The sequence below is a fragment of the Burkholderia sp. AU6039 genome (assembly GCF_002223365.1).
GTDB lineage: Bacteria > Pseudomonadota > Gammaproteobacteria > Burkholderiales > Burkholderiaceae > Burkholderia.
The window spans coordinates 622154-677623 of sequence record NZ_NKFK01000003.1 but is presented as its reverse complement, the minus strand read 5'-3'; the positions used below and the strand labels follow the sequence as shown (position 1 = coordinate 677623).

Annotated in this window: 57 protein-coding genes and 6 tRNA genes; 23 read left to right on the top strand and 40 right to left on the bottom strand. The window is 66.7% G+C overall.

The genetic code is table 11. From position 1 onward, the window contains the following. The first annotated feature begins 107 nt into the window (after window positions 1-107). Window positions 108-1025 (top strand): LysR family transcriptional regulator, encoded by a 918-nt coding sequence (locus CFB39_RS05875; RefSeq protein WP_069247501.1) that lies wholly within the window; start codon window positions 108-110, stop codon window positions 1023-1025. A 102-nt stretch (window positions 1026-1127) separates the two neighbouring features. Continuing rightward, a complete protein-coding gene (locus CFB39_RS05870; protein ID WP_011351430.1) occupies window positions 1128-1631 on the top strand; it encodes a GAF domain-containing protein in 504 nt (167 codons plus the stop codon). Between the two features lie 158 nt (window positions 1632-1789). On the opposite strand, the gene map is transcribed toward CFB39_RS05870, so the two are convergent. Then, window positions 1790-2596 carry a type I methionyl aminopeptidase gene (map, locus tag CFB39_RS05865; protein WP_089472422.1) on the bottom strand — a complete coding sequence of 269 codons (807 nt, stop codon included), beginning with the start codon at window positions 2594-2596 and terminating at the stop codon, window positions 1790-1792. Further along, window positions 2596-2832: a ParD-like family protein gene (locus tag CFB39_RS05860; protein WP_039348336.1), complete on the bottom strand. Its 237-nt coding sequence runs from the start codon at window positions 2830-2832 to the stop codon at window positions 2596-2598. Before CFB39_RS05860 ends, map begins: the two co-directional genes overlap by 1 nt. 141 nt (window positions 2833-2973) lie before the next feature. On the opposite strand from CFB39_RS05860, the gene CFB39_RS05855 reads away from it, so the two are divergent. Beyond that, on the top strand, window positions 2974-3597 hold the full coding sequence (locus tag CFB39_RS05855; protein ID WP_089424862.1) for a helix-turn-helix domain-containing protein: 624 nt from the start codon (window positions 2974-2976) through the stop codon (window positions 3595-3597). Between the two features lie 58 nt (window positions 3598-3655). Beyond that, window positions 3656-4204 carry a GNAT family N-acetyltransferase gene (locus tag CFB39_RS05850; RefSeq protein WP_089472421.1) on the top strand — a complete coding sequence of 183 codons (549 nt, stop codon included), beginning with the start codon at window positions 3656-3658 and terminating at the stop codon, window positions 4202-4204. A 96-nt stretch (window positions 4205-4300) separates the two neighbouring features. Here the strand turns inward: CFB39_RS05850 and CFB39_RS05845 are convergent. From CFB39_RS05845 to uvrC, 6 genes are all read right to left on the bottom strand, one after another. After that, window positions 4301-4374, bottom strand: a tRNA-Cys gene (locus CFB39_RS05845). A gap of 99 nt (window positions 4375-4473) precedes the next feature. Continuing rightward, window positions 4474-4549, bottom strand: a tRNA-Gly gene (locus CFB39_RS05840). A 51-nt stretch (window positions 4550-4600) separates the two neighbouring features. Then, window positions 4601-4676 (bottom strand) — tRNA-Gly (locus CFB39_RS05835). Window positions 4677-4729: 53 nt separating this feature from the next. Next, a tRNA-Gly gene (locus CFB39_RS05830) sits at window positions 4730-4805 on the bottom strand. A gap of 135 nt (window positions 4806-4940) precedes the next feature. Next, a complete protein-coding gene (pgsA, locus tag CFB39_RS05825) occupies window positions 4941-5528 on the bottom strand; it encodes a CDP-diacylglycerol--glycerol-3-phosphate 3-phosphatidyltransferase (protein ID WP_011351424.1) in 588 nt (195 codons plus the stop codon). Window positions 5529-5618: 90 nt separating this feature from the next. Beyond that, the gene (gene uvrC, locus CFB39_RS05820; protein WP_089472420.1) at window positions 5619-7652 is read right to left on the bottom strand and encodes an excinuclease ABC subunit UvrC; all 2034 of its coding nucleotides are present in this window, start codon (window positions 7650-7652) and stop codon (window positions 5619-5621) included. 76 nt (window positions 7653-7728) lie between these two features. On the opposite strand from uvrC, the gene earP reads away from it, so the two are divergent. From earP to CFB39_RS05805, 3 genes are all read left to right on the top strand, one after another. Further along, the gene (gene earP, locus CFB39_RS05815; protein ID WP_089472419.1) at window positions 7729-8922 is read left to right on the top strand and encodes an elongation factor P maturation arginine rhamnosyltransferase EarP; all 1194 of its coding nucleotides are present in this window, start codon (window positions 7729-7731) and stop codon (window positions 8920-8922) included. 127 nt (window positions 8923-9049) lie between these two features. After that, window positions 9050-9607: an elongation factor P gene (gene efp / locus CFB39_RS05810; protein ID WP_011351421.1), complete on the top strand. Its 558-nt coding sequence runs from the start codon at window positions 9050-9052 to the stop codon at window positions 9605-9607. 269 nt (window positions 9608-9876) lie between these two features. After that, the gene (locus tag CFB39_RS05805) at window positions 9877-11262 is read left to right on the top strand and encodes a sigma-54 dependent transcriptional regulator (RefSeq protein ID WP_039348354.1); all 1386 of its coding nucleotides are present in this window, start codon (window positions 9877-9879) and stop codon (window positions 11260-11262) included. 190 nt (window positions 11263-11452) lie between these two features. Here CFB39_RS05805 and nagZ read toward each other — a convergent pair whose 3' ends face one another. The 22 genes from nagZ to CFB39_RS05695 form a co-directional block, all read right to left on the bottom strand. Next, on the bottom strand, window positions 11453-12481 hold the full coding sequence (nagZ, locus tag CFB39_RS05800; RefSeq protein ID WP_089472418.1) for a beta-N-acetylhexosaminidase: 1029 nt from the start codon (window positions 12479-12481) through the stop codon (window positions 11453-11455). Between the two features lie 16 nt (window positions 12482-12497). Further along, complete coding sequence (gene acpS / locus CFB39_RS05795) at window positions 12498-12926, bottom strand: holo-ACP synthase (RefSeq protein WP_011351418.1); 429 nt, start codon at window positions 12924-12926, stop codon at window positions 12498-12500. A 72-nt stretch (window positions 12927-12998) separates the two neighbouring features. Next, on the bottom strand, window positions 12999-13775 hold the full coding sequence (gene pdxJ, locus CFB39_RS05790) for a pyridoxine 5'-phosphate synthase (RefSeq protein ID WP_089472417.1): 777 nt from the start codon (window positions 13773-13775) through the stop codon (window positions 12999-13001). Continuing rightward, window positions 13772-14608 (bottom strand): DNA repair protein RecO, encoded by an 837-nt coding sequence (recO, locus tag CFB39_RS05785; protein WP_011351416.1) that lies wholly within the window; start codon window positions 14606-14608, stop codon window positions 13772-13774. Before recO ends, pdxJ begins: the two co-directional genes overlap by 4 nt. Next, complete coding sequence (gene era, locus CFB39_RS05780) at window positions 14595-15494, bottom strand: GTPase Era (RefSeq protein ID WP_006476493.1); 900 nt, start codon at window positions 15492-15494, stop codon at window positions 14595-14597. Before era ends, recO begins: the two co-directional genes overlap by 14 nt. A gap of 60 nt (window positions 15495-15554) precedes the next feature. Next, window positions 15555-16781: a ribonuclease III gene (gene rnc, locus CFB39_RS05775; RefSeq protein WP_089472416.1), complete on the bottom strand. Its 1227-nt coding sequence runs from the start codon at window positions 16779-16781 to the stop codon at window positions 15555-15557. A 154-nt stretch (window positions 16782-16935) separates the two neighbouring features. Next, complete coding sequence (gene lepB, locus CFB39_RS05770; protein WP_027788005.1) at window positions 16936-17829, bottom strand: signal peptidase I; 894 nt, start codon at window positions 17827-17829, stop codon at window positions 16936-16938. A 16-nt stretch (window positions 17830-17845) separates the two neighbouring features. Next, window positions 17846-19639: a translation elongation factor 4 gene (gene lepA / locus CFB39_RS05765; RefSeq protein WP_089472415.1), complete on the bottom strand. Its 1794-nt coding sequence runs from the start codon at window positions 19637-19639 to the stop codon at window positions 17846-17848. Window positions 19640-19832: 193 nt separating this feature from the next. After that, on the bottom strand, window positions 19833-20075 hold the full coding sequence (locus CFB39_RS05760; RefSeq protein ID WP_089424853.1) for a glutaredoxin family protein: 243 nt from the start codon (window positions 20073-20075) through the stop codon (window positions 19833-19835). A 7-nt stretch (window positions 20076-20082) separates the two neighbouring features. Further along, window positions 20083-21582, bottom strand: a complete 1500-nt coding sequence (locus CFB39_RS05755; protein ID WP_089424852.1) for a DegQ family serine endoprotease — start codon at window positions 21580-21582, stop codon at window positions 20083-20085. Window positions 21583-21598: 16 nt separating this feature from the next. Next, window positions 21599-22651 (bottom strand): MucB/RseB C-terminal domain-containing protein, encoded by a 1053-nt coding sequence (locus tag CFB39_RS05750; RefSeq protein WP_089472414.1) that lies wholly within the window; start codon window positions 22649-22651, stop codon window positions 21599-21601. Window positions 22652-22656: 5 nt separating this feature from the next. After that, window positions 22657-23274, bottom strand: a complete 618-nt coding sequence (locus tag CFB39_RS05745) for a sigma-E factor negative regulatory protein (protein ID WP_089424851.1) — start codon at window positions 23272-23274, stop codon at window positions 22657-22659. 86 nt (window positions 23275-23360) lie between these two features. Further along, the gene (gene rpoE / locus CFB39_RS05740) at window positions 23361-23960 is read right to left on the bottom strand and encodes an RNA polymerase sigma factor RpoE (RefSeq protein WP_006490873.1); all 600 of its coding nucleotides are present in this window, start codon (window positions 23958-23960) and stop codon (window positions 23361-23363) included. Between the two features lie 91 nt (window positions 23961-24051). Further along, complete coding sequence (locus tag CFB39_RS05735; RefSeq protein ID WP_089472413.1) at window positions 24052-24516, bottom strand: hypothetical protein; 465 nt, start codon at window positions 24514-24516, stop codon at window positions 24052-24054. 12 nt (window positions 24517-24528) lie between these two features. Then, complete coding sequence (fabF, locus tag CFB39_RS05730) at window positions 24529-25761, bottom strand: beta-ketoacyl-ACP synthase II (protein WP_089424849.1); 1233 nt, start codon at window positions 25759-25761, stop codon at window positions 24529-24531. 164 nt (window positions 25762-25925) lie between these two features. Continuing rightward, window positions 25926-26165, bottom strand: a complete 240-nt coding sequence (gene acpP, locus CFB39_RS05725; RefSeq protein ID WP_004197638.1) for an acyl carrier protein — start codon at window positions 26163-26165, stop codon at window positions 25926-25928. Between the two features lie 144 nt (window positions 26166-26309). Continuing rightward, window positions 26310-27059: a 3-oxoacyl-ACP reductase FabG gene (gene fabG, locus CFB39_RS05720; protein ID WP_006476504.1), complete on the bottom strand. Its 750-nt coding sequence runs from the start codon at window positions 27057-27059 to the stop codon at window positions 26310-26312. A 36-nt stretch (window positions 27060-27095) separates the two neighbouring features. Continuing rightward, on the bottom strand, window positions 27096-28028 hold the full coding sequence (gene fabD / locus CFB39_RS05715; RefSeq protein ID WP_089472412.1) for an ACP S-malonyltransferase: 933 nt from the start codon (window positions 28026-28028) through the stop codon (window positions 27096-27098). An 83-nt stretch (window positions 28029-28111) separates the two neighbouring features. Further along, window positions 28112-29101, bottom strand: coding sequence for a beta-ketoacyl-ACP synthase III (locus CFB39_RS05710; RefSeq protein WP_027788011.1), 990 nt, complete (start codon window positions 29099-29101; stop codon window positions 28112-28114). Then, the gene (gene plsX / locus CFB39_RS05705) at window positions 29102-30208 is read right to left on the bottom strand and encodes a phosphate acyltransferase PlsX (protein ID WP_089472411.1); all 1107 of its coding nucleotides are present in this window, start codon (window positions 30206-30208) and stop codon (window positions 29102-29104) included. Window positions 30209-30337: 129 nt separating this feature from the next. Next, a complete protein-coding gene (gene rpmF / locus CFB39_RS05700; protein WP_006051932.1) occupies window positions 30338-30517 on the bottom strand; it encodes a 50S ribosomal protein L32 in 180 nt (59 codons plus the stop codon). Between the two features lie 98 nt (window positions 30518-30615). Beyond that, window positions 30616-31251 carry a DUF177 domain-containing protein gene (locus tag CFB39_RS05695; RefSeq protein WP_089472410.1) on the bottom strand — a complete coding sequence of 212 codons (636 nt, stop codon included), beginning with the start codon at window positions 31249-31251 and terminating at the stop codon, window positions 30616-30618. A gap of 229 nt (window positions 31252-31480) precedes the next feature. Here CFB39_RS05695 and CFB39_RS05690 point away from each other — a divergent pair, with 229 nt between their 5' ends. Together CFB39_RS05690 and CFB39_RS05685 are read left to right on the top strand one after the other, a co-directional pair. Then, on the top strand, window positions 31481-32113 hold the full coding sequence (locus CFB39_RS05690; protein ID WP_089472409.1) for a Maf-like protein: 633 nt from the start codon (window positions 31481-31483) through the stop codon (window positions 32111-32113). Next, on the top strand, window positions 32110-32832 hold the full coding sequence (locus tag CFB39_RS05685) for an SAM-dependent methyltransferase (RefSeq protein ID WP_089424844.1): 723 nt from the start codon (window positions 32110-32112) through the stop codon (window positions 32830-32832). Before CFB39_RS05690 ends, CFB39_RS05685 begins: the two co-directional genes overlap by 4 nt. Before the next feature lie 57 nt (window positions 32833-32889). Here the strand turns inward: CFB39_RS05685 and CFB39_RS05680 are convergent, their stop codons facing one another. From CFB39_RS05680 to CFB39_RS05665, 4 genes are read right to left on the bottom strand one after another with little or no spacing between them, the layout of a single operon-like run. Further along, entirely contained in the window at window positions 32890-33882 is a 993-nt protein-coding gene (locus CFB39_RS05680; RefSeq protein ID WP_089472408.1) for a S49 family peptidase, read from the bottom strand. A gap of 12 nt (window positions 33883-33894) precedes the next feature. Next, window positions 33895-34296 carry a Rieske 2Fe-2S domain-containing protein gene (locus tag CFB39_RS05675; protein WP_043181955.1) on the bottom strand — a complete coding sequence of 134 codons (402 nt, stop codon included), beginning with the start codon at window positions 34294-34296 and terminating at the stop codon, window positions 33895-33897. Continuing rightward, a complete protein-coding gene (locus tag CFB39_RS05670) occupies window positions 34293-34952 on the bottom strand; it encodes an HAD-IA family hydrolase (RefSeq protein ID WP_043181953.1) in 660 nt (219 codons plus the stop codon). The genes CFB39_RS05675 and CFB39_RS05670 overlap by 4 nt, the downstream gene beginning before the upstream one ends. A 5-nt stretch (window positions 34953-34957) precedes the next feature. Next, window positions 34958-35962 carry an RluA family pseudouridine synthase gene (locus tag CFB39_RS05665; protein WP_089472407.1) on the bottom strand — a complete coding sequence of 335 codons (1005 nt, stop codon included), beginning with the start codon at window positions 35960-35962 and terminating at the stop codon, window positions 34958-34960. A 725-nt stretch (window positions 35963-36687) separates the two neighbouring features. Here CFB39_RS05665 and CFB39_RS05660 point away from each other — a divergent pair. The 6 genes from CFB39_RS05660 (at window position 36688) to CFB39_RS05635 (ending at window position 43946) form a co-directional block, all read left to right on the top strand. Then, window positions 36688-39855: an Rne/Rng family ribonuclease gene (locus CFB39_RS05660; protein WP_089472406.1), complete on the top strand. Its 3168-nt coding sequence runs from the start codon at window positions 36688-36690 to the stop codon at window positions 39853-39855. 131 nt (window positions 39856-39986) lie between these two features. Next, window positions 39987-41099: a GTP 3',8-cyclase MoaA gene (moaA, locus tag CFB39_RS05655; protein WP_089424839.1), complete on the top strand. Its 1113-nt coding sequence runs from the start codon at window positions 39987-39989 to the stop codon at window positions 41097-41099. A 28-nt stretch (window positions 41100-41127) separates the two neighbouring features. Beyond that, complete coding sequence (mobA, locus tag CFB39_RS05650; RefSeq protein WP_089472405.1) at window positions 41128-41745, top strand: molybdenum cofactor guanylyltransferase MobA; 618 nt, start codon at window positions 41128-41130, stop codon at window positions 41743-41745. A 105-nt stretch (window positions 41746-41850) separates the two neighbouring features. Next, window positions 41851-43149 carry a gephyrin-like molybdotransferase Glp gene (gene glp / locus CFB39_RS05645; RefSeq protein WP_089472404.1) on the top strand — a complete coding sequence of 433 codons (1299 nt, stop codon included), beginning with the start codon at window positions 41851-41853 and terminating at the stop codon, window positions 43147-43149. A gap of 39 nt (window positions 43150-43188) precedes the next feature. Then, on the top strand, window positions 43189-43464 hold the full coding sequence (locus CFB39_RS05640) for a hypothetical protein (protein WP_006401288.1): 276 nt from the start codon (window positions 43189-43191) through the stop codon (window positions 43462-43464). After that, complete coding sequence (locus CFB39_RS05635) at window positions 43461-43946, top strand: GNAT family N-acetyltransferase (protein WP_089472403.1); 486 nt, start codon at window positions 43461-43463, stop codon at window positions 43944-43946. Before CFB39_RS05640 ends, CFB39_RS05635 begins: the two co-directional genes overlap by 4 nt. A 90-nt stretch (window positions 43947-44036) precedes the next feature. Here the strand turns inward: CFB39_RS05635 and rmuC are convergent, their stop codons facing one another. The 5 genes from rmuC to pncB form a co-directional block, all read right to left on the bottom strand. Beyond that, entirely contained in the window at window positions 44037-45515 is a 1479-nt protein-coding gene (gene rmuC / locus CFB39_RS05630; protein ID WP_089430778.1) for a DNA recombination protein RmuC, read from the bottom strand. Then, the gene (locus tag CFB39_RS05625) at window positions 45512-46501 is read right to left on the bottom strand and encodes a D-glycerate dehydrogenase (RefSeq protein ID WP_089425869.1); all 990 of its coding nucleotides are present in this window, start codon (window positions 46499-46501) and stop codon (window positions 45512-45514) included. Before CFB39_RS05625 ends, rmuC begins: the two co-directional genes overlap by 4 nt. 81 nt (window positions 46502-46582) lie before the next feature. Further along, a complete protein-coding gene (locus CFB39_RS05620) occupies window positions 46583-48013 on the bottom strand; it encodes a sodium:proton antiporter (RefSeq protein WP_089472402.1) in 1431 nt (476 codons plus the stop codon). 43 nt (window positions 48014-48056) lie between these two features. Next, window positions 48057-48719 carry a lactate utilization protein C gene (locus CFB39_RS05615; RefSeq protein ID WP_089472401.1) on the bottom strand — a complete coding sequence of 221 codons (663 nt, stop codon included), beginning with the start codon at window positions 48717-48719 and terminating at the stop codon, window positions 48057-48059. 88 nt (window positions 48720-48807) lie between these two features. Further along, on the bottom strand, window positions 48808-50007 hold the full coding sequence (gene pncB / locus CFB39_RS05610; protein WP_089424832.1) for a nicotinate phosphoribosyltransferase: 1200 nt from the start codon (window positions 50005-50007) through the stop codon (window positions 48808-48810). Between the two features lie 320 nt (window positions 50008-50327). Here pncB and fdxA point away from each other — a divergent pair, with 320 nt between their 5' ends. The 8 genes from fdxA to CFB39_RS05565 all read left to right on the top strand — a co-directional run bounded on the left by fdxA (window position 50328) and on the right by CFB39_RS05565 (window position 54702). Continuing rightward, entirely contained in the window at window positions 50328-50651 is a 324-nt protein-coding gene (gene fdxA, locus CFB39_RS05600; protein ID WP_011351384.1) for a ferredoxin FdxA, read from the top strand. Window positions 50652-50754: 103 nt separating this feature from the next. Next, a tRNA-Asn gene (locus tag CFB39_RS05595) sits at window positions 50755-50830 on the top strand. Between the two features lie 75 nt (window positions 50831-50905). Then, a tRNA-Asn gene (locus CFB39_RS05590) sits at window positions 50906-50981 on the top strand. Between the two features lie 119 nt (window positions 50982-51100). Then, a complete protein-coding gene (locus CFB39_RS05585; RefSeq protein ID WP_089455827.1) occupies window positions 51101-51586 on the top strand; it encodes a CreA family protein in 486 nt (161 codons plus the stop codon). Between the two features lie 62 nt (window positions 51587-51648). Beyond that, entirely contained in the window at window positions 51649-52548 is a 900-nt protein-coding gene (locus CFB39_RS05580; protein WP_089472400.1) for an AraC family transcriptional regulator, read from the top strand. A gap of 104 nt (window positions 52549-52652) precedes the next feature. Further along, the gene (locus CFB39_RS05575; protein WP_089424829.1) at window positions 52653-53420 is read left to right on the top strand and encodes an AzlC family ABC transporter permease; all 768 of its coding nucleotides are present in this window, start codon (window positions 52653-52655) and stop codon (window positions 53418-53420) included. Further along, the gene (locus CFB39_RS05570) at window positions 53417-53755 is read left to right on the top strand and encodes an AzlD domain-containing protein (RefSeq protein WP_089472399.1); all 339 of its coding nucleotides are present in this window, start codon (window positions 53417-53419) and stop codon (window positions 53753-53755) included. The genes CFB39_RS05575 and CFB39_RS05570 overlap by 4 nt, the downstream gene beginning before the upstream one ends. A gap of 161 nt (window positions 53756-53916) precedes the next feature. After that, window positions 53917-54702, top strand: coding sequence for a DUF4088 family protein (locus CFB39_RS05565; protein WP_089472398.1), 786 nt, complete (start codon window positions 53917-53919; stop codon window positions 54700-54702). Window positions 54703-54825: 123 nt separating this feature from the next. On the opposite strand, the gene CFB39_RS05560 is transcribed toward CFB39_RS05565, so the two are convergent. Continuing rightward, complete coding sequence (locus tag CFB39_RS05560) at window positions 54826-55227, bottom strand: hypothetical protein (RefSeq protein WP_089472397.1); 402 nt, start codon at window positions 55225-55227, stop codon at window positions 54826-54828. Window positions 55228-55470: the final 243 nt, after the last annotated feature.

Sequence of the window (55470 nt, the reverse complement as noted above, 5' to 3'; positions counted from 1 at the left end):
CCTTCTCCGAATTGCGGCGAAACACGTGTTTCGCATCCTGGGTAGAAATATAGTGATGGAACGATCGATCCGGTAGACTCCCAAAATCGCACGCAGCGTTCCATTTCATGAACGATAAAGCGCGGGATCTGAACGATCTCTATTACTTTGTACAGGTCGTCGAACACGGCGGCTTCGCACCGGCCGGGCGGGCGCTGGACATGCCGAAATCGAAGCTGAGCCGCCGCATCGCGCTGCTCGAGGCGCGGCTCGGGATGCGGCTGATCCAGCGCTCGACACGCCGTTTCACGGTCACCGACGTCGGCCAGACCTATTACGCGCATTGCCGCGCGATGCTCGTCGAGGCCGACGCCGCCGACGAGGCGATCGCGCTGCTGCACGAGGAACCACGCGGCATCGTGCGCGTCAGTTGCCCGATCGTGCTGCTCGATTCACTGGTCGGCACGATGATCGCCGCGTTCATGGTCGCATGCCCGCGCGTCGAGATTCATCTGGAAGCGACCAACCGGCGCGTCGACGTGGTCGGCGAAGGGATCGACGTCGCGATCCGTGTACGCCCGCCGCCGCTCGAAGACAGCGATCTCGCGCTGCGCGTGCTGGCCGAGCGCGGCCAGTGCCTCGTCGCAAGCCCGGCGCTGCTGCGCGAGCACGGCGCACCGGCCGTTCCCGCCGATCTCGCGCGCCTGCCGAGCCTCGATCACGGCGCCCCGCAGTCCGCGCACGTGTGGCGGCTGCGCGGGCCCGACGGCGCTCACGCGGAAATTCATCACCAGCCGCGCTTCGTGACGGGCGGCATGCTCGCGCTGCGCGCGGCGGCCGTCGCGGGCGTCGGCATCGTGCAGTTGCCGACGATGATGGTGCGCGACGAGGTCGCGCGCGGCGAGCTGGTGACCGTGCTGCCCGACTGGGCGCCGCGCCGCGAAATCGTGCATGCGGTGTTCGCGTCGCGCCGGGGATTGCTGCCCGCGGTGCGCGCCCTGCTCGATTTTCTCGCGGAGCGGTTTGCCGAACTCGAACCCGATTGAGCACGCCGCTTCACGCGTGACCGGGCGCTGCAAACCCTGCGCGCGTGCCGTAGACTGCGGTACGCGCATCGCGCATTCCACAACCCTGATCGCTTTCCCGCCATGTTCACGCTGTCCAACGACCCCAACGCCTCCAAGGCCGATCAATACGCGACGCTCGTCGAGCAGGCGCGTGCGCTCGTCGAATCCGAACGCGACCTGACCGCGAACGCGGCCAACTTCTCCGCGCTGGTCTACCACTCGCTCGACCGTCTCAACTGGGCCGGCTTCTACTTCTTCGACGGGACGGAACTCGTGGTCGGGCCGTTCCAGGGCAAGCCCGCCTGCGTGCGGATCGCGCTCGGCAAGGGCGTGTGCGGCACGGCCGCGCAGACGCGCGAGACGCAGGTCGTGCGCGACGTGCATGACTTCCCCGGCCATATCGCGTGCGACGCCGCGTCGGAATCGGAAATCGTCGTGCCGCTGGTAGCCGCCGACGGCACGCTGATCGGCGTGTGGGACGTCGACAGCCCGGTCGCCGCGCGCTTCGACGACGAAGACCGCAAGGGGATGGAAGCGCTGTGCCGCGTGTTCGTTGAATCCGCGTGGCAGAAGGCGCGCGGTTGAGCAGCGGCCGGGCCGCGCTCCGCCACCAAGCAACCGTTCGCCGCGTTCGCGCGTAAATCGCGCCGCGCTTCGCGACCTCGAACGAAAACGAAACGGGCCCCGTAAAGGGGCCCGTTCCACTGTGCCACCGCACCACCCTTCGTGGCGCACTGCATGCGTCAGGCGGCGTGCGTGCCGGACAGCGCCGGGAACGCCTGCGGCTTCGCGTCCTCGGTCAGCACCTCGAAGCCCGTTTCCGTCACGACGACCATGTGCTCCCATTGTGCCGACAGCGAATGGTCCTTCGTGACCACCGTCCAGCCGTCCGCCAGCATGCGCGTGTCGCGCTTGCCCGCGTTGAGCATCGGCTCGATCGTGAAGATCATCCCCGGCCGGAGCGGCACGCCGGTGCCCGGGCGGCCGTAGTGCAGCACCTGCGGCTCGTCGTGATAGACGTCGCCGATGCCGTGCCCGCAGTACTCGCGAACCACGCTGAATCCTTCGCGATGCGCGACCTGCTGGATCGCGTAGCCGACGTCGCCGAGCGTCGCACCCGGACGCACCGCGCGAATGCCCGCGTGCATCGCCTCATAGGTCGTCGCGACGAGGCGCCGCGCGAGTTCGTTCGGTTCGCCGACGAAATACATGCGGCTCGTATCGCCGAACCAGCCGTCCTTGATCACCGCGATGTCGAGGTTCACGATGTCGCCGTCGCGCAGCGGCCGCGACGTCGGAATGCCGTGGCACACGACGTGATTGACCGACGCGCACACGGTTTTCGGGAAGCCGTGATAGCCGATGTTCGCCGGTATCGCGCCGAGCACGTCGACGATGTAGTTGCGGCAGAGCGCGTCCAGCTCGTCGGTGGTGACACCCGGCTTCACATGCTCGGCAATCATCGTCAGCACCTGCGACGCGAGCTTCGCGGCTTCACGCGACTTGGCGATTTCCGCGGCGCCGCGGATCGGGATTTCTCGTTTCGCCATTACGCCACCTGCTCGATGCCGTGCTCGACCGGTTCCGCCGGCCCCGTCTCACCGCCCCGCGCTTCGGCCTCGATCAGCATCCGGCAGATATCGCCGTAGGACAGCGCCGGATTGAGTTCCGCCAGCATCCCGACGCGCAGCCAGTGTTCGGCCTGCGCGTTGATCGAGCGGCTCAGCGCCGTGCTGGTCGAGCGCAGCCGCTCGTGCATGTGCTCGGAAATCTTGATGATGCCCATATATCCCCAATTAAACGAAACGTAGTCGATTCGTATATTACGCCGCGCACGACTGCCGAGCAAGCCGTTCGAATTCCGTCGAGCCGCTTGAGGTCAACCCCGTTGACATCGAATTCCAGTTTGCTGGAAAATAAATCCATCATGAAAGAATCAGCAACCGCCGTTGCCGACGACACCGGCATCAACGAACGCATCGCCCGGCGCGTACGCGACCTGCGCACCGTGCGAGGCTACACGCTCGATGCGCTGGCCGCGCGCTCCGGCGTCAGTCGTTCGATGATCTCGCTCATCGAACGCGCTTCGGCCAGCCCGACGGCCGTCGTGCTCGACAAGCTCGCGGCCGGCCTCGGCGTATCGCTGGCCGGCCTGTTCGGCGGCGACCAGGACGACACGCCCGCGCAGCCGCTGGCCCGCCGCGCGCAGCAGGCCGAATGGCGAGATCCGGCGTCCGGCTATGTGCGCCGCAACCTCTCCCCGGCCGGCTGGCCGTCGCCGATCCAGCTCGTCGAGGTGGATTTCCCGCCCGGTGCACGCGTCGCGTACGACAGCGGCGGACGTGAAAGCGCGCTGCATCAGCAGGTGTGGGTCATCAGTGGCCGCGTCGACGTCACTTTCGGCGACGCGCTTCACGAACTTCACGAAGGCGACTGCCTGGCCATGCGGCTCGACCAGCCGCTGATTTTCAGCAATCCGTCGTCGCATGCCGCGCGCTATGTCGTCGCGATCTGCGATGCGTCTGCCGCCGCCGGCGTGCGGAACCCCTGATGAGCGCGTCGTCGCAGCAGCGATGCGCGCGCCCTATTTACTGCCTACAGGAGCCGGTATGAATTCCCCGAAACAGCGCGACGACGTGCGCCTGATCGATTGCAGCGAGGCCGAGCATGCGCCGGCCATCCTCGAGATCCTGAACGACGCGATCGCGAACTCGACCGCGCTGTACGACTACAAGCCGCGCCCGCCGGAAGCGATGGTCGCGTGGTTCGCGGCGAAGCGCGCGGGCGGCTTCCCGGTCATCGGCGCGGTCGACGCGTCGGGCACGCTGCTGGGCTTTGCGAGCTGGGGCACGTTCCGCGCGTTCCCCGCCTTCAAGTACACGGTCGAACACAGTGTGTACGTGCATCGCGACCAGCGCGGCCGCGGGCTGGGCGAGGTGCTGCTGCGCGAGGTAGTCCGGCGCGCGCGCGAAGCGCAGGTGCACGTGGTGGTCGGCTGTATCGATGCGACCAATGCGGGAAGCGTCGCACTGCATACGAAGCTCGGATTCGTGCACTCGGGCACGATCACGCAGGCGGGATTCAAGTTTGGCCGTTGGCTCGACGCGGCGTTCTATCAGTTGACGCTCGACACGCCGGCGCAGCCGGTGGATGGTTGATCGCCCGCAGGCCGTCGCATGCACCATGCACGACGGCCGCAAGCGATGCAGAAAAAAGAAAAGCCCCGCCGAAGCGGGGCTTTTTCTCTTTCTACCTGGAGGCGCGAGCCGGAGTCGAACCGGCCTAAACGGCTTTGCAGGCCGCTGCATAACCGCTTTGCTATCGCGCCAAAAGCGGACTGTGCGAATGCCGTGAGGCAAGCGACAGATTTTTATTCGAGGACTGAAAGTCCATCAAATAAAAAGGGAAGCGTGGCTTCCCCATTACTTGGAGCGGGAGACGAGTCTCGAACTCGCGACCTCAACCTTGGCAAGGTTGCGCTCTACCAACTGAGCTACTCCCGCATTGTCCTGCATCTGCAGCGCTTCGCCGTACAACACGCTGCCAGAAAAATCTGGAGCGGGAGACGAGTCTCGAACTCGCGACCTCAACCTTGGCAAGGTTGCGCTCTACCAACTGAGCTACTCCCGCATGTGTCCTGCATCTGCAGCGCTTTGCCGTACAACACGCTGCCAGAAAAAATCTGGAGCGGGAGACGAGTCTCGAACTCGCGACCTCAACCTTGGCAAGGTTGCGCTCTACCAACTGAGCTACTCCCGCGTATTGCTGCGCTACTGCTTCCCCGTCACACACTTACTTCGTCGTGCAGCGGAGAAGCGAGATTATGTCGAAGGCACATTCGTGTGTCAAGGGCTTTTCGAGCCCTTTTTCCAAAAACCTGCTCGACCGGACGCATCACGCGCCGCCGCGCTCGCGAATCTGCGGCCATGCGAGCTTCATGTAGTACAGCATCGACCAGATCGTCAGCACTGCGGCGAGATACATCAGCCATTCGCCCCACACGCGCGTGTCGATCGTCGCGACGCCGAGCGGCAGCGGCCCGTAGAACAGCAGCATCGGAATCGCGACCATCTGGCATGCGGTCTTGAACTTGCCGAGCTGGTTCACCGCGACGCTCTTCGACGCGCCGATCTGCGCCATCCACTCGCGCAGCGCCGAAATCGCGATCTCGCGTCCGACGATCACGAGCGCGATCGCCGCGTCGACCCGCGAAATCTGCACGAGGATCAGCAGCGCGGCCGTCACCATCAGCTTGTCTGCCACCGGATCGAGAAATGCGCCGAACGACGACGTCTGGTTCCACTTTCGTGCCAGGTAGCCGTCGAACCAGTCCGTCAGCGCCGCAAGAATGAAGATCGCCGCCGCCGCGAGATTGCGGTGCGCGCCGCCCATCACCGTGTCCGGCAGATAGAACACGCCGACGACGAGCGGAATCAGCACGATCCGTACCCACGTCAGGAAAATCGGGAAATTGAACGGCATGGCATGCGGGACAGTAAAGGATTCGCAATTGTGCCGTGTCGACCGGCCTGCCACAAGAACGCTGGCAAGGCGGCCGGCCGCACGGCCGCGTCAGTGAAGCTGCTTGTAGATCTGCTCGGCGAGCGCGTGCGAGATGCCTTCGACGCTCGCGAGTTCCTCGACACTCGCGGCAACCACGCCGCGCAACCCGCCGAACCGCGCGAGCAGCCGCTGCCGGCGCTTCGCGCCGACGCCCTCGAGTTCCTCGAGCCGCGATGTCTGGCGCGTCTTCGCCCGCTTGGCACGCATGCCGGTGATCGCGAAGCGGTGCGCCTCGTCGCGGATCTGCGCGACGAGCATCAGCGCGGCACTTTCCTTGCCGAGTTCGAGCGGCGTGCGGCCGTCCGCGAACACGAGCGTCTCGAGGCCGACCTTGCGCCCCTCGCCTTTCGCGACACCGACCAGCATCGACGTGTCGAGGCCGAGCTCGGTGAACACCTGGCGCGCGATTTCGACCTGACCCTTGCCGCCGTCGATCAGCACGATGTTCGGCAGCAGGCTCGACGCCTCGGCCTGGCGCGTCGACTCGCCGTCGATGCCGGCCGCATCGTCGGCGGCAGCCGCCTGCGCGGCCTGCTCGACCATCTTCTCGTAGCGGCGCGTGAGCACCTGCCGCATCGCCGCGTAGTCGTCGCCAGGCGTGATCCCGGTGATGTTGTAGCGGCGGTATTCGCCCGACTGCATCTTGTGATGGTGGTAGACCACGCACGACGCCTGCGTCGCCTCGCCCATCGTATGGCTGATGTCGAAGCATTCGATGCGCAGCGTCGCGAGATCGTCGCATTCGTAGCTGAGCGTCTCCGCGAGCGCGCGCGTGCGCGCCTGCTGCGAGCCCTGCTCGGACAGCAGCCGCATGAGCGCGATCTGCGCATTCTGCTCGGCCATCGACAGCCACGCACGCCGCTGCCCCTGCGGCTGCCGCACCAGCGACACCTTGTGGCCGGCCTGCTCGGACAGCAGCTCGAGCAGGTCGCGGCTCGCGGGCGCATGGCTCACGACCAGCACCGGCGGCACGCGGTTGCCGAGATAGTGCTGCGCGATGAACGCGTCGAGCACTTCGGCCTCGACCGACGCCCCCGCGTCACCGCGCGTGCGGCCGGGTTCTTCCGCGGGCAGGTCGGGCAATACGTCGGCGGACGCATCGGCCGCCTCCGCCAGCTCGGACTCGTCGCCGATCCCGCCCTCGGCGAGCGTCAGCGCGCTCTCGACGTGCGTCGGGAAATACGCCTTGTCGCCGAGATGCCGGCCGCCGCGCACCATCGCGAGATTCACGCACACGCGCCCGCCTTGCGCGACGACGGCCAGGATGTCGACGTCGCTGTCGCTGCCGACCTCGATCGCCTGCTGGTGCAGCACCGTCGCGAGCGAGCTCATCTGGTTGCGCACGGCCGCCGCCTGCTCGAATTTCAGTTCGGCCGCGAACGCGTGCATCTTCTGCTCGAGCTCCTTCATCACTTCGGACTGCCGGCCGAGCAGGAAACGCGCGGCATTCGATACGTCGATCGCGTAATCCTCGTCGGAGATCGCGCCGACGCACGGCGCCGTGCAGCGCCCGATCTGGTGCAGCAGGCACGGCCGCGTGCGGTTGTTGAAGACCGAATCCTCGCAGGTGCGCAGCTGGAACACGCGCTGCAGGATCTGGATGCTCTCGCGCACGGCCCAGGCACTCGGGAACGGCCCGAAATACTGGTTCTGCTTGTCGACCGAGCCGCGGTAGTAGGCCATCCGCGGAAAACGGTGCGCGGTGAGCTTCAGGTACGGATACGACTTGTCGTCGCGAAACAGGATGTTGTAGCGCGGCGCGAGCGCCTTGATCAGGTTGTTCTCGAGCAGCAGCGCCTCGGCCTCCGAGCGCGTGACGGTCGTCTCGATGCGCGCGATGCGCGTGACCATCATCGCGATGCGCGGCGATAGCTGCGTCTTCGTGAAATAGCTCGATACGCGCTTCTTCAGGTCGCGCGCCTTGCCGACATAGAGCACGGCGCCCGCCGTGTCGTAATAGCGATAGACGCCCGGCATGTGCGGCAACTGCGCAAGGATCTTCTTCGGTTCGAACGGGGTATCGGAAGCTTCAGGGGATGTCATGCGTGATCCGGGCGCCTTGTAACGCGGAACGGGTCTATTAGAATCGCCAGTTTAGAGCATTCACCGGCCCGCTTCGATGCCCCGCACCACCGCTGCCCCGCTGCCCGCCGCGCCGCTCGCGCCGGGCGAACCGATTGCCTGCGACCTCTTCTGTACGGTGATCGACAATTTCGGCGACATCGGCGTCTGCTGGCGCGTCGCGCGCCAGCTCGCGCACGAGCACGGCTGGCAGGTTCGCCTGTTCGTCGACGACCTGCGCACGTTCGCGCGCCTGCTGCCCGGGGTCGATCCCGACGCGGGGCGGCAGACGGTCGACGCGATCGTGATCGAGCACTGGCATGCGCAAGCCGGCGACGCGCTGGAGATCGCCGATGTCGTCATCGAAGCGTTCGCGTGCGAGCTGCCCGGCGCGTATCTCGCGGCGATGGCGCGGCGCGAACGGCGCCCGGTGTGGATCAACCTCGAATACCTGAGCGCCGAAGACTGGGTCGCCGATTTCCATCTGCGGCCATCGCCGCATCCGCGCTACCCGCTGCTGAAGACGTTTTTCTTCCCCGGCCTGTCGGCCGGCACCGGCGGCGTCCTGAAGGAGCATGACCTCGATGCGCGCCGCATGGCCTTCGAAGCCGACGCGGCGGCGCGCGATGCCTGGTGGCAGCGCGCGACCGGCGGCGCGCCGCCGGCCCCTGGTACGACGGTCGTCAGCCTGTTCGCGTACGAGAATCCGGCCGTCGACGCGCTGCTCGCGCAGTGGCGCGACGACCCGACACCGGTCGTCGCGCTCGTGCCGGCCGGCCGCGTGTCGCCTGCCGTTGCGCATTTTTTCGGGGTCGAGTCGTTCGGCGCGGGCACGCATGCGCGCAGCGGCAACCTGACTGCTCACGGGCTCGCGTTCGTCCCCCAGGCCGACTACGATCCGTTGCTGTGGGTGGCCGACCTCAATTTCGTGCGCGGCGAGGATTCGTTCGTCCGGGCGCAGTGGGCCCGCAAACCGTTCGTGTGGCACATCTACCCGCAGGCCGACGACGTCCACCTGCCGAAGCTCGACGCGGCGCTCGCGCACCTGTCGGCCGGCCTCGCCGACGCGCCACGCGCGGCGCTCGAGCGGTTCTGGCACGCATGGAACGGCGTCGGCACGCCCGATTGGGGCGATTTCTGGCAGCACCGCGCCGCACTGGACGCCAACGCGGCCCGCTGGGCCGATGCGCTCGCGGCCGTCGGCGATCTCGCCGGAAAGCTGGCGGAATACGCAAAATCTCAGTTAAAATAAGCGGTTATCCGACGGCTGACCAGGCAAGCGCTCGCTTTTGGCGTCCACCGGAATGCACCGCTTGGCGCCTCACCCGTTGCGCAACGCTCAGGCACCTATTTATTTGATTTGATCAGGACAGTTTTTTATGAAAACCGCACAGGAACTCCGCGTAGGCAACGTCGTGCAGATCGGCAGCGACGCATGGGTCATCGCCAAGGCTGAATACAACAAGTCGGGCCGTAACTCCGCCGTCGTCAAGATGAAGATGAAGAACCTGCTGACGAACGCAGGCCAGGAAGCGGTCTACAAGGCTGACGACAAGTTCGACGTCGTCGTGCTCGACCGCAAGGAAGTGACGTACTCGTACTTCGCCGATCCGATGTACGTGTTCATGGACGCCGACTACAACCAGTTCGAAGTCGAAGCGGAAATGATGGGCGAAGCGCTGAACTACCTCGAAGACGGCATGGCTTGCGAAGTCGTGTTCTACAACGAGAAGGCGATCTCGGTCGAACTGCCGACCGTCCTGGTTCGCGAGATCACCTACACGGAACCGGCAGTCAAGGGCGACACGTCGTCGGGCAAGGTGCTGAAGAACGCCAAGCTCGCAACGGGCTTCGAACTGCAAGTGCCGCTGTTCTGCAACACCGGCGACAAGATCGAAATCGATACGCGTACGAACGAATACCGCAGCCGCGCGTAATCGCCAGCGATACCCGCATCGAACAAAGCGCCCTTCGGGGCGCTTTTTGTTTGTCCGGCACCAACAACCGGGCGAGAGTCAGGCTCATGTAAAGCACAAAAGCCACCGGTAAAGATATTCAATTTGTATCATCGGTAACTGTTTTATAGCGCCGGAGAAATATTGCTCGTTACGCGTTCAGCGGGGCATAAAATCAGTCTTTAATCTGACATGCGGCTGCGGCCACGATGACCGACAGCCCGCCTCTCTTGACTCGACTTGCGTCCACCATGCCACACGCCCTGATTGTCGAAGACGATCCCAACAGTCTGTCCGGCCTCACCGCGCTGCTCGCCGCGGACGGCTTCTCGGTCGACACGGCCACGTCGCTCGCAGAAGCGCGCACGGCGCTCGGCCGCTCGATTCCCGATGTCGTCCTGGTCGACCTGAACCTGCCGGACGGCAGCGGGTTCGACCTGCTCCAGCACCTGCCGCAGCAACAGCCGAACGGCTCGCTGCCCGTCATCGTGCTGACCGGCAATGCGACGGTCGAGAGCGCCATCGAGGGGCTGCGTCACGGCATCTGGGACTACCTGCTGAAGCCGATCAACATTCCGCGCCTGCGCAGCCTGCTCGCGCGGATCCCGCGTCCGTACGAACTGATCGACGAAGTGCAGTCGTTGCGCGCGTCGCTGCGCCATCTCGGCCGCTTCGGCGCGCTGGTCGGCCGCAGCGACGCGATGCAGCACGTGTACGACATGATCGAGCACAACGCGCGCACCGAAACGGCGGTGCTGTTCTCGGGCGAAGCCGGTACCGGCAAGAAGCTGGCCGCGCGTACGCTGCACGACCTGAGCCGGCGCCGCAAGGGGCCGTTCGTGTCGTTCGACTGCCGGACGATCGCACAGGCCGGCCGGCACGGTGCGTCGCTCGACAGCGTGCTGTTCGGCCATGAGCGCGGTGCGTTCGATGGCGCCGAGCGCCGCGAATCGGGCCTGTTCGAACAGGCCGGCGGCGGCACGCTGTTCCTCGACGAAATCACCGCACTGCCGCTCGTGCTGCAGGAAGCGCTGCTGCATGCGCTCGATTCGCAGAACTTCATGCGGATCGGCGGCACGAGTTCGATCACGAGCGATTTCCGGCTGATCGCGACCACGCGCCGCCCGGCGCGCGAAGCGGTCGCGAACGGCACGCTGCGCGAGGATCTGTGGCTGCGCCTCGATGCGGCATCGATCACGATGCCGCCGCTGCGCGAGCGCGACGGCGATGCGCTCGCGATCGCTGATGCGCTGATCGACGAACTGAACCGCGACGCGCGCGCAACCGGCCGCAGCACGACCGACAAGCGCGCGGCGCCGGGCTTCGTCCGTGAATGCCTGTCCTACGAATGGCCGGGCAACGTGCGCGAGTTGCAGGAGCGCGTGCGCTTCGCGTACGACGCATCGGGCGATTTCATCGAGACGCTGCGCGCGGGCGAGCCGAGCTTCTCGGCCGGCGCCGCACTGAACGGCAGCAGCGTGCAGATCAAGGTCGGCACGCCGCTGTCCGACGTCGAGGATCTGCTGATCCGCGCGACGCTCGACGCCGTCGGCGGCACGCGCCACCGTGCGGCAACGCTGCTCGGCATCAGTCCGAAGACGCTGTACAACAAGCTGCAGCGGATGAAGGTGAACTGAGCAGGCAGCGATGTTCGAGGGCACTGGCAGGGCTTGACCGTTAGTTGCATCAAAACTCACTACGTCGACCTGCCTGAATTCCTGAAGCTGCCCGGTTCGCACCAGCAGTAATCCATGAAAAAGCCGCGCGATCGCGCGGCTTTTTGTTTCGGTAACCGGAACGGCGCGGGTCGCGCCATCCCCTCCCCGCTCAGGCCAGTGCGCTGCTCAACAGCGCCTGCGCCTGCAGATACTCGGGCTGCGCGATCAGCTTGTCCCACTTGAGCGCCTTGCCGCGCCCACGCATCCGCTTGATGCGTCGCACCGACTCGTCCGTGGCCCGCGCTTTCAGCCCGTTCAGCACGACCTCGGCCGCGTCCGGCTGGTTGCAGACGAGCACCATGTCGCAACCGGCCGCGAGCGCGGCGTCGGCCGCCTGCGTGAGCGTGCCGCCTTCGCGCGCGGCTTCCATCGACAGGTCGTCACTGAAGATCGCGCCCGTGAAGCCGAGCCGTCCGCGCAGAATGTCCTGCAGCCACACGCGCGAGAAACCGGCCGGCCGCTTGTCGACCTGCGTGTAGATCACGTGCGCGGGAATCACCGCGGACAGCGACAAACCGAGCCAGTCGTACGGTGCGACGTCGTGCTTGAGGATCGCGTCGAGCGTACGGTCGTCGGTCGGCAACGCGACGTGCGAGTCGGCCTCCGCGAAGCCGTGCCCCGGGAAATGCTTGCCGCAGTTCGCCATCCCCGCGAGCGACAGCCCGTGGTTCAGGCTCTTCGCGAGCAGCGTGACGACGCGCGGATCGCGATGGAACGCGCGATCGCCGATCACTTTCGAGTGCCCGTAGTCGAGGTCGAGCACGGGCGTGAAGCTCATGTCGATCCCGCACGCGCGCAGCTCGGCGGCCAGGACGTAGCCGACGGCCGTGGCGACCTTCGTCGCGAGCAGCACGTCGCGATCCCACAGCTCGCCCAGGCGGCGCATCGCGGGCAGCACCGTGAAGCCGTCGGTGCGGAAACGCTGCACGCGCCCGCCTTCGTGATCGACGGCGATCAGGATGTCTTCGCGCACCGCGCGGATCGAGTCGGTCAGCGCGGTCAGTTGCGCGCGGTTCTGGAAGTGCCGCGCGAACAGGATCAAGCCGCCGGTATTCGGATGCGCGAGGCGCCGCGCATCGTCGCGCGACAGGGCCGTGCCGACGACGTCGAGCATGACCGGGCCGGGAGTCGTTTTCATCGAATCGGGTATTCCGTCAGGAGGAGGTTCGGGAAACAGGTGCAGGCGCGGCGTCCGTCTCGGCGACCACGAACGACACCGCATAGTCGCGTTCGTCGCTGACCGTCACGCGCGCCGTGATGCCACGGGCCGCCAGCCAGTCGGCCAGCTCGCCCGATGCGACGACGTACGGCTCGCCGCTCGGGTGGTTGAGGGTCTGCAGCGCACGCCACGTCATCGGCCAGTGCATGCCGAGCCCGATCGCCTTCGAGAATGCTTCCTTCGCGGAAAAGCGCGTCGCGAGGAACGCGATGCCGCGCGCCTCGGAGCGGGCGCGGCGCGCATGGAACACGCGCAGCTCGTCGGGGCCCAGCACCTTCTCGGCAAACCGGCCGCCCGTGCGTTCGAGCACGGCCGCGATGCGGCTCACCTGGGCGATGTCGGTACCGATGCCGTAGATCGCCATGTCAGTACGCGCCGGTACGACCCGGCCGGGCCGGGTCAGGCATGACGCGCGACGCGCGGCGGCATGTCATCTTCAGCGCGCGCCGCCATGCAGCGCGGCAACGCGAGCGGCGACCATGATCGCCTTCATTTCGCGCACCGCGTTGTCCCAGCCCGCGAAAATCGCGTGCGCGACGATCGCGTGGCCGATGTTCAGTTCGACGATGCCGTCGATCGCGGCGATCTGCTGCACGTTCGTGTAGTGCAGGCCGTGACCGGCATTGACCTTCAGGCCGAGCCGCGCGCCGGCCTGAACGCCCGCGACGATGCGCTCGTATTCGCGCTGCTGCTCGGCTTCGTCATGCGCTTCGGCGTAACGGCCCGTGTGCAACTCGATCACCGGCGCGCCCGCTTCGTGTGCGGCACGGATCTGCGTCTCGTCCGGGTCGATGAACAGCGACACGCGCACACCCACGTCGGCAAGCTGCTTGCATGCCGCACGCACGGCCTCGAAGTGACCGGCGACATCGAGACCGCCTTCGGTCGTCAGTTCCTCGCGCTTCTCGGGCACGAGGCACGCGTCGTGCGGACGCACTTCGCAGGCGATATCGAGCATCTCGGCCGTCACCGCGCATTCGAGGTTCATGCGCGTCTTCAGCAGCGGACGCAGCTTGCGCACATCCGCATCGACGATGTGGCGGCGATCCTCGCGCAGGTGCAGCGTGATCGCATCCGCACCGGCTTCTTCGGCGGCGAGCGCCGCGCGGATCGGATCGGGATAGGTCGTGCCGCGCACATTGCGCAGCGTCGCGACGTGGTCGATGTTGACGCCGAGGTCGATGGCGGTGGGCGTTGTCAGGAAGAAGCTCATAGGTTTTGCAGGTCGATCAGGATCTGACGCGTGGCAAGCGGCGTACCGCCGAGATAGGTGTTCAGCAGGAAGCGCATCAGCGTCTTGCTTTGCGCAACCGTCTGGGCTCGATGGTAATCGTCCTGCTCCATATCGAGCAACGTCTGTCCGGAAATGACCGGCCAGTGCGACGGGACTTCGTCATCCGCGTTGCGCACGCCACGCTCGGGATCGAACACGTAGCGACGATCAGGCTCGACCGCGCGGCGCGCGACCGTGCGGTTCAGCGCCATCGCGTAGCCGGTCTCGCGCAGCAGCACGCGCTCGAACGAGCGCAGCACCTGCACCGCGGGTTCGCCGTGCGCGAGGCGCGTGAGGGTCAGCACGTAATGATTGAAGAGCGGCGGCTGGGGATCTTCGCGTGCACAGAATTTCACGAGCAGCTCGTTCGCGTAGAAGCCGCACAAGAGCCCGTCGCCGCCGAGCGGCAGCATCCCGCCTACCCACTCGGCGCCCGTCAGCGTGCGCACCTCGGATTTGCCGGACCAGGACAGCAGCAGCGGCTGGAAGGTCTGCAGCACGCCGCGCAGCGCGGAGTGCGGGCGCTTCGCGCCCTTCGCGACGAGCGCGAGCCGGCCATGATCACGCGTCAGCACGTCGATGATCAGGCTCGTTTCCCGATACGGATAACTGTGCAGCACGTACGCCGGCTGCTCGGCGACACGGAAATCGGACGTGCGTGACGTCGCGCGCCGCGCCTTGCGCGGCGGTTCAGGCGGTGCCGGCAGCGGCGCGTCGTTCGCGCCGGCCGTCACCGCGTCTTCAGTCGACGTCAGCGCGTCATTCGTACCCATAGGCGCGCAGCCCCGCCTCGTTGTCGGCCCAGCCGCTCTTCACCTTCACGAAGGTCTCGAGATACACCGGGCCGTCGAACAGCTTCTCCATGTCCATCCGCGCCTCGGTGCTGATCTGCTTGAGCTTCTCGCCCTTCTTGCCGATCACCATCGCCTTGTGCGAATCGCGCTCGACAAGGATCGTCGCGAAGATGCGCTTCAGGCGCCCTTCCTCCTCGAACTTGTCGATCAGCACGGTGCTCGTGTACGGCAGTTCGTCGCCGGTCCAGCGGAACACCTTCTCGCGCAGGATTTCGGCTGCGAGGAAACGCGAGCTGCGGTCGGTCAGCTCGTCCTCACCGTAGATCGGCTCGCCTTCCGGCAGGTACGGCTTGATCGTGTCCAGCAGGCGCTTGATGTCTTCCGGCTTCTGCGCCGACAGCGGCACGAGTTCGGTGAATTCGCGCAGCTCGCTCACCTTCTGCATGAACGGGAACAGCGTGGCCTTGTCGTTCACGCGGTCGATCTTGTTCGCGATCAGCAACGTCGGCATGCCGGGCGGAATCAGGTCGAGCACCTTCTGGTCGTCGGGGCCGAAGCGGCCGGCCTCGATCACGAACAGGATCACGTCGACCGACGTCAGCGTCGACGTGACCGCGCGGTTCAGCGAACGGTTCAGCGCGGTGCTGTGACGGGTCTGGAAGCCGGGCGTGTCGACGAACACGAATTGCGCGTCGTCGAACGTATTGATGCCGGTGATGCGATGGCGGGTCGTCTGCGCCTTGCGCGACGTGATGCTGATCTTCTGGCCGACGAGTGCGTTCATCAACGTCGACTTGCCGACGTTCGGGCGGCCCACGATCGCGATCATGCCGCAACGGAAACCGGTAGGAGCGGGAGTGTTCATATCGTTTGGGAGACAGGTTCGGAAACGGCCGCGCGGCGCGCGGCACGATCGATGGGCAATTCAGTGGTCGGCATCGGCCACGCGCGCCTGCGCGGCGGCGAGGCTCGCGCCGCCCGGCGGCGTCTCGGAATCCGGCGCCGCGGCGTCGCGTGTGCGCGCAGCCGCACGCGAAGCGGGGTCGGTACCGGCGGAAGACTTGTCGGCGGACGACGATGCCGGATCGGTGGACTGGCCGGCCGGCTTGTCGGCTGCGCGTGCAGCGGGCACGGCTTCCGCGGGCTTCTCCACGGCCTTGTCGGCTCGCTCGGCCGGCTTGTCGACAACCTTGTCGGCCGCCGGCTTCGCCGCCCGTTCGCCCTTTTCCGCCGCCGCGTCGACATGCGCCGCGCGAATCGCGGCCATCGGCGCCGCGGCCGGCTCGGCACCGGTCGCAGCGGTTGCCGTAGGCGCCGCACCGGCCGCCCTTGCCTCGCGCGCCGCCGCGCGTTCCTTCCGCTCCGGCGAGCGCAGGTCGAGCGCTTCCTGCACGCCCTTCACGCCCGGCACGATTTCGGGTTCGACGTGTTTCGACCCGCGCGCGTTTTTCGAGCGCTTCGGCTTCGCGGCCAGCATCGGCGCGGCCGCCATCACTTCATCGAGCGCCTTCTTCGCGGCAGCCTGCTCGGCTGCGCGCCGGCTCGCACCGGAGCCCGACACCTTCACGTCGAGCTTCGGCACCGTGCATTCGACTTCGAATTGCTGATTGTGCGCCGCACCATGCGTCGCGACCACCGTGTAGGTCGGCAGCGCGATCTTGTGCCCCTGCAGGTATTCCTGCAGCAGCGTCTTCGCGTCCTTGCCGAGCGTGCGCGGATCGATGTGGTCGAGAATCGGGATATAGAGGCGCTTGATGACCCCTTGGGCGGCTTCGAAGCCGCCATCGAGGAACACGGCCCCGATGATGGCTTCGAACGCGTCCGCGAGGATCGACGGGCGGCGGAACCCGCCGCTGCGCAGCTCGCCCTCGCCGAGCCGCAGTCCGTCCGAGATATTCAGGGCCTGAGCAATTTCGTACAGCGACTGCTGTTTGACGAGGTTGGCGCGTACGCGCGACAGATCGCCTTCGTCCAGCTTGCCGAAACGCTGGAACAAAAGGGCGGCCACCGCGCAATTCAGAACGGAGTCGCCGAGAAACTCGAGCCGTTCGTTGTGCGTGGCACTGTGACTGCGATGGGTCAAAGCCTGACGCAACAATTCCGCATTGCGAAATTCGTAGCGCAGCCGGCTTTCCAACTGGGATGAGGGCATGTGCAGGAGTATAACGCGGGCGCCCGGTCGGGCCGAAACGGCACGGCCGGACGCGAAAAGGCGTGACGAGGCGGTGTTACCGCCGCTTCTTAAAGTAGTTCGGCAATACGCGACGCGGCCCGTGCGTCGCGTAGTGCGAGTGAGTCGATTGCGATCAGTTGAAGGAACCGATGCGCTTCAGGTCGCTGAAGTTCATCCAGATGAAGAACGCGCGGCCGACGATGTTCTGGTCCGGCACGAAACCCCAGTAGCGGCTGTCCGCACTGTTGTCGCGGTTGTCGCCCATCATGAAGTAGTGACCGGGCGGCACCTTGCAGATCACGCCGCGGCTGTTGTACGTGCAGTTGTCGCGAAACGGATAGTCGTATGCGCCCATCACGAACGGCGGCACGGCCGGGTTGTTGAGGATCGCGTTCTTCTTGTTGCCGATCGTTTCCTCGAACTGCTTCGCGTAGTTCTGGCGCTCGTCGTCGAAGAAATCGGGCAGCGGCGTTTCGGGCACCGGCTGGCCGTTGATCGTGAGTTGCTTGTCCTGGTACGCGACGGTATCGCCCGGCAGGCCGATCACGCGCTTGATGTAGTCGACCGACTCGTCCTTCGGATAACGGAACACGACGACGTCGCCGCGCGACAGCGGGCTGCCCTGCGTGATCTTCGTGTTCGTGACCGGCAGGCGCAGCCCGTATTCGAACTTGTTGACGAGGATGAAATCGCCGACGAGCAGCGTCGGCACCATCGAGCCCGACGGAATCTTGAACGGCTCGACGACGAACGAACGCACGACGAACACCGCCAGGATCACCGGGAAGAAGCTCGCCGTGTACTCGAGCCACCACGGCTGGCGCAACTTCTCGTCACGCAGCTTCGAACGCGTCTGCACCGCGTTTTCATCCGCGAAGCGCTTGTCGATGCGCGACTGCTGGCGATCGAACTCCTCGATCGCCGAGTCGGCCGCCTTGCGACGCTGCGGCAGGAACACCAGTTTGTCCAGCACCCACGCTACGCCCGTCAAGATGACGAGCACAAAAAGAATCAGCGCAAAATTCATAAAAGGATCAGTCCTGTTATTTGTCTTCGACGCGCAAGATCGCAAGGAACGCTTCCTGCGGGATCTCGACCGAACCCACCTGCTTCATTCGCTTCTTGCCTTCCTTCTGCTTTTCGAGCAGCTTCTTCTTCCGCGTGATGTCGCCGCCGTAGCACTTCGCGAGCACGTTCTTGCGCAGCGCCTTGATGTTTTCACGTGCGACGATGTGCGCGCCGATCGCGGCCTGGATCGCCACGTCGTACATCTGGCGCGGGATGATCTCGCGCATCTTCGCGGCCACTTCGCGGCCGCGGTATTGCGACTGCGAACGGTGCACGATGATGGACAGCGCATCGACCTTGTCGCCGTTGATCAGCATGTCGACCTTCACGACGTCCGACGAACGGTATTCCTTGAACTCGTAGTCCATCGACGCGTAGCCGCGCGACACCGACTTCAGGCGATCGAAGAAGTCGAGCACGATCTCGGCCATCGGGATCTCGTACGTGAGCTGAACCTGGCGGCCGTGATACTGCATGTTGATCTGCGAGCCGCGCTTCTGCTCGCACAGCGTGATCACCGAGCCCACGTAATCCTGCGGCATGTACAGGTTCACGGTGACGATCGGCTCGCGGACTTCGGCGATGCGGCCCGGCTCCGGCATCTTCGCCGGGTTCTCGACCATGATCGTCGAGCCGTCGCTCTGCACGACCTCGTAGACGACCGTCGGTGCGGTCGTGATGAGATCCATGTCGAACTCGCGCTCGAGCCGCTCCTGCACGATTTCCATGTGCAGCAGCCCGAGGAAGCCGCAGCGGAAGCCGAAGCCGAGCGCCTGCGACACTTCCGGCTCGTACTGCAGCGACGCGTCGTTCAGCTTCAGCTTCTCGAGCGATTCGCGCAGCGCGTCGTACTGGTTCGCCTCGACCGGATACAGCCCCGCGAACACCTGCGGCTTCACTTCCTTGAAGCCCGGCAGCGGCTCGGTGGCGGCCTTGGCCACGTGGGTGACGGTATCGCCGACCTTCGCGGCCGTCAGCTCCTTGATGCCCGCGATGATGAAGCCCACCTGCCCCGCCGACAGCGATTCGAGGTTGCGCGACTTCGGCGTGAACACCCCGATGTGCTCGACCGGATACTGCGCGCCGGTCGCCATCAGCTTGATCTTTTCCTTCGGGCGCAGCGTGCCGTTGACGATGCGCACCAGCATCACGACGCCGACGTAGTTGTCGAACCACGAGTCGATGATGAGCGCCTGCAGCGGCGCGGCCGGGTCGCCCTTCGGCGGCGGCACCTTCGCGATCAGCGACTCGAGCACGTCCTCGACGCCGAGGCCCGTCTTCGCGCTGCATCGCGTCGCGTCGGTCGCGTCGATGCCGATCACGTCCTCGATCTCCTCGATCGCGTTCTCGGGATTCGCGGCCGGCAGGTCGATCTTGTTCAGCACGGGAACGACCTCGACGCCGAGCTCGATCGCCGTATAGCAGTTCGCGACGGTTTGCGCCTCGACGCCCTGGCTCGCATCGACGACCAGCAGTGCGCCTTCGCACGCGGACAGCGAACGGCTGACTTCGTACGAGAAGTCGACGTGCCCCGGCGTGTCGATCAGGTTCAGGTTGTAGACCTTGCCGTCGCGCGCGCGATAGGACAACGCGGCAGTCTGCGCCTTGATCGTGATGCCGCGCTCGCGCTCGATATCCATCGAGTCGAGCACCTGCGCTTCCATTTCACGGTCGGCGAGGCCGCCGCATACCTGGATGATGCGATCCGCGAGCGTCGACTTGCCATGGTCGATGTGCGCGATGATCGAGAAATTGCGAATATGATCCATTCAGTGCCGATCAAGCGAAAAAGGCGCGCTCGACGACTGCAGAGCACGCCTTGTGTAAGTCGGTGAAAAAACAGCTTATTTTAGCTGAAAAGGCCTTTGCCGGGCGGTATTTCCTACGCCGGGCCGTGCGGTGGTCGTCGGGGGGCGCCCGCCGGGCCAAGCCCCGTGCGAAACGACACTCGCCCGCGGCAGGTCAGGCTCGGCGCCGGGCCGCCAGCGCGTCGCGCACCCGCGCGTCGTCGAACCGGTGGCGGCATACCTCCGCTCCGTCCAGCAACAGCACGGGCACGTCCTCGTCGTAGCGGGCGACGAGTGCCGCGTCGGTGTCGATGTCGACGTAATCGACCGCGACGCCGAATTCGGCCGCCACCGGCGCCAGTGCGTCGCGCATGTCGTCGCACAGGTGGCACCAGCCGCGGCCGTAAAGCGTGAACATCGGCGCGTTACTTCTGGCGCGGCCGCACGGGCACGAACTGCGTGTTGTCGCCACGCCGCACGAGCACCGCGACCGCCTTTTGCGGATCGAGCTGAGCGGTCACGTCGGCGAACTGCTTCGCGTTCGTGATGTCGGTGTCGCCGACGCGCAGCACGATGTCACCGCGCTGCAGGCCCGCACGGGCGGCCGGGCCGTCGACGCCGTCGATCTGCACGCCGTTCTTCAGCTTCAGCGTCTTCATCTGCTCCGCCGTCAGGTCGCTGACCGTCAGACCGAGCGAATTGGTCTGGCGCGGCTTCTGCGGCGCGTTCTTGCGCTGCTCGGCCTTTGCCGTCGTTTCGGCCGGCGTTTCCGCGATCGTGATCGGCAGATCGCGTGCCTGACCCTTGCGCCATACGCTGACCGTCGCCTTCGTGCCGGGCTTCGTGTCACCGACCATGCGCGGCAGATCCGACGCCGCGTCGACCGAACGACCATTGAACTTCAGGATGATGTCGCCCGGCTGGATACCCGCCTTGTCGGCCGGGCCACCCGGCTCGACGCTGCTGACGAGCGCGCCCTCGGCCTTCGGCAACCCGATCGAATCGGCCACGTCCTTCGTCACCTCGCCGATCGCCACCGCGATCCGGCCGCGCGTGACCTTGCCCGTCGCCTTCAGCTGGTCGGCCACGCGCATCGCCTCGTCGATCGGAATCGCGAACGAGATGCCCATGAAGCCGCCGGTACGACTGTAGATCTGCGAGTTGATGCCGATCACCTCGCCCTGCATGTTGATCAGCGGGCCGCCCGAGTTGCCGGGGTTCACGGCAACGTCGGTCTGGATGAACGGCAGGTAGTCACCGGTATTGCGGCTCTTCGAGCTGACGATGCCGGCCGTGACCGTGTTGTCGAGGCCGAATGGCGAACCGATCGCGACGACCCACTCGCCGACGCGCACCTTGTTCGAATCGCCGATCGCGACGACCGGCAGGTTCGACGCCTGGATCTTGACGACCGCGACGTCCGTGCGATCGTCGACGCCGATCAGCTTCGCCTTGAATTCGCGCTTGTCGGTCAGCGTCACGTAGATGGTGTCCGCATCGTCGACGACGTGCGCATTGGTCATCACGTAGCCGTCGGCCGACACGATGAAGCCCGAGCCGACGCCGCGATTCTGTTCGGTGTCGGGCGGATTGTCCGGCGTCGGCGCGTTCTTCGGATTGCCGCCGCCATTGCCGCTACCGTTGCCCGGCGCCTGCGGCAGCGGAATGCCGAAGAAGCGGCGGAAAAATTCCGACATGTCGCCGTTGTCGAAGCCCGGCGGAAGCACGCCGCGCGGGCCGGGTACCGGCACGTTCGCGGTGGTCCGGATGTTCACGACCGCGGGGCCGACCTTTTCGACGAGATCGGCGAAATCGGGAAGGCTGGCAGCGGGAGGCGTGACAGCGACCGCGGTTTGCGGGACGAGCGGCAGGCAGGCACACAGCGCCGCCGCCGCGAGCACTTTGCGCAGCGTGAGTTTCGTCATGTCGGAAGCCGTAGCGTTACTTGGAAGCCTTGTATTCTATGGTAGACGCGAACTGCTGCAACGTAGCCGGCGGCACTTCTCCGAGTACGGTGATCCAGTAGTCGCCGCGGCGCTTCACGAGCACGTTCGTCGCACCGGTGCTGCCCGCGCCTTCCTTGCGCGTATTCTTTTCGGCCGGCTCGATGAACACCGAGATCGTCGCGAGACCGTCGGTGAAGACGGCCTGATCGACCGGGATCGGCGGCTCGCCCGCGTCACGCGCGGCCATCGGCCGGCGTACTTCGCGAATCTTCTGGAAACCAGCCACGCTCGGGGCGAGCTGCCAGCCCTGTGCTTCCATGTCGACCGTCGCGACCGGCGGCCGCACGACCGTCCAGCCGCTCAGGTTGCGCATCCCGGCCGCGATCGCGGCCTTGTCGCCGCTTGCGCCGCCCGTCTGCAGTTGCGAGAACGCGATCTGCTCGAGCACGTGATCGTTCGCATCGAGCGTCTGCGAGCGCAGCAGCAGCCCCGTGCGCGCGTCGGCCCACAGCTTGTACGTGAAGCGGTACGCATCCTTCGGCACGAGTTCGACGACCTGCGCGTCGATCCCTGCCACGCGGTCCTTGCCGAGCGACTTCGCGTCGTAGACGGACATCACGTGCTCGCCGCTCGCGCCGAGCAGCGCGGGGAACGAGTCGCGCGTCTGACGGCGCTCGACCACGCACAGCTTGCGCTCGGGCACGAACGTGTACAGCTCGTCGTTATGTCGCAGCAGCTTGCGCGGCTTGCCGTCGAGCGTCTCGATGCGCTCGAACTCGCCGTCGCGGGACGCGACGTGCGCGATGCGCGACGACTGCACATACCCGCCGCGCTGGTAGACGAACGTGCCTTCGTAGCTCTGCTGCTGCGCCGCTTGCTGGACACGGTCGAGCCAGTCGGCGGCACCCTTGCGGGTCGCGACGGGATCGTCCGGTTGCTGGGCGCTGGCAGGAAGGGATTGAACGGACAACAGGGCGGCTGCGCAAAGCAGGAGGGCCGGCAGCCGCTTCCATCCGGAGATGGCGTGATTCAACTGCAATGTCCGCATCGGGTTTATTGGCCTGGCGTGGTGGTCACGGCAGCGCGGATCAGCGGCATCGAACCCGTGACGACGGGCTGCTGCGCGAATTGCTGGTGCGCTTCAAGGTATTGGTCGAGGCTGGCGTCGCGGATGATGTTGACGTCCTGCAGGCCCGGCTGGGCCGATGCCTGCGCCACCGTCACGCGCTGCAGGTTGCCGCCTTGCGGCGCACCGGCCGACGCGACCTGGACGGCGCCCGGGGCACCGGCCGTCTGCATTTGCGGGACGACGATCCACGTCAGCGTGGCCGCCGCGGCAGCAACCGCGAACGCGGGCACGACGCGCCGGCGCAGCGACAGCAGCTTGCGCGCGACGGGTGCGGCCGCCGGCGCGAGCAGGTGCGGCTCGCTTTCGAGCGCAGCCGACATGCGCGCGGTGAACGCCACGCTCAGCGCGGGCGACAGCGCGAGCTCGTCCGAGCGCAGCGCATCGCCGATCAGGTGGTAATGGGCCCACGCAGCGCGATCCGCGCGGTTGAGCTCAGCCAGAAACTGCCCGTTGTCCGGGCCTTCGAACATTTCGCCGTCGACCAGCGCGGAAAGGCGCTCGCCGCGCGAGCACGCTTGCGACTGCGTATTGACCGACCCCATGATGCTCCCCATCTTGCACACCCCGTCGTGACTTCACGACTCTAACCGTAACTAGACCCCGACCCGCGTCGCTCCGCCTGTCGCGCTTACCAGCGCTTGCCTTCGGGCGTATCGAGCAGCGGACGCAATTTGGCAGCGATTGCCTCGCGTGCGCGGAAGATCCGCGACCGGACCGTCCCGATCGGACAGCCCATCATTTCCGCGATCTCTTCGTAGCTCAGGCCCTCGATCTCGCGCAGCGTAATTGCCTGGCGCAGTTCTTCGGGCAGCAGAGCCATGGCAGCGTTGACCGTCTCGGCAATCTGCTTGCTCATCAACATCGACTCAGGCGTGTTGATATCCCTTAGTTGGTCTGCGTCGGAGAAAGTTTCCGCTTCCTCCGCATCGGCCTCCGTCGAGGTCGGCGCCCGGCGGCCTTGCGTCGCAAGGTAGTTCTTCGCCGTGTTGACGGCAATTCGGTACAACCACGTATAGAACGCCGACTCGCCGCGGAATTGCGGCAGCGCACGATACGCCTTGATGAACGCGTCCTGGGCCACATCCTCGACCTCGGCGGGATCCCGCACGAGGCGCGAAATCAGCCGAATGATCTTGCGGTGGTATTTGGAGACCAGGAGTTCGAACGCTGCCTTGTCGCCCTTCTGTACGCGCTCGACCAGAGCCTGATCGATTTCTTTTTCACTCACCTGACAAATCCGTTAACTAGGGATGCAACGCGGAGCGCTATTGTAGCGTTCCCGCGCCGGCCGCTGGTTACGGTAGGTAACCGTGCCGCCGTCAAACCCGCCCCGCCGCGCCCGCCGTTCTCGCCAGCACGGACAGCGCGCTGAACGATGCGGCGTCGAGCGCATCGGCCGGAATCAGCAGCGGCCGGGCCCGCCGGGCACCCTGCCCGACCGACAGCACCAGCAGCAGGCTGCTCCAGTGCGCATGCCCCGTCACTCGGCCGCGTGCCAGCAGGCGTCCGGTGCGGCCAAACGCCGCGACTTCCCCGAACGCGTCGATCTGCAACTCGGCCGGCAGCCGGCGGGCACAGGCCCGCGCAGCACACACGGCCAGCAGCGCGGCCGTCACGGCTGACACGCCTGCGCCGGCGGCCGCGCCCGCGCGCGGCGCCCAGAACAGGTAGGCCGACGCGGTAGCCGACGCGACGAACACGGCCAGCACGAAATACGACACGGCCGAGGCCCGCAACGCAAAGCGTTGCGGGCGCCCGGCCGGAGCATCGAATGGACTCGTCAAGCGATTGCGGCGTCAGACGCGCTTGAACACCAGCGTGCCGTTCGTACCGCCGAAGCCGAAGTTGTTCTTCACGGCAACGTCGATCTTCATGTCACGCGCGGTGTTCGCGCAGTAGTCGAGATCGCACTCCGGGTCCTGGTTGAAGATGTTGATGGTCGGCGGCGACACGTTGTTGTGCAGCGCCAGCACCGTGAACACCGATTCGAGGCCGCCCGCGCCGCCCAGCAGGTGGCCCGTCATCGACTTCGTCGAGTTCACGACGATCTTGTACGCATGCTCGCCGAAGGCCGCCTTCACCGCGTCGGACTCGTTCTTGTCGCCCAGCGGCGTCGACGTGCCGTGCGCGTTCAGGTACTGGACCTCGTCCGCGTTCATGCCGGCGTCGCGCAGTGCCGCGACCATGCAGCGGCGCGGGCCGTCCATGTTCGGCGCGGTCATGTGGTACGCGTCGCCCGTCATGCCGAAGCCCGAGACTTCCGCGTAGATCTTCGCGCCGCGTGCCTTCGCCGCTTCGTACTCCTCGAGCACCATCACGCCGGCACCCTCGCCCAGCACGAAGCCGTCGCGGTCCCTGTCCCACGGACGGGATGCGCTGGCCGGATCGTCGTTGCGGGTCGACAGCGCACGCGCTGCCGCGAAACCGCCGATGCCGAGCGGCGACACCGTCGATTCGGCGCCGCCCGCAACCATCACGTCGGCGTCGCCGGCCTGGATCAGGCGCGCGGCGAGGCCGATGCTGTGCAGGCCGGTCGTGCAGGCCGTCACGGCCGCGAGGTTCGGGCCCTTCAGGCCGAACATGATGCTCAGGTGACCCGAGATCATGTTGATGATCGAACCCGGCACGAAGAATGGCGAAATCCGGCGCGGGCCGCGATCGACGTAGGTCTGGTGCGTATCTTCGATCATCGGCAGGCCGCCGATGCCGGAACCGACCATCACGCCGATGCGCTCCGCATTGGCTTCGTTCACTTCCAGCCCGCTGTCCTTGATGGCCTGGACGCCGGCGGCGATGCCGTAATGGATGAACGTATCCATGCTCCGGGCTTCCTTCGCCGGGATGTACTCCTCGGCGCTGAAGCCCTTCACTTCGCCCGCGAAATGGCAGGCGAGGTTCGACGCATCGAACTTCGTGACGGTGGCGATACCGGACTTGCCGGCGACGAGATTGGCCCAGCCGTCGGCAACATTATTGCCAACAGGCGAAATCAGCCCCAGGCCTGTAACAACAACACGACGGCGGCTCACGGTAACCTCTTTTCCATTATTGGATGACAAAAACAAAAGCCACAGTGGCCACAGGAACCAGCCCTGCGAGCCCTGTGGCTGTTAGTCCGTCCGGCGCGAAGCCGGCAGGATGGCGCGTCAATCGCGAAGATCGCGGCGACGTGGCGGACAAGCGCGAAAGGCGCTTACGCCTTGACGTTCGCGCGAGCGTAGTCGATCGCTTGCTGAACGGTCGTGATCTTCTCTGCTTCTTCGTCCGGGATTTCCATGCCGAACTCGTCTTCCAGAGCCATCACCAGTTCGACCGTGTCGAGCGAGTCGGCGCCCAGGTCGTTCACGAACGAAGCTTCGTTCTTGATCTCGGCTTCCGCGACGCCCAGTTGTTCAGCGACGATCTTCTTGACACGTTGTTCGATGTTGTCCATTACCCCTCCGAGGGAAAGTTCAGATTTACAAGTGCGCGCATTTTATCAGGTTTGCTGACGCCAAAACGCGCGTTGGCTTGATGGTCGATCAAGCGCCGGTCCGCCTGAAAAACGGGATACGGCGCGGATGGTAAACGAAAATCGTTACGACATGTACATGCCGCCGTTCACGTGCAGCGTCGTACCGGTGATGTAACCGGCTTGCGGCGATGCGAGGAACGCGACGGCATGGGCGATGTCTTCCGGGCTGCCGAGGCGGCCGAGCGGAATCTGGGTCTTGAGCGCGGCCTGCTGTTCTTCCGGCAGCGTCTTCGTCATGTCGGTGTCGATGAAGCCCGGCGCCACGCAGTTCACGGTGATGCCGCGGCTACCGATTTCACGTGCAAGCGCACGCGTCATGCCCGCCACGCCGGCCTTCGCAGCCGCGTAGTTGACCTGACCCGGGTTGCCGGCCGAGCCGACCACCGACGTGATGTTGATGATGCGGCCGCCACGCGCCTTCATCATCGGGCGAAGCACCGCGCGCGACAGGCGGAACACCGACTTCAGGTTGGTGTCGATCACCGCGTCCCAGTCCTCGTCCTTCATCCGCATCGCGAGCTGGTCCTGCGTGATGCCCGCGTTGTTGACGAGCACGTTCAGCGCGCCGAATTCCTTCACGGTCGCGTCGATCAGCGCCTCGGCGGCTGCCGCGTCGTTGACGTTCAGCACCGCGCCGCGGCCCGTGACGCCCGCTTCCGCGAACGCCGCGGTAATCGCAGCGGCGCCCGATTCGCTCGTCGCCGTGCCGATCACCGTCGCACCCAGGCGCGCGAGCTCGAGCGCGATCGAACGGCCGATGCCGCGCGATGCGCCGGTGACGATCGCAACCTGTTTATCGAGAGTCTTGTCCATGAATCGAATATCCGTCTCTTGAGAAATGGCGCCGCGTCAGGCGGTCACCAGCTTGAGCGCTTCGTCGAGCGAAGCCGGATCGAATACCGACGCGCCCGTCAGGTTGCCGTCGATGCGCTTCGTCAGGCCGGCGAGCACCTTGCCCGGGCCGCATTCGATCACGTGCGTGACGCCCGTGCCGGCGATGTGCTGCACGCACTCGACCCAGCGCACCGGGCCCGCGGCCTGGCGCACCAGCGCATCCTTGATCGCAGCCGGATCGCTGACCACGGCGACGTCGATGTTGTTGACGACCGGAATCTGCGGCGCCTTGACGTCGACGTTCGCAAGATAGTCGCGCAGTTGGTCCGACGCCGGCTTGAGCAGCGACGAATGGAACGGCGCCGACACCGGCAGCGGCAGTGCGCGCTTCGCGCCCTTCGCCTTCGCGATCTCGCAGGCCTTTTCGACCGCGGCCTTGTTGCCTGCGATAACGACCTGCGCGGGGGCATTGAAGTTCACCGCTTCGACGACGCCCGCTTCCGCGGCTTCGGCGCAGACCGCGCGCACCGTGTCGTCATCGAGGCCCAGGATCGCGGCCATGCCGCCCTGGCCGACCGGCACGGCCGTCTGCATCGCCTGCGCGCGGAAGCGCACGAGCGGCACCGCGTCCTTGAACGCGAGCGCGCCGGCAGCGACGAGCGCCGTGTATTCGCCGAGGCTGTGGCCGGCGACGATCGCCGGCGCCGGGCCGCCTGCCTGCTGCCACGCGCGATAGCACGCATAGGCTGCGGTCAGCATCACGGGCTGCGTGTTGGTGGTGAGGTTCAGCTCTTCGGCCGGGCCTTCGGCGATCAGCTTGCCGAGATCCTGATTGAGTGCATCGGACGCTTCCTGGAGCGTCTCGCGCACGACGGCCAGATCGGCGAATGCGTTGAGCATGCCGACCGCCTGCGAGCCCTGCCCCGGAAATACGAATGCAAATTTCATATCGTCCCCAATTGAATCGATTCGGACGGCGCGCACGAATGGCGCGCCGATGGGATCCGCGCGCAGTTGTCGCGCGCCGCGGATCAGTAGCGGAAGACCGACGCGCCCCAGGTAAAGCCGCCGCCGACGCCTTCGATCAGCACGTGCTGGCCGCGCTGGATGCGACCGTCGCGCACCGCGGTATCGAGCGCGAGCGGGATCGACGCGGCCGACGTGTTGCCGTGCTGGTCGACCGTCACGACCATGCGCTCCTGCGGCAGGCCGAGCTTGCGGCAGGTGCTGGTCATGATGCGGATGTTGGCCTGGTGCGGAATCAGCCAGTCGATCTGCTCGGGCGCGAGATTCGCCTTCGCGAGCGCCTCGATCGCGACCTTCTCGAGCACGTTGACCGCGAGCTTGAACACGGCCTGCCCGTCCATGTACAGGAACGCGCTGCCTTCGATCACGCCGCGGTTGACGTTGCCCGGCGTGCAGAGGATGTGCGAATAGCTGCCGTCCGCGTGCAGCGCGCTGCCGAGCACGCCCGGCTCTTCCGACGCGGACAGGATCACCGCGCCCGCGCCGTCGCCGAACAGCACGCAGGTCGTACGGTCCTTGAAGTCGAGAATGCGCGAGAACGTCTCCGCGCCGACGACGAGCGCCGTGCGGTGCTGGCCGCTGCGGATGAAGCTGTCGGCCGTCGCCATCGCGTACGCGAAGCCCGAGCACACGGCCTGCACGTCGAATGCCGCGCCGCCGTTCTTGATGCCGAGCTTGTTCTGCAGCAGGCACGCGGTGCTCGGGAACACGAAATCGGGGGTCGAAGTCGCGACGATGATCAGGTCGATCGACTGCGGATCGATGCCGGCGGCTTCGATCGCTCGACGCGACGCCTCGAGCGCGAGATCGCTGGTCGTGACGTCGGGTGCAGCGAAATGGCGCGCATGGATACCCGTGCGCGCAACGATCCATTCATCGCTCGTCTCGATGCCTTCCTTCGCAAGGCGATCGGTCAACTGCTGGTTCGTGACGCGGTCAGGCGGCAGGTAGCTGCCCGTGCCGAGCACGCGGGAATAGAGAGTCGATTGGGCCATTTATGCTTTAGAGGATTGCGCGGCGGAAGGGTCGGCGTGATGGCCTGCGGCGGGGCTTGCAGGGCCCGCACCGCCCGCGTCGTGCTCGCCTTCGCCGAGCGACACTGAATTATCCGCCATCGCGCGCGCGAGGCGCTCCAGCACGCCGTTTTTGACGGCATCATACCCGCGTTTGATCGCCCACTCAAACGCGTAGGCATCGGCCGAACCGTGGCTCTTGATCACGAGGCTCTTCAGCCCCAGCAGCGCCGCGCCGTTGTACTGGCGGTGGTCGACGCGCTTCTTGAAACGCATCAGGACAGGCAGCGCGAGCAGCGCCATCAGCTTCGACATCAGCGAACGGCCGAACTCCTCGCGGATGATGTCCGACAGCATCTGCGCGAGGCCCTCGGATGTCTTCAGCGCGACGTTGCCGACGAAGCCGTCGCACACGATCACGTCGACCGTGCCCTTGTAGATGTCGTTGCCTTCGACGTTGCCGCGGAAATTGAGCGTGCTGGCACGCAGCAGTTCGCCTGCGCGCTTGATCGTCTCGTTGCCCTTGATCACCTCTTCGCCGATGTTCAGCAGGCCGATCGTCGGACGCTCCTTGCCTTCGAGCGCCGCCACGAGTGCGTGCCCCATTTCCGCGAACTGCAGCAGGTGCTGCGGTTCGCAGTCGACGTTCGCGCCGAGGTCCAACATCATCGTGTAGCCGGTCGGGTTCGGCAGTGCGAACGCGATCGCGGGCCGCTCGATGCCGGGCAGCGTCTTGAGTACGTAACGGGAAACGGCCATCAGCGCGCCGGTATTGCCGGCGGAGATGCAGGCCTGCGCCGCGCCTTCCTTGACGTGGTTGAGTGCGACGCGCATCGAAGAATCCTTCTTCTTGCGCAGCGCCACTTCGACAGGGTCGTCCATCGCCACGACTTCGGTGGCGGGAACGATGGTCAGCGCGGGATCGTCGAGGGCTTTCAGCTTTTTCAGCTGAGCGCGGATCGCGCTTTCGATGCCGACGAGCATCAGGTGCGCATCGGGATGCGCGCGGACGAACTTGACTGCCGCGGGAACGGTCACGGACGGGCCGTGGTCGCCTCCCATGCAATCGATTGTGAGCTTTACGGTCATGGAATGCGACGAATTTCAGGCACAAAAAAGCGGCAGTTGAATGCCGCCTTTTTGTTGAGCCAGGAAAGTGTCAAGCGAACCAGTTGTCACGCGAACGGCAAGCGTAGCGCGCAACGCGTGACTTGACGCTTAGTCGTTCTTCGTCTTGACGACTTTCTTGCCGCGGTAGTAGCCGTTCGGGCTGACGTGGTGACGCAGATGCACTTCACCCGTGCTCGGCTCGACTGCCAGCGGCGCTGCCGTCAGGAAATCGTGCGAACGATGCATGCCGCGCTTCGACGGCGACTTCTTGTTTTGCTGGACTGCCATGACTAACTCCTAAATAATTTTCCGGATTCTAACACAGCCCGATCCGGCGCTTAACTACCCTGGCCCAAAGCCTTTACGCCTTCCCGCGCCACAACTGCTTAGTGTTTCTTGGTGCCGTCACCGTCCTTCTTCAGCGCTTGCAGCGCTGCGAACGGATTCGGCCGTTTGCCTTCGTCCCCGGCTTCGTCGGACTCTTCGTCCGCCTCTTCCGCGGGACCGCTCGCACCCGACACGAGGCTTTCGTGAACTGCCGGGCAAACCTCGTGCTTGGGCACGAGCGGCAACGAAAGCAGCAATTCCTCTTCGATCAAGTCGACGAGATCGAACTGGCGTGAGCCCACGATCACATCGGCTTCATCGTCGTCGAGCGGAAATTCTTCAGCTTCTTCTTCGGTCGCGACGACCCGGTACGTCATATCGACGTCGAACGCCTGGTCGTACGGGGTCATGCAGCGCTGACACGTGAGCCACGCATGGCCGTGCACCGCAAGTCGCAGATACGGCTGCTGCCCGTCGGCGCCGTCGTCCTGCAATTCCTTCTGGGTGAACCCTTCCGCCTGCCATGTGAAGACCGTGTCGCGATCTGGCGCGTCCGCGGGCACTTCGTTTAACATGCGCGGCAGTTGCGAGAGGCGCACCGCACCAGATGCCTGCCGCCCGCTGCGGGCGAACTCGAACAGGTCGATTGCATGCGGATCAAGCGCCGCAGCCGGTTTGCCAGAAGAAGTGTTCATGTGCGCTCCTGCCTACAGGCTGACTTGCGAATCCGGCTTGGTACCGCTCGCGTACGGCTCATCCGCGGATGACGTACTTTACTTCCGAAGACCCGGCAGGCGCCACCACACGGAAGCCTGCCGACGAAAAGCGGGAAAGCATACCTGTTTTACCTTTTGCGGTCAATCACTTAAGCTTGCGTCCGCGCAACGCCGCACAACACCTGACGACTCACCGATCCAACCGACCATGCCGGATACCGTTTGCCGCCCGCCGCGGCTGATTCTTGCCTCCAGTTCACGCTACCGCCGCGCGCTCCTCGAGCGCCTCGGCATCCCCTTCGACGTCGTGTCGCCCAACCTCGACGAAACCCCGCACGACGGCGAAACGCCGGCCGCGACCGCCCTGCGGCTCGCCGGCGCGAAAGCGCGCGCCGTCGCCGCGACGATCGACGCGCCCGACGGCGTGCTCGTGATCGGGTCGGATCAGGTCGCGACCTTCGACGGGCTCCAGATCGGCAAGCCCGGCACCCATGAGCGCGCGCTCGCGCAACTCGTGTCGATGCAGGGCCGCGAAGTCGAATTCCACAGCGCGCTGTGCCTGTACGACAGCCGGACGGGCGAAGCGCAGGTCGAGGACATCGTCACGCACGTGCGCTTCCGCTCGCTGCCCGAGGCCGAACTCGATGCGTACCTGCGCGCCGAAACGCCGTACGACGTCGCCGGCAGCGCGAAGTCCGAAGGGCTCGGCATCGCACTGCTCGACGCGATCGAATCGAATGACCCGACCGCGCTCGTCGGCCTGCCGCTGATCGCGCTCACGCGCATGCTGCGCGCCGCCGACTATCCGTTGTTTGCGACCACTCGTGGAGACCGCGCATGACCGCCGGCACGCTTTACCTCGTCCCGAACACGCTCGGCGAAGGCGACGAATCGATGCTCGCGGCGGTCCTGCCCGCGGCCGTGCAGGCGCGCGCCGGCACGCTCGGCTATTACATCGGCGAGAACGCGAAGACGACGCGTGCATTTCTGAAGAAGATCGGCACGACGCGCCCGATCCAGGAAATCGAGATCAGCGAACTGAACGTCAACACGCCGGCCGGCGCCATCGACCGGCTGCTCGCGCCCGTACTGGCCGGCGCGGACGCCGGCCTCGTGTCCGAAGCCGGCTGCCCGGCCGTCGCCGACCCGGGTGCCTTGCTGGTGCGCCGCGCGCACGAGCGCGGCGTGAAGGTGGTGCCGCTCGTCGGGCCGAGTTCGATCCTGCTCGCCCTGATGGCGTCGGGCCTGAATGGCCAGAGCTTCGCGTTCAACGGCTACCTGCCGGTCGACGCGGCCGCGCGCGCCAAACGCCTGCGCGAACTCGAGCAACTGTCACGCAAGGCGCGCCAGACGCAGATCTTCATCGAAACGCCGTACAGGAATCAGGCGATGCTCGACACGCTCGTCGCGACCTGCGCGCCGTCGACGCAGATCTGCGTCGCGGCCGACCTGACCCTCGCGACCGAGACGATCGCGAGCCGCACCGTCGCGGACTGGAAAAAGGCGCCCGCGCCGAATCTGCACAAGCGCCCTGCGATCTTCCTGCTGCTGGCGAACTGAACGCGGCAGGCGATCCGCCAGGTGAACGGCGGGCCATCGCGGCCCGCCCGCCTCCGGTCAGCGCAGGCTGACCGACGCGCCGCCTGCCGTCAGCGCCTTCATCGCGGCGCCGCCGACGGCCGCGCCGAACTTGCGCGCGACGCGGTTCGTCAGGCTTTCCTTCACCGTATAGTCGACGAGATCCGGCGCCTTCAGCACGTCGCGCGCGACCGTGTCGGTCGTGCCGTAACCGTCCGCCAGCCCGAGCTCGACGCTCTTCTCGCCGGTCCAGAACAGCCCCGAGAACATGTCGGGCGTCTCGTGCAGCCGCTTGCCGCGGCCATCCTTCACGGCCTTGATGAACTGCGCGTGCACCTGGTCGAGCAATGCTTGCGCATGCGCGTCCATCTTCGGCGTTTCCGGCGAGAACGGGTCGTAGAAGCCCTTGTTTTCACCCGACGTATGCAGGCGCCGCTCGACACCGAGCTTGCCCATCAGCCCGGTAAAGCCGAACCCGTCCATCAGCACGCCGATCGACCCGACGATGCTCGCCTTGTCGACGAAGATCTTGTCGGCCGCGGATGCGATGTAATAGCCGCCCGATGCGCACATGTCGGTCACGACGACATACAACGGCTTGTCCGGATGCTTGGCGCGCAGCCGGCGGATCTCGTCGTAGACCATCCCGGCCTGCACCGGGCTGCCGCCCGGGCTGTTGATCCGCAGCACGACACCGGCCGTACCGTCGTCGTCGAACGCGGCGTCGAGCGCCGTGTTGATGTCGTCGGCGTTTGCGTTGACGCCGGCCGCGATCTCGCCGTCGATCGTCACGAGCGCCGTATGCCGCCCGCTCGACGAGAACTTCGAATCGCTCGAGAAATCGATCAGCGCGAACGCGAACAGCACGAATACGGCGAGGAACGCGAAGCGGAAGAAGATCTTCCAGCGCCGCGCCGCGCGCTGCTCCTTGACGGCCGCGAGCGCGATCCGCTCGAGCGCCGCACGCTCCCAGTTCGGTTCACGGCTATCGGAACGGGGGGAGGAATCAGGGGAATTCGGTTGGTCGGCCATGCAGGGTTGTCGTTAGTCGGTCGTGGCGGGAACGGCGGGACGCAGGTCAGCGTCGGGCACCCAGAATACCGCACGCCCGTCGGACGTGTCGCGCTCGTCGACCTCGACCGGCCGCAGGCGGCCGCCGCGGCACGGGCCGCCGACGCACTTGCCGGTGTTCGGCTCGTAGATCGCGCCATGCGTCGCGCACATCAGGTAGAGGCCCGACGATTCGAAGAACTGCCCTTCGGCCCAGTCGAGCTCCATCGGCACATGCGCGCAGCGATTCAGGTAACCGTATGCCTGGCCCTCGTAGCGCACGAAGAACACGACGGCCTGCTCGCCGCGCAGCGTCGCGTCGACGCGCACGCCGGCGCCGCCGTCGGCCAGCGCATCCGATGCGCACACGCGCACGGCGTCCGGCGCCGCGCTCATGCGTGCTCCCGCAGCCACGCGGCCAGCGCGCCGACGTCAGGCGCGACGAAGCGCGGCGCGAGCGCGGCCAGTGCGTCGGCCGTATGCGCGCCGTACGCGACGCCGACGCCAGCGGCCCCGGCACTCGCGGCCATCTGCAGGTCGTGGGTCGTGTCGCCGATCATCACGGTGCGCGACAGGTCCTGCCCCAATTCCCGGGACAGTTCGTGCAGCATCGCCGGATGCGGTTTCGAGAAGGTCTCGTCGGCGCAGCGCGTCGCATCGAACAGGCTCGTCAGCTTCGACTGGTCGAGCACGCGGTTCAACCCGACCCGACCCTTGCCGGTTGCAACGGCGAGCAGATAGCCCGTGTCGCGCAATTCGGCCAGCAGCTCGCGCACGCCGGCGAACAACTCGATGCGCTGGTCGTCGAGCAGATAGTGATAGCGGTAGCGCTCGGCGAGCCGCGAATAGTCGGACGGATCGAGGGTCGGAGCCGTAATCTGCAGCGCATCGCGCAAGCCGAGGCCGATCACGTAGCGTGACGCCTCGTCGGACGGCGTGGGCAAGCCGAGATCGCGGCATGCGGCCTGGATGCTGTGCGCGATGTGCGCAGTCGAATCCATCAGCGTGCCGTCCCAGTCGAAGACGATCAGGTCAAATTGCTGTCGAGCCATGCGGTTCAGGCGGTATCGCGCAGTGCGCTGAGTTGATCGAGGAAGCGCCGGCATTCGTCCGGCAGCGGCGCATCGAACTGCAGTGCCTCGCCGGTCAGCGGGTGGGCGAGCCGCAGCCGGTACGCATGCAGGAACATCCGTTTCAACGACGGCTGCGCATTCGCGCGCGCCAGCGCCTTGTTCAGTGCGAAATCGCCATACTTGGCGTCGCCGGCGATCGGCAGCCCGAGATGCGCGAGGTGCACACGAATCTGATGGGTCCGACCCGTTTTGAGTTCCGCCTCGAGAAGCGCGTACTCGGGCCACAGATCGACGAGGTTGAACACCGTATGCGACGGCAGCCCGTCGTCCTGCACCCGCACGCGGCGCTCCCCTTCCGGGGTCGAATACTTGAACAGCGGCGCCTTCACCGCGCGGCGGCGGCCCCAGTCGGGCTGCCATTCACCGTGGACGCACGCGAAGTAGCGCTTGTCCATCTTGTTCTCGCGAATCTGTTCGTGCAGGCCCACCAGCGCCGTGCGCTTCTTCGCGAGCATCAGGATCCCGGACGTCTCGCGGTCGAGCCGGTGCACGAGTTCGAGGAATTTCGCGCGCGGGCGCGCCTGGCGCATCTGCTCGATCACGCCGAACGCGACGCCGCTGCCGCCGTGGACCGCCACCCCGGCCGGCTTGTTGATGACGAGCATCGCGTCGTCCTCGAACAGCACGTCGAAGTGCGCGGGCGGCACGATGGTGGCTTCGGCACGCGCGAGGTCGGCGGCGGCCACGCGCACGGGCGGCACGCGGACGATGTCGCCGAACGCGAGCCGGTACTGCGCATCGACCCGACCCTTGTTCACGCGCACTTCGCCGCTGCGCAGGATCCGGTAAATATGGCTTTTCGGCACGCCTTTACAGACGCGCAACAGGAAGTTGTCGATACGCTGACCGGCCGAGTTTTCATCGATCTCGATCATCGATACCTGGCCGCTTGCGACCGAATTCTGGGATATTTTGCCTAACTCGTTCATACTGAATATAATTTTGCCCAGCCTGACGTTGCGGGCGGCCTCACCGGCCGGCCCGGACCAACCGGGCAAGGCGCAAGCGCAAACCGTTATTTTACTTGCGCCGGGGGTCTGCTGCTCGCCCCTAATCAAAGAGATGCAGCAAGTTGCACGCACGGCGCCGCCCGTCGGCAAGGATCGCGCCCACAGGCGGATTCGGTCGGCAAGGCGCCGCGGTAACGGAAAGTTGGTTGAAAAGAATTTGATCGGCAGCCCGACGGCGCGAAGTGCGTCCGCGCAGGCTGCCGGTTGCGAAAATTACGGCGTTGCGCCCGATTTGGCTCCGCGAAGCGTGCGGGGCCTGGCGACGTCAAACCAGGGAAGTACACCCCAGGCGGGAAAGTCGGGCTGGATTCGATACTCCCCGCTGCGGCCCGAGCCGCAGCATCTGCCGCCCGTTGGCACGCGCGTCGCATGGCGACGCGCCCCGCGGCAGTGCCCGGCCTCAGGCTTAGCGCGCTTTGACAGCGTGCGGTGTGTGGACGCCGTGCTTTGAAGCCGTGTTCGCAGGTGCCCTATGGCCGCCGGCCCCGTCTTTCGGGCCCAAGCGCCTCTTCAGGCAATTCTCCCCGCCATCGTTCCCGCTCCAGCGTGCTCGTGACAACACAACAAGGTGCGGCCTGCCGTCGTTCCCGCCCTCGCGACTGACAACCGCGAGGCGCCGCCAGCAGAGCCGCCTGGAGTCGTTCATGAAACGCATGCTGTTCAATGCGACGCAGCAGGAGGAGCTGCGCGTCGCCATCGTCGATGGGCAGAAGCTCATCGACATCGACATCGAGACAGCCGGGCGCGAACAGCGCAAAGGCAATATCTACAAAGGTGTCATCACCCGTATCGAGCCGTCGCTCGAAGCGTGCTTCGTCAACTACGGCGAAGACCGCCACGGCTTCCTGCCGTTCAAGGAAGTCGCCCGCCAGTACTTCAAGGAAGGCATCGACATGCGCTCCGCGCGCATCCAGGATGCCCTGCGCGAAGGCCAGGAACTGATCGTCCAGGTCGAGAAGGAAGAGCGCGGCAACAAGGGCGCCGCCCTCACCACGTTCATCTCGCTCGCCGGCCGCTACCTGGTCCTGATGCCGAACAATCCGCGCGGCGGCGGCGTGTCGCGCCGGATCGAAGGCGACGAGCGTCAGGAACTGCGCGAGACGATGGCGCAACTGCAGATCCCGGACGGCATGAGCATGATCGCCCGTACCGCGGGCATTGGCCGCAGCGCCGAGGAACTGCAGTGGGACCTGAACTACCTGCTGCAACTGTGGCGCGCGATCGAAGCGGCGTCGCAAAGCGGCAACCCCGGCCAGCCGATGCTGATCTATCTGGAATCGAGCCTCGTGATCCGCGCGATCCGGGACTATTTCCAGCCCGATATCGGCGAAATCCTGATCGACACGAACGAAATCCACGATCAGGCCCGCGCATTCATGGACATCGTGATGCCGGACAACGTCGCGAAGGTGAAGCGCTACCACGACGACGTGCCGCTGTTCTCCCGCTTCCAGATCGAACACCAGATCGAAACCGCGTACTCGCGCACGGTACCGCTGCCGTCGGGCGGCGCGATCGTGATCGACCACACCGAAGCGCTCGTCGCGATCGACGTGAACTCGGCGCGTGCGACCAAGGGCGCGGACATCGAGGAAACGGCGACCCGCACGAACCTCGAAGCGGCCGACGAAGTCGCCCGCCAGCTCCGCCTGCGCGACCTCGGCGGCCTGATCGTGATCGATTTCATCGACATGGAATCGGCGAAGAGCCAGCGCGAAGTCGAGCAGCGCCTGAAAGACGCGCTCAAGCATGACCGCGCGCGCGTCCAGATGGGCAAGATCTCCCGCTTCGGCCTGATGGAACTGTCGCGCCAGCGCCTGCGTCCGGCCCTGTCGGAAGGCAGCCACGTGACCTGCCCGCGTTGTAACGGCACCGGTCACATCCGCGATACCGAATCGTCCGCGCTGCAGGTCCTGCGGATCATTCAGGAAGAAGCGATGAAGGAAAACACCGCGGCGATCCACTGCCAGGTGCCGGTCGAGGTGACCGCCTTCCTGCTCAACGAAAAGCGTCAGGAAATCAACAAGATCGAGTCGCGCTTCAAGGTCGGCATCGTGCTGATCCCGAACAAGCACCTCGATACGCCGCACTACAAGCTCGAGCGCCTGCGCCACGACGACGCCCGTCTCGACGACCCGCGCGCGTCCTGGAAGATGGCCGAGGAAGCCGCCCGCGAACTCGAGTCGGAAACCGGCTACAGCAAGCGCGCGGCGGAAGTGAAGCCGAAGCAGGAAGCCGCGGTCAAGGGCATCACGCCCGAGCGTCCGGCCCCGAGCCCGGCACCGCAGCGCCCGGTCGAACCCGTTGCAGCGCCCGCGCCTGTCGCGCCGGCAACCGGCGGCTTCATCGGCTGGCTGAAGGGTCTGTTCGGCGTATCGCCGGCGCCCGCACCCGCACCGGTTGCTCCGGCCCCGGCGAAGGAGCAGGCAGCCCGTCCGGCTCGCGGCGAACGCGCCGAGAAGTCCGAGCAACGCGGCGAACGCGGTGGCGATCGCAACCGCAACCGTCGCGGCGGCGCCCAGCAGGCGCAAGGCGGCCGCGACCAGGTCGCGGCAGGCCGTGGCCAGCAGCAACGCCAGGAGCGCGAAGGCAAGGAAGTGCGCGAACCGCGTGAGGCTCGTGAGCCGCGTGAAGGCCGCGAACCGCGTGAAGGCCGCGAACCGCGCGAGGGTCGTGAACCGCGTGAAGGTCGCGAGAACCGCGAAGGTCGCGAGGGCCGTAGCCCGCGCGAAGGCCGCGAGCCGCGTGAAAGCCGTGAGCCGCGCGAACCGCGTGAGAACCGCGAACCGCGTGAACCGCGCGAGCGTGTCGAGCAGCCGGAAGGCGTTGACGCAGCCGGTCGTGGCGAGCGCCAGGAACGTCGCGAGCGCGGCGAGCGCCGCAAGCCGACGCAGCATGCGGCCACGCTGGAAACCGTCACCCGCGGCGAAACCCATCCGGACGCGGAAGCCGACAAGGCCGTCGCGGAAGCCCTGCCCGGCGCCGAGCTGGCAGCCGATGCGGAAGCCGGCGCGCGTGATGGCGAGGAACGTCGCCGTCGCCGTCGCGGCCGCCGCGGTGGTCGTCGCGAGCGCGAGGAAGACGGCGCAGGCGTCGACCACGCCGAGCAAGGCGCAGAAGGCGAAGTGACGGTGCAAGCCGTGACGCCGGAAGCACCGGCTGCTGCCGAACCGGCCCACCCGGCCGCACCGGCAGTCGTCGTGGCAGCCGCCGCGGCAAGCGCCGTCGTCGCCGAAGCCGTGGTCGAGCACCATGCCGAACCGGCAGCACCGGCCGCTGTCGAGCCGCAACCGGCACCGGTACACGTCGAGGCAGCACCGGTCGAAGCAGCAGTGGTCGCCCAGGCAGCAGAACCGGCACCGGTCGCACCGGCCGTCGATACGGAAGCCGGTCCGGCTCCGGTCGCGGTTTCGCCGACCGACGCGTTCGAAGTGCCGGCAGCGCCTGTCGCCGTCGAGGCGCCTCAGCACGCCCCCGTCGAGCAAGCCGCACCGGCCGTGACGACCGAAGCCGCTCCGGTGGCTGCGGAGCCGGCCCATGTCGAAGCCGCGCCGATCGAGGCCGTCGCAGCACCGGCACCGGCACCGGCTCCGGCCCCCGCCCAACCGGCAGCCGCGCCCGCTTCGGCGAGCCTGGACACCGTGCTGGAGCAGGCTGGTCTCGTCTGGGTGAACACGGACGCCGGCAAGTTCGCCGCTGCGCAGGAAGCCGCGTCGCGCCTCCCGCGTCCGGCTCGCGTGCCGCGCGAACGCAAGGCGCTGCCGCCGGTCGATACGGCCCCGATGCAGCAGGTCGAAACGACGCATCACTGATCGACGCATCGTCCGACCAGGAAAAGCCCGCCTCCGGCGGGCTTTTTCATGTCCGCGCTGCGGGTTTCCGCCCACCGGACCGACCCGCCGCTTGCGGCTAAAATAGAGGTCTGGTTCGCACTTCTTTCAACATGTCCCGACGCATCATTCCTCTCGCCGACGTCAGCGGGATGCCGGACGTCTCCGGCGTCGCGCACGCCCCGGACGGCACGCTGGCCGACACGTTCGCCAGGCCGCTGCGCGACCTGCGCATTTCGGTGACGGATCGCTGCAACTTCCGCTGCGTGTACTGCATGCCGCGCGCCGTCTTCGACAAGGACTACCCGTTCCTGCCGCACAGCGCGCTGCTCACGCACGAGGAAATCGAACGCGTGGCGCGACTCTTTGTCGCACACGGCGTCGAGAAGATCCGCATCACGGGTGGCGAGCCGCTGCTGCGCAAGAATCTCGAATTCCTGATCGAGCGCCTCGCCCGCCTGACCACGCATGACGGCCGCCCGCTCGACCTGACGCTCACGACCAACGGTTCGTTGCTCGCACGCAAGGCGCGCGCACTGAAGGACGCCGGGCTCACGCGCGTGACGGTCAGCCTCGACGCACTCGACGATACGTTGTTCAAGCGCATGAACGACGCCGAGTTCGCGAGCGCCGACGTGCTCGACGGCATCTTCGCGGCCCAGGCTGTGGGCCTCGCGCCGGTCAAGGTCAACATGGTCGTGAAGCGCGGCACCAACGACAGCGAGATCCTGCCGATGGCCGAGCGTTTTCGCGGTACCGGCGTGATCCTGCGCTTCATCGAATACATGGACGTCGGCACGTCGAACGGCTGGAACATGACCGAGGTGCTGCCATCGGCCGACGTCATCGCACGGATCGCCGAACACTTCCCGCTCGTACCGCTCGATCCGCACACGGCGGCCGAAACCGCGCAGCGCTGGGGCTATGCGGACGGCGGCGGCGAGATCGGCGTGATTTCCAGCGTCACACAGGCCTTCTGCGGCGACTGCACGCGCGCGCGGCTGTCGACCGAAGGCAAGCTGTACCTGTGCCTGTTTGCGTCGACCGGCCACGATCTGCGCGCGCTCGTGCGCGGCGGCGCGAGCGACGCCGAGATCGCGACCGCGATCGCCCGCATCTGGCAGGCCCGCACCGACCGTTATTCACAACTGCGCGGCAGCGCGTCGGCCGACGCCGTGCCCGACGGCGCCGGCAAGCGGGTCGAGATGTCGTATATCGGCGGCTGACGCACGCCGCCCATCCCGCCCTCTTACCATGCCCGCTTCCGTCTCTCCCACGATCGCCGGCCTGCTGCTCGCAGGCGGGCGTGCCACACGCATGGACGGCGTCGACAAGGGCCTGCAGTTGCTCGACGGCACGCCGCTCGCGCTGCACGTGCTGCGCCGGCTCTCGCCGCAGGTCGACGAGACGCTGATCAGCGCGAATCGCCATGCCGATCGCTATGCCGAACTCGGTGCGCCATTCGATGCGCGCATCATCGCGGACGAAACACCCGACTTCCCCGGCCCGCTCGCGGGCCTGCTCGCCGGCATGCGGGCGGCACGCGCGCCGCTCGTCGCGTGTTCGCCATGCGATACACCCTATCTGCCGGCCGACCTCGTCGCACGGTTGCAGGCGGCGCTCGACGCGCGGCAGGCCGACATCGCCATGGCGGTGACCGTCGATGCACAACAAGTGCGCTCGCCGCAGCCGACGTTCGCGCTGCTGCGCACGTCGCTGGCCGACGATCTCGCCGCCCGGCTCGCCGCCGGCGACCGCAAGGTGCGTGCGTGGTACGCACGCCACAAGACGGTCGAAGTCGAGTTTCACGACGAGCGTGCGTTTTACAATGCCAACTCCTGGCAGGAACTCGCCGCGCTGGCCCGCCGCTGACGGCACCCGCGCGGTTCCCGCCCGCCGCACGCGCAACCCGCGCCCAGGCACCCTCCTCGCGCCACCGGCCACGAACCCGATACGCCTTGCGGCGCAGTCCGACTGATGATCACGCAATCCTCGCCCGCCCCCCGAACCGCACCCGATTCCGATGCCCCGCTGTCGCTCGCCGACGCGCAGGCGCTCGCGTGCCGCTTCGCGGTGCCGGTCGACGCGTGTGACACGGTGGCGCTGCGCGATGCACTCGACCGCGTGCTCGCGGCCGACGTGAACGCCCCGTTCGACATTCCCGCGTACGACAACTCGGCGATGGACGGCTATGCGTTCGACGGCAGCACGGGCACGCACGCATCGCCGCAAGCGGAGGTCGCGCTGACGGTCGCCGGCACCGCGCTCGCCGGCCATCCGTTCGACGGCGCCGTGGCGGCGGGATCATGCGTGCGCATCATGACGGGCGCGCCGATGCCGGCCGGCTGCGACACGGTGATTCCGCAGGAACGCGTGCGCGTCGACGGCGACACGATCCACTTCGCCGCGCACGACATCGCGCGCGGCGCGAACTGCCGCAAGGCCGGCGAGGATCTCGCGCGCGGCGCGTGCGCGCTCGCCGCGGGCCGCATCCTGCGGCCGTCCGATCTCGGCCTGCTCGCGTCGTTCGGTTTCCCCGAAGTTGCCGTACGCCGGCGCGTGCGCGTCGCCGTGTTCTCCACCGGCGACGAACTGCGCGAGCCCGGCGAGCCGCTCGGCCCCGGCACCCTGTACGACAGCAACCGCGGGATGCTGATCGCGATGCTCGAAAGGCTGCATGTCGACGCGGTCGATCTCGGGATCGTCCGCGACGACCCGGCCGCGCTCGAAGCCGCATTGCGCGGCGCGGTCGCCGCGCAGGCCGATGCGGTGATCACGTCGGGCGGCGTATCGGTCGGCGAAGCCGACTTCACGCGCGACGTCATGGCACGGCTCGGCGACGTGACGTTCGCCAGCGTCGCGCTGCGTCCCGGCCGGCCGCTCGCGTGCGGCACGCTCGCACGCGCCGCCGACGGCGCCGGTCACGCACTGTTCTTCGGCCTGCCCGGCAACCCGGTCGCGTCTGCCGTGACGTTCTACGCGATCGTGCGCCCCGCGCTGCTGACGCTGGCCGGCGCGCAGGCCCAGCCGCCGGCGATGCATACCGCACTCAGCACGCAAGCGCTGAAGACGCGCCCGGGCCGCACCGACTACCTGCGCGGCGTCGCGACGCGCGCCGCCGACGGCCGCTGGCACGTCGCACCGGCCGGCTCGCAGAGTTCCGCGTCGCTGAGCGGCCTCGCGGCCGCCAACTGTTTCATCGTCCTGGGCCACGATACCGCGGCAGTCGACGCGGGCACCCCGGTCGACATCCTGCCGCTCGACGGCCTGATCTGAATTCCACTATCGGTATATCTCTACGGGGGCAATCCGCACATGAAGAAACAAATTTCGTCGATCGCCGCGGGGCAGACCGCAAAAGCGCTGATCCTCGTCTACCTGACGTTCAGCGTGCCGATCGTGCTGCTCGGCATTCTCGTCGCGTACGTTCGCTACGGGATGGTCGAACTGAGCACGATCCTGAGCGCGCTGCTGCTGAACGCCATCCTCGGCTTCGTGCTGCTGTGGATCGCATGCCACGCGTACAACTGGGTCGCATCGCGCTTCGGCGGCATCGAGATCGTGCTGTCCGACCCGCCGGAAGAAGCGTGAGCGGCACACCGCTGATCCGCGCGGCCCAGGCACGCGACGTCGGCGCGATCCTCGCGCTGATGCGCGAGCTGGCCGAGTTCGAGAAACTCGCACACCTGTTCGTCGCAACCGAGGCCGATCTCGCCGACGCGTTGTTCGGCGAGCAGCCTGCCGCCGAGGCAAGAGTGGCCGAGCACGACGGCGCGATCGTCGCGTATGCGCTGCTCTTCCACAATTATTCGACGTTCCTCGGCCATCGCGGCCTCTATCTCGAGGACCTGTACGTGCAGCCGTCGCAGCGCGGCACGGGCCTCGGCACCGCGATGCTGCGTCACCTCGCCGCCTTGGCCGTCGAGCGCCGTTGCGGACGCTTCGAATGGTCGGTCCTCGACTGGAACCAGCCGGCGATCGATTTCTACGAAAAGATGGGCGCAACCGTGCTGCCCGACTGGCGCATCGTTCGCGTCACCGGCGACGCACTGGATACGCTTGCCGGGCATTGACCGCGAGCCGGCCGCGCCGGCCATCGCGTCAAAAGAAAACGGGCGCCGCGGCGCCCGTTTTTGCTTTCCAGCCGATGTCGGCCATGTGCGTCATGCGTCGTCCGCATCGGCACCGTCGGCCCCTTCCGCACCCAGCAGCCCTGCCGCCGTATCGCCCGGCAGCGCCTCGACCTGCTTCAGCTTGCGGTTCATCACGCGGGTGCGCTGCTCCGCGGCCTCGATCGAGCGCGTGACCGTTTCGAGCTGCGACTTCGTGCGCGCGAGCACGTCGCCGAACTTGCCGAACTCCGTCTTCACCGCCCCGAGCACCTGCCACACCTCGCTCGACCGTTGCTCGATCGCGAGCGTGCGGAAACCCATCTGCAGGCTGTTCAACAGTGCGGTGAGCGTCGTCGGGCCGGCGACCGTCACGCGATAGTCGCGCTGCAGCAGGTCGGTCAGCCCCGGACGACGCAGGATCTCCGCATAGAGCCCCTCGGTCGGCAGGAACAGCAGCGCGAAATCGGTCGTGTGCGGCGGCGCCACATACTTCTCGGCGATCGTGCGCGCCTCCAGCCGCACGCGTGCCTCGAGCGCGCGGGCCGCTTCCTCGACCGCCACCGCATCCGCACGCTCCTGCGCGTCGATCAGCCGCTCGTAGTCCTCGCGCGGAAATTTCGCGTCGATCGGCAGCCACACGGGCGGCGCGTCGCGCGTGCCGGCCTCGCGCCCCGGCAGCCGGATCGCGAACTCGACGCGCTCGCTGCTCTTCGGTACCGTCGCGACGTTCTTCGCGTACTGCTCGGGCGTCAGCATCTGTTCGAGCAGCGCCTCGAGCTGCACTTCGCCCCAGGTACCGCGCGTCTTCACGTTGGTCAGCACCTTCTTCAGGTCGCCAACGCCCGCCGCGAGCGTCTGCATCTCGCCGAGCCCGCGATGCACCTGCTCGAGCCGGTCCGACACGAGCTTGAACGATTCGCCGAGCCGCTGCTCAAGCGTCGCGTGCAGTTTCTCGTCGACAGTGCGGCGCATCTCCTCGAGCTTAGCCGCGTTGTTCGTCTCGATTTCCTTCAGCCGCTGTTCGAGCGTCGCGCGCACCTCGCCGATCCGGCGGTCGTTCGCTTCGGTCAGTTGCGTGAGCTGCCGGTTCAACGTGTCGCCGAACAGCCTGAGCGCGCCCGTCTGCTCCTCGCGCGCCTGCTGCGCCTGGCGCTGCACGCTCTCGCGCATCGCGTCGAACTGCTGCGCGTTGCCGGCGACGAGCTTGCCGAGCTGCTGTGCAAAACCTTCGATCTGGTTGTTCTGCACGGTCGCGACGCTCGTCAGTTGCGCGGCGAGCGTCTGCTGAAGCTGCGCGAAGCTGCCGGCCAGCTCGGTGCGCGAACCGCGCGCGTTCTCGACGATCTCGCCGCGCAATTCGCGCTCGAGCCGCTCGACTGCGCGCGCCTGCGCATGCGCGGCGTCCTCGATCTGGTCGCCGAGTATCGCCGCATCGTCGTGGCGGCCACCGCCACGCACGAGCGCGACGATCGCCACCGCAAGCGCGACGGCCAGCACGACGACCGCCGCAAGCAACAACGTCATCGTCATGCGCGCGGCTTCCCGATCACGTCAGGGTTGATCGGGTTCGGCGGTTGCCCTGCGCGCGGCCCCTCGCCCAGCGCGGCGATCAGGTTGTCGGCGGCGAGGTTCGCCATCGCGCGGCGCGTCTTTTCGGTCGCACTCGCGATATGCGGCGTCAGCACGACGTTCGGCACCTCGAGCAGTGCCGGATGGACCGTCGGCTCGCCTTCGTACACGTCGAGGCCGGCCGCGGCGATCGTCCCGGCGCGCAGCGCGACGGCCAGCGCCGCGTCGTCGACGATCCCGCCGCGCGCGATGTTGGTCAGCGTCGCGGTGGGCTTCATCTTCGCGAGTTCGGCCGCGCCGATCGTGTGATGGTTCTCCTTCGTGTACGGCAGCACGAGCACGACGTGATCGGCGCGGGCGAGCAGCGCGTCCTTCGACACGTATTCGGCATTGAGCTCGGCCTCGATCTCGGGCGCGACCCGCGACCGGTTGTGATAGATCACCTGCATCCCGAAGCCGCGCGCGCGGCGCGCGAGCGCCTGGCCGATGCGCCCCATCCCGATGACGCCGAGCGTCGAGCCGTAGATGTCGCTGCCGAGGAAACCGTCGTACGCCCACTTCTGCCAGTGGCCGGCGCGCAGCCAGTGCTCGGATTCGGCGATCCGGCGGGCCGCGGCCATCATCAGCGCCCAGCCGAAATCGGCGGTCGACTCGTTCAGCACGTCGGGGGTGTTGGTGCCGAGCACGTTCGCCGCGTTGAACGCGGCCATGTCGAAATTGTTGTAGCCGACCGCCATGTTCGCCACGACGCGCAGGCGCGGCGCGGCCGCGAGCTCCGCCGCGCCGACCGGATCGCCGGCCGTCAGCGCGCCGTCCTTGTCGGCCAGACGCGCGGCGAGCGCGTCGGGCGCGAGTGCGTCGCCGTTGTTCCAGTCGACGTCGAAATACTGCTTGAGCCGCTCGATCACGTCCGGAAAGATCGGACGCGCGACCAGGATCTTCTGCATCGCCATCTCCGCATGCCGCGGGCGGATCGCTGCGCGCCGTGCGCCACTGGAACCACCCGCTCTAGGTTGAAAATCGTCAGCTTACGCCGTGAAGAAGATCCACGACGTGAGCAGGAATACCGGTATCAGCACGACCAGCGCCCAGCCGAGATAAGCGAAGAAGCTCGGCATCTTCACGCCGCGCGATTCGGCGATCGCCTTCACCATGAAGTTCGGCGCGTTGCCGATATAGCTGTTCGCGCCCATGAACACCGCGCCTGCGGAAATCGCGGCCAGCGTCGACGCGCCGGTCGTCATCAGCGACTGCGCATCGCCGCCCGCGAGGTTGAAGAACACGAGATAGGTCGGCGCATTGTCGAGGAACGACGACAGGATGCCGGTCGCCCAGAAGTACATCGCGTCGATCGGCTTGCCGTCCGGCCCCGTGACAAGGTGGACGATCTGCGCGAATGCGCCGTCGGCACCGGCGCGCAGGATCACGATCACCGGCGCGATCGTCACGAAGATCCCCGCGAACAGCTTCGCGACTTCCTCGATCGGCGCCCAGTTGAACGCGTTGCCCTCGCGCGCGGAACGCGGCGTCAGCGCGAGCGACGCGAGCGTCACGCCCACGAGCGCGACGTCGCGCACGAGATTCTGCAGCGCGACGTGCGTGCCCCACACGTCGAACGTGATGCCCGGCTTCCAGATGCCGCTCATCAGCACCAGGCCGATCACGGCCGCGAGCAGCACGAAATTGATCTTGCCGTCGATCGACAGCCGGGCACTGTCGGGTGTCGGGTCGAGTGCGGCGGGCCGCTCCTCGCCGCCCTTCCGGTAGAAGTACGTATCGAGCGCGAAGAACAGCGTCAGCAGCACCGCGCAGATGAACAGCATCGGCAGTGCGAGGTGCGTGGTCGTCCAGAAGAAGCTCACGCCATTCAGGAAACCGAGGAACAGCGGCGGATCGCCGAGCGGCGACAGCGAGCCGCCCGCGTTCGCGACCAGGAAGATGAAGAAGATCACGACGTGCACGACATGCTTGCGGTTGTCGTTGGCGCGCAGCAGCGGCCGGATCAGCAGCATCGCGGCGCCCGTCGTGCCCATCACGCTCGCGAGCAGCGTGCCGAGCGCGAGGATCGCGGTGTTCAGCTTCGGCGTGCCGTGCAGGTTGCCGTTCACGCAGATGCCGCCCGCGACCGTATAGAGCGCGGTGAGCAGCACGATGAACGGGATGTATTCCTCGAGCAGCGCATGCACGAGCGTGCCGAACGCGGTGCCCGCGCCGAACGCGAACGCGAACGGGACCAGGAACACGACCGCCCAGCCGGCCGCGATCTTGCCGAAGTGGTGATGCCAGAACACGGGGGCGACGAGCGGGAACAGTGCAATGGACAGCAGGATCCCGGCGAACGGGATGCCCCAGAGAGCGGACAGCGTGGCACCGTCGAGCGTTGCGGCCGATGCAAGCGCGGGGACGGCGCCAAGCGCGATCCCCGACGCCATGCCCGCCCAGGCGGCATGTCGTTTCATGCAGAACTTCCTTGTTCGAGTGGTAGTGGATGCAGCGGGCGCGTCATGCGCCCCGTACGACGATCACGTGAACGCGGTACGGGCCGTGCGCGCCCAGTACGATGGTCTGTTCGATATCGCCCGTGCGCGACGGGCCCGACACGAAGTTGACCGCGCGCGGCAATTCGCCGCGCTCCGAGCGGATCAGCGCAAAGGCATCTTCATGACCGGCGACGATCCGCGACGCGGGAACGATCGCGATGTGCGTTTCCGGCAGCAGGCCGGCCGACGCATAGGTGTCCGGGCCGGACAGCAGCACCAGCGAGCCCGTTTCGGCAGTCGCGCAAAAGCAGCCGGTGAGGCCGACCAGATCGCCGTCGCGCGGCTTGCGGCATTCGACCGACAGGCCTGCGCCCGCCCAGTCGAAATCGGCCAGCGTACGCCACGCGACGGCCTGCGTCGGCAGGCCGTGAGCGCAAAGGTAGCGAGCCGCGGCGGCCGGTACGTCGGCAAGCGTCGCGACTTCGTCGACCGTCGTCGACAGGCGTACCGCTTCGTCGACGAAGGCAGCGACGAGATCGGCCGGCGCCGGCGGACGCGGGCCTTCCGGATGACGGGCGAGATAATCGGCAACGCCGTCGCGTTCGGCCGCATCGGGTTCGGCCGCACGCCCCTGCGCCGCGCGAATGCGCGCGAGGATCTGGCGACGGGCAGCGGAAGTGTCCATGAACGGTCCTCGTGACGTTGGCGGGCGATACCGTCGGATTATACCGGCCGACCCCGCCGCCACGCAGTTTTGGCCGTTCGGCCGACGCTTACTTCGACGCGTCTTCCTCGACCGGCTGCGCGATGCCGAACACCTGGCGCAGGTAGGCGAGATACGCCTTGTCGTCGCACATGCTCTTGCCCGGCGAATCCGACAGCTTCGCGACCGGCTGGCCGTTGCAGCGGACCATCTTGATCACGATCTGCAGCGGCACGTAGCCGAGATCGTTGGTGAGGTTCGTGCCGACGCCGAACGCGAGCTTGCAGCGACCGCGGAAACGTTCGTACAACTGCATGACCTTCGGGATGTCGAGTGCGTCCGAGAACACGAGCACCTTGGTCCGCGGGTCGCAACGGTTCATCTCGTAATGACGCAGCATCCGCTCGCCCCATTCGAACGGATCGCCCGAATCGTGGCGCGCGCCGTCGAACAGCTTGCAGAAGTACATGTCGAAGTCGTTCAGGAATGCATCCATCCCGTAGACGTCCGACAGCGCGATCCCGAGGTCGCCGCGGTATTCCTTCGCCCACATCTCGAAGCCGTAGATCTGCGAATCGCGCAGCCGCGGGCCGAGTGCCTGGCAGGCCTGCAGGTACTCGTGCGCCATCGTGCCGAGCGGCGTGATGCCGTGCTTCATCGCATACAGCACGTTGCTGGTGCCCGCGAACTGCGGGCCGAGGCCGTCGCGCAGCGTGAGCGCGACCTCCTCGTGCCAGACCTTCGAGAAGCGCCGGCGCGTGCCGTAGTCGGCGATCTTGCAGTCGGCGAATTCGGGCTTCGCACCGAGCAGCTTGATCTTCTCGCGCAGCCGCTCGCGGCCTTCGCGATAGTCGGGCTCGCGCTGGGTATTGCGGAAATACACTTCGTTGACGATCGCGAGCACCGGGATCTCGAACAGGATCGTGTGCAGCCACGGCCCCGTGATCTCGATGTCGATTTCACCGTTGCCCTTCGGCGACGGCGTGATCGAGATGTACTTCTCGTTCAGGTGGAACAGCGCGAGGAAGTCGACGAAATCGCTCTTGATGAAGCGCATCCGCCGCAGGTAGTCGAGTTCGACGTCGGAAAAACGCAGCGCGCACAGGCCGCGCACCTCGTCGCGGATCTCGTCGATGTACGGCACGAGATCGACGCCGGGCGTGCGGCACCGGAAACGATATTCGACGCTTGCAGCGGGGAAGTGATGCAGGACGACCTGCATCATCGTGAACTTGTAGAGATCCGTGTCGAGCAGCGAAGTGATGATCATGATGACGGCACCGCCAATATCGTGACCGGGCCCCGGCGCACCGCGCGCCGCCCGGTCTGTCGGCCATGTTACCCGAATGCGGGCCCGACCATCGTGAAACCGCCTGCCGCCCTGCTGCGGCCGCACTGCCCGTTCCGGCGTATGGGGCACGCACTGCCGCTGGCGCGTCCCTTCAGCGCCCCGTGGACGGCCCCATAAACTAATCACGAAACGATATAAGCCGGATAGCCGACCACGCCATGCGGGTTTTGCGCTTCAGTTACAATGCCGGTTTTGGCGCAAACGCCACCCCATATATACCGCCAAGCAGGAGCGTTTTAATGACTCACGTTGTGACCGAAGGCTGCATCAAGTGCAAATACACGGACTGCGTGGATGTGTGCCCGGTGGATTGCTTCCGTGAAGGTCCCAACTTTCTCGCCATCGATCCGGACGAGTGCATCGACTGCGCCGTGTGCGTCGCCGAGTGCCCGACCAATGCGATCTATGCCGAAGAAGACGTTCCGGGCGACCAGCAGCAGTTCACCGCGCTGAACGCCGAGCTGGCGAAGGACTGGCCGTCGATCACGAAGACCAAGCCGGCACCCGCCGACGCGGACGAGTGGAAGGACGTGCAGGACAAGCTGCACCTGCTCGAGCGCTGATCGCGCAGCCGCCGCAGAAATTTTTTTGTGCGCCGCGGCTCAAAAGTGTTGACGACCTGATCAACGCTCCATATAATCTCGTTTCTCTGCTGTTGTTGTTTGTTCCCCGATAGCTCAGTCGGTAGAGCGCCGGACTGTTAATCCGTAGGTCCCTGGTTCGAGCCCAGGTCGGGGAGCCAAAAACGCAAAGGCCCGTTGAAAGTGGACGGGCTTTTTGCTGGTAGACAAACACGCATGCAGATGTACCGATTTATTCCCCGATAGCTCAGTCGGTAGAGCGCCGGACTGTTAATCCGTAGGTCCCTGGTTCGAGCCCAGGTCGGGGAGCCAAATAGCGAAAGGCCCGTCATTCGACGGGCCTTTTGTTTTTCCGGCCTGCCATTCGGCTTTCATCGTCCGGTCGCGCGCATGCTAGAGTCTCTGTCTCGCATTCGCATCCGGTTCCGTCGATGAAGCACCGCCTCCTCCGCTCAGCCCCCTTCGCCCTCCTGCTTTCCGCGTTCGCCGCGGCGCCGCTCGCGCACGCGGAGGAAGTCGGCAGCGTCAACACCCATTTCCGCGTCACGGGCTCCGATCGCGTGGTCGTCGAGGCGTATGACGATCCGATCGTGAACGGCGTGACCTGCTACGTGTCGCGCGCCCGCACCGGCGGGATCAAGGGCACGCTCGGCGTCGCCGAGGATCCGAGCGAGGCGTCGATCGCATGCCGGCAGGTCGGCCCGATCAGCTTCAAGGAGCCGCTCAAGCAGCAGACCGACGTGTTCAGCGAGCGCATGTCGTTCATCTTCAAGACCCTGCACGTCGTGCGCGTGGTCGACACCAAGCGCAACACGATCGTCTACCTGACCTACAGCGACCGCATCGTGAGCGGCAGCCCGAAGAACGCCGTCACCGCGGTACCGATGCCGGCCGGCACGACGATTCCGGTCAAGTAAAGCCCGCGCCTGCCGGGCGCGCGAGCGATACACTGTCGATTCGACCGCTCCCGCGCCCGATCATGTCCGCCACCCGCCTTCCCGACTCCGCACGCTACTGGCGCACGCCGCTGCTGCCGGACGCGGATCTCCTCACGGCCACCTATCGCGATCATGCGTTCGCCCCCCACTGGCACGACGCGTACACGATCCCCGTGATTCTCGAAGGAGCGGAGCGCTTCACCTATCGCGGCAGCGGCTATGTCGCCGAAACCGGCTCCGTGCCCGTCATCAATCCCGGCGAGGTGCATACGGGGTCGCGCGCGGCCGACGAAGGCTGGTGCTATCGCGTCAGCTACATGCCGGTCGAATTCATCCGCGAACTCACCTGTTCGATCGCCGGCCGCCCGCAGGACGCGCCGTGGTTTGCGCCCGACGTGATCCGCGACGCCGATCTCGCGGCCCGGCTCACGCTCGCGCACCGGATGATGGAGGCCGGCAGCGAACGCGCACTGCCGTTGCAGACGCACGGGCAGCCGGCGCATGATCCGACGACCGGCGCACCGCGCGTCTACGATCCGCTCGCCGCCGAAACGGCGATGCTCGACGCGTTGTCGACGCTGATCGTGCGCCATGCCGACGCACAGCCGCGACCGGCGCCGCTCGCGGCGGACGAACCGCGCGTCGACGTCATGCGCGAGCGGCTCGCCGCCGACCTCGTGTGCACGGTGACGCTCGACGAAGTCGCGCAGGCAGCCGGCCTGTCGCCGTTCCACGCGGCGCGCCTGTTCACCCGCACGACCGGGATGCCGCCGCATGCGTGGCGCAACCAGTTGCGCTTGCAGCGCGCGCTGGCGCCGCTGCGCGCGGGCGTGCCCGTCGCCGACGTCGCGGCGGCCAGCGGCTTCGTCGACCAAAGCCACTTCACCCGGCATTTCAAACGCATGTTCGGCGTGCCGCCCGGGCGCTGGCAGGCAAGCTGACGCGCAGCGTCCCGCCCGCCACCGCGATACCGCCGGCATCCCCCCATCCGGCAAGCGCAAGAACATACAAGCCGGCACACCCCCTGCCCGCTATCCTCCCGTTCATGGAGGAGCACCCTTTGAATCCGATACCCGCATCGCCTGCCCGCCGCCCATTGAACGAATGGCTCGACGGTGCGCGCGACACGATCCCGATGATGATCGGCGCCGCCCCGTTCGGCGTGATTTTCGGCACGCTCGTGGGCGGCGGCCCGCTCGCCGCCTGGCATGGCGCACTGATGTCGCTCGCCGTGTTCGCGGGCTCCGCGCAGTTCATCGCGCTCGGCCTGATCGCGGGCAGCGCGAGCTTCGTCGTCGTGCTCGCGACCACGCTGATCGTGAACCTGCGTCACCTGCTGTACAGCGCGACGCTCGCGCCCTATGTCGCCCACCTGCCGCTGCGCTGGCGCGCGACGCTCGGTGCACTGATGACCGACGAGGTGTTCGCGGTCGCCTATGCGCACTACCGACATTTCCCGCCGGGCGCGATCGGCCCCCACTACTTCTTCGGCTCGGGGCTCGCGATGTACCTGAACTGGCAGGTCTGGACGCTCGCGGGCATCGGCTTCGGCGCGGCATTCCCGGGCCTGCAGTCGCTTGGCCTCGACTTCGCGATGGCGGCGACCTTCATCGCGATCGTCGTCCCGCAACTCGGCACGCTGCGCTATTTCGCGGCAGCCGTGACGGCCGGCACGCTCGCGTACTTCTGGCAGGGCTGGCCGTACAAGCTCGGGCTGCTCGGCGCGGTCGCCGCCGGCGTCGCGGTCGGCGTCGCGCTCACGTTGCGGCACGAACGCACGCGCGCCGGCTCGCGCACGGAGGCTGCATCGTGAGCTACGCGCTGCTGATCCTCGGGATGGCCGTCATCACGTACGCGATCCGCTCGACGCTGTTCCTGTTCGGCGAACGGCTGACCTTCCCGCCGCTCGTGCGGACCGCGCTCGGCTTCGTGCCCGTCACCGTGCTGACCGCGATCATCGTGCCGATGGTCGTCTCGCCGCACGGCGGCACCGCCGAGCTGACCTGGCGCAATCCACAGCTCGTCGGCGCGCTCGCCGCCGTGCTCGTGTCGGCCGCCACCCGCCGCCCGCTCGTGACGATCGCGGTGGGGCTCGCGGTGTTCTTTTTCTGGCAAGGGGTCGTGATGCCCCACTGGCTACCCGCCTGAGTACACACTCGGTCATTCGTACTCAAGTTTCCGCCCGGCGCGCCGATATAGGGAATGAATACCCGCCACCGGCCTCGGCGCGCACCGGTCAGTCGACGCTGCGCCCGTCCCGGTGCGCCGTGCCGGCCGCCGGCTGGCACGGGCCGCCATCGAGACGATTCATGGGCCAGATCACCCTTTCCCTCAAGGACGACACGCTTGAGTCCCTACGCAAGGACTACGACGCGTTCGTCCGCGTGTCGCTGAAACTCGACCCGCAGTTCGCGACGCCGTCGTTCGAGGATTTCCTGCGCGCCAAGCTGCTCGACAACATGGTGCCGCTGACCGAGCACGCGGTGCAGCGAATGCTGCAGGGCGGCCAGTACGCGTGGGCAAAACGCACGCTCGACAAGGAATTTCCGGACGTCGTCGCGATCCTGATGCGACAGGCCGGCGAATTCGGCTTCGGCTTCGCGTCGCGTTCCGAATGGACCCCCGACGAACTCGCGAAGGCTTGCCGTGACTGGGCGAAAGCGATCGTCGCCGAAGCGCAGGGCGACCCGTCGCTGATCGATCCGCTCGCCTCGCAGATCAAGGGGGCCGCGCAAGACATCCAGACGCTCGAGGAACTGATGCAGACGCCTGCGTGGCGGCTCGCGGAATCGCTGCGACAACGGGTCTACGAGGCCAAGCTCGCATGCGAGATGAGCGTCGGCAGCACCGCGCGCGACAAGCTCGGCGAACTGCGCGGGCTGCTGCGGCTCGGGCTCGCGCACGGTTCGTTCCAGAAGCAGGAAGCACAGCAGATCATGGAATACCTGCGGCTGCTGAAGCCGGAGATCTTCGTCGAGGAACCGTACGACGTCTTCGCCCGGCTCGCCGCGTGGTTGCGCAGCGTATTCACCCCGGCTGCCGCGCGGCCGGCGCAGGGTCAGCCGGGCCAAGGGCAGAGCCAACGGCGACCCTAACGGCGCGCCCGAACCCATCGACAAATGAAAGCGGCCCGGTTCGCGCAACGCGAACCGGGCCATCGGATGGCCGCCGTCGCGACGCGCCGTCGAGGGCGAGCGTCGCGCGGCGCCTGCCACCGCTTACTGCGTGGCGCCCTGGGCCGATGCACCGCCTTCCGCGCCGACCGACGCACCGCCTTCGGTCGCTTCGCCGGCCTTCGCCTTGGCCGAGCCGACATGGCTCTTGGCCGACTTCGCGGCATGCTTCGTGTGCTTCTTGGCCGAGTGGACGGCCGACGACGTCGAGTCCTTCGCGCCATCGGTTGCCGCGCCGACTGCATCGGTTGCACCGCCTGCCGCATTGCCCGACGCATTCGCGCCCGCACCGCCCTGCATGCCGGCACCGGCACCCGCCGCCGGCGTCTGCGCCTGAACGCCGGCACCGGCTGCGCCCTGCACCGCCGTACCCGTCTGGGCAAATGCGGCCGAAGTGGCGAACGCCGTCAACGCGGCACCGATCAGCATCGTACGAATCTTGGACATGGCAATTCTCCTCAGGAAGTTGTGCGCCCGAACCGCAGCGATGCGGTCCGTTGCGTCCCCCGCCGCAACACGCAGCAGGTACGACAGAAGACCCGCGGCCCGCGCGGCCGGTTCTCGAATCTCTCAGACTGTTACCCACCGTTTCATTTGCTGACGAATGGCTCACACTCCCTAACAACTACGGGCGGCGGCCGGCCGCGCTCGCGCGCAGGCCCGCGGTGCCGTATGATGCGAGGCGATTCC

Bases quoted from the DNA above. Each gene is read 5' to 3' on its own strand.
- CFB39_RS05695 (WP_089472410.1), bottom strand. From the start codon at position 31,251: ATGAACACTTCTTCTGGCAAACCGGCTGCGGCGCTTGATCCGCATGCA.
- CFB39_RS05685 (WP_089424844.1), top strand. From the start codon at position 32,110: ATGACCGCCGGCACGCTTTACCTCGTCCCGAACACGCTCGGCGAAGGC.
- CFB39_RS05760 (WP_089424853.1), bottom strand. From the start codon at position 20,075: ATGTTCACGCTTTACGGCCGCGGCTGGTGCCACCTGTGCGACGACATG.
- CFB39_RS05660 (WP_089472406.1), top strand. From the start codon at position 36,688: ATGAAACGCATGCTGTTCAATGCGACGCAGCAGGAGGAGCTGCGCGTC.
- CFB39_RS05670 (WP_043181953.1), bottom strand. From the start codon at position 34,952: ATGGCTCGACAGCAATTTGACCTGATCGTCTTCGACTGGGACGGCACG.
- CFB39_RS05755 (WP_089424852.1), bottom strand. From the start codon at position 21,582: ATGACGAAACTCACGCTGCGCAAAGTGCTCGCGGCGGCGGCGCTGTGT.
- plsX (WP_089472411.1), bottom strand. From the start codon at position 30,208: ATGACCGTAAAGCTCACAATCGATTGCATGGGAGGCGACCACGGCCCG.
- pgsA (WP_011351424.1), bottom strand. From the start codon at position 5,528: ATGCCGTTCAATTTCCCGATTTTCCTGACGTGGGTACGGATCGTGCTG.
- moaA (WP_089424839.1), top strand. From the start codon at position 39,987: ATGTCCCGACGCATCATTCCTCTCGCCGACGTCAGCGGGATGCCGGAC.
- acpS (WP_011351418.1), bottom strand. From the start codon at position 12,926: ATGGCGATCTACGGCATCGGTACCGACATCGCCCAGGTGAGCCGCATC.
- recO (WP_011351416.1), bottom strand. From the start codon at position 14,608: ATGGGTACGAATGACGCGCTGACGTCGACTGAAGACGCGGTGACGGCC.
- CFB39_RS05615 (WP_089472401.1), bottom strand. From the start codon at position 48,719: ATGGACACTTCCGCTGCCCGTCGCCAGATCCTCGCGCGCATTCGCGCG.
- CFB39_RS05565 (WP_089472398.1), top strand. From the start codon at position 53,917: ATGGGCCAGATCACCCTTTCCCTCAAGGACGACACGCTTGAGTCCCTA.
- uvrC (WP_089472420.1), bottom strand. From the start codon at position 7,652: ATGACATCCCCTGAAGCTTCCGATACCCCGTTCGAACCGAAGAAGATC.
- rmuC (WP_089430778.1), bottom strand. From the start codon at position 45,515: ATGACGATGACGTTGTTGCTTGCGGCGGTCGTCGTGCTGGCCGTCGCG.
- CFB39_RS05580 (WP_089472400.1), top strand. From the start codon at position 51,649: ATGTCCGCCACCCGCCTTCCCGACTCCGCACGCTACTGGCGCACGCCG.
- CFB39_RS05620 (WP_089472402.1), bottom strand. From the start codon at position 48,013: ATGAAACGACATGCCGCCTGGGCGGGCATGGCGTCGGGGATCGCGCTT.
- rpmF (WP_006051932.1), bottom strand. From the start codon at position 30,517: ATGGCAGTCCAGCAAAACAAGAAGTCGCCGTCGAAGCGCGGCATGCAT.
- pdxJ (WP_089472417.1), bottom strand. From the start codon at position 13,775: ATGAGCTTCTTCCTGACAACGCCCACCGCCATCGACCTCGGCGTCAAC.
- map (WP_089472422.1), bottom strand. From the start codon at position 2,596: ATGGCGAAACGAGAAATCCCGATCCGCGGCGCCGCGGAAATCGCCAAG.
- era (WP_006476493.1), bottom strand. From the start codon at position 15,494: ATGAACACTCCCGCTCCTACCGGTTTCCGTTGCGGCATGATCGCGATC.
- CFB39_RS05625 (WP_089425869.1), bottom strand. From the start codon at position 46,501: ATGCAGAAGATCCTGGTCGCGCGTCCGATCTTTCCGGACGTGATCGAG.
- CFB39_RS05680 (WP_089472408.1), bottom strand. From the start codon at position 33,882: ATGGCCGACCAACCGAATTCCCCTGATTCCTCCCCCCGTTCCGATAGC.
- glp (WP_089472404.1), top strand. From the start codon at position 41,851: ATGATCACGCAATCCTCGCCCGCCCCCCGAACCGCACCCGATTCCGAT.
- CFB39_RS05750 (WP_089472414.1), bottom strand. From the start codon at position 22,651: ATGCGGACATTGCAGTTGAATCACGCCATCTCCGGATGGAAGCGGCTG.
- fdxA (WP_011351384.1), top strand. From the start codon at position 50,328: ATGACTCACGTTGTGACCGAAGGCTGCATCAAGTGCAAATACACGGAC.
- efp (WP_011351421.1), top strand. From the start codon at position 9,050: ATGAAAACCGCACAGGAACTCCGCGTAGGCAACGTCGTGCAGATCGGC.
- pncB (WP_089424832.1), bottom strand. From the start codon at position 50,007: ATGATCATCACTTCGCTGCTCGACACGGATCTCTACAAGTTCACGATG.
- CFB39_RS05585 (WP_089455827.1), top strand. From the start codon at position 51,101: ATGAAGCACCGCCTCCTCCGCTCAGCCCCCTTCGCCCTCCTGCTTTCC.
- CFB39_RS05675 (WP_043181955.1), bottom strand. From the start codon at position 34,296: ATGAGCGCGGCGCCGGACGCCGTGCGCGTGTGCGCATCGGATGCGCTG.
- CFB39_RS05710 (WP_027788011.1), bottom strand. From the start codon at position 29,101: ATGGCCCAATCGACTCTCTATTCCCGCGTGCTCGGCACGGGCAGCTAC.
- acpP (WP_004197638.1), bottom strand. From the start codon at position 26,165: ATGGACAACATCGAACAACGTGTCAAGAAGATCGTCGCTGAACAACTG.
- nagZ (WP_089472418.1), bottom strand. From the start codon at position 12,481: ATGAAAACGACTCCCGGCCCGGTCATGCTCGACGTCGTCGGCACGGCC.
- fabD (WP_089472412.1), bottom strand. From the start codon at position 28,028: ATGAAATTTGCATTCGTATTTCCGGGGCAGGGCTCGCAGGCGGTCGGC.
- CFB39_RS05690 (WP_089472409.1), top strand. From the start codon at position 31,481: ATGCCGGATACCGTTTGCCGCCCGCCGCGGCTGATTCTTGCCTCCAGT.
- CFB39_RS05850 (WP_089472421.1), top strand. From the start codon at position 3,656: ATGAATTCCCCGAAACAGCGCGACGACGTGCGCCTGATCGATTGCAGC.
- fabG (WP_006476504.1), bottom strand. From the start codon at position 27,059: ATGGACAAGACTCTCGATAAACAGGTTGCGATCGTCACCGGCGCATCG.
- CFB39_RS05575 (WP_089424829.1), top strand. From the start codon at position 52,653: ATGGAGGAGCACCCTTTGAATCCGATACCCGCATCGCCTGCCCGCCGC.
- CFB39_RS05665 (WP_089472407.1), bottom strand. From the start codon at position 35,962: ATGAACGAGTTAGGCAAAATATCCCAGAATTCGGTCGCAAGCGGCCAG.
- CFB39_RS05870 (WP_011351430.1), top strand. From the start codon at position 1,128: ATGTTCACGCTGTCCAACGACCCCAACGCCTCCAAGGCCGATCAATAC.
- lepB (WP_027788005.1), bottom strand. From the start codon at position 17,829: ATGAATTTTGCGCTGATTCTTTTTGTGCTCGTCATCTTGACGGGCGTA.
- lepA (WP_089472415.1), bottom strand. From the start codon at position 19,639: ATGGATCATATTCGCAATTTCTCGATCATCGCGCACATCGACCATGGC.
- CFB39_RS05805 (WP_039348354.1), top strand. From the start codon at position 9,877: ATGCCACACGCCCTGATTGTCGAAGACGATCCCAACAGTCTGTCCGGC.
- mobA (WP_089472405.1), top strand. From the start codon at position 41,128: ATGCCCGCTTCCGTCTCTCCCACGATCGCCGGCCTGCTGCTCGCAGGC.
- CFB39_RS05745 (WP_089424851.1), bottom strand. From the start codon at position 23,274: ATGGGGTCGGTCAATACGCAGTCGCAAGCGTGCTCGCGCGGCGAGCGC.
- CFB39_RS05875 (WP_069247501.1), top strand. From the start codon at position 108: ATGAACGATAAAGCGCGGGATCTGAACGATCTCTATTACTTTGTACAG.
- CFB39_RS05640 (WP_006401288.1), top strand. From the start codon at position 43,189: ATGAAGAAACAAATTTCGTCGATCGCCGCGGGGCAGACCGCAAAAGCG.
- CFB39_RS05855 (WP_089424862.1), top strand. From the start codon at position 2,974: ATGAAAGAATCAGCAACCGCCGTTGCCGACGACACCGGCATCAACGAA.
- earP (WP_089472419.1), top strand. From the start codon at position 7,729: ATGCCCCGCACCACCGCTGCCCCGCTGCCCGCCGCGCCGCTCGCGCCG.
- CFB39_RS05560 (WP_089472397.1), bottom strand. From the start codon at position 55,227: ATGTCCAAGATTCGTACGATGCTGATCGGTGCCGCGTTGACGGCGTTC.
- rnc (WP_089472416.1), bottom strand. From the start codon at position 16,781: ATGCCCTCATCCCAGTTGGAAAGCCGGCTGCGCTACGAATTTCGCAAT.
- CFB39_RS05860 (WP_039348336.1), bottom strand. From the start codon at position 2,832: ATGGGCATCATCAAGATTTCCGAGCACATGCACGAGCGGCTGCGCTCG.